Raw genomic sequence first — 57671 nt, forward strand, 5'->3', positions numbered from 1 at the left:
TATGAAAAAAATAAAAAAGACTGTGCTCCTGATAGAGCAATGAGACGAATCCAACGCCGACTAGAAAATGCCACTAAAGCACTTTGGCCAGAACGAGAAAATCAGATAACGCTATACACTTATAGACATCAATTAGGTTCAGACATCAAAGGATCTGACATGAACCGCGTTGATGGTGCCGCTATGATGGGGCATCAATCTGTAAACAGTATAGATACATAAGGGAACGTTCGCTATGCCAGTAGGGTTCCCAATATTGGTGTTTCAAAAATATCTTCAAGAGCAGTCAGAAATAGAACATTGAAATCCATAAACCCCAAAGTTCTAAAAATGAAATCTGAAATAGCTTAGTCGCTAGCATATACAGCGTAATAGACAGTAATAAATCCAAAGATCGTTTTATCTTTCCGTTATTTATTTATCTTTAGTAACAGCATTCAAAAGAGAAGAAAGAAACTTGACAAGTTAATCTATAAAAAATTGTAAAAACGTAAATAAATTGAATTTAAACAACATGTTGCAAGTGTGATGTAAATAACAAAATGAAGTGTTAATTTAACGCATCATGGAGACTCTTTTCATCGGGAGTTTCATATGTTCGGTTTAATTCATACCGTCAACTCAATCAGTTTGGTTGCTCAATCAATGGGCTTTACCAAAGCTTTTAGAAAATATCGTAACGAACACTCAACAATCAACATCATTTCTAAGTACGATATTCCATCTTTAATTTGGCCACCTCCAAAAAACATTTTTTGTTTAGCAGTAAATGGAGGGATCGCACATGGCTAAATCAAATTTAAATCATAGTGTTATTCTGCCACGATTTATCCGCTTGAAAGATGCTTCAGCATATTTAGGTATGGATAAAAATCGATTTAACCGCGAAGTACGTCATAAGTTAATTGCTATACCCATTGGTACTCAAGGGATTGCATTTGATAGGCTTGACCTTGATGAATGGGCAAGCGAATATAAGCGCTGCAACGGGCGCCACATATCTAACTTTAATTGGAGATAGATATGAGGAAACGAAAAATACCCGGGCTCTTTAAAATTGGGGAAATATGGCACATTGACAAGGTAGTCAATGGCAGAAGGATCAATAAAAGCACCGGAACAAGTGATTTTGTTGAAGCACAACAGCTTATGGCAATGTTAATTGATCAAGCGAGAAGGGCTGATGTATTTGGAGAACGACCAAAAATCCGCCTTTCAAAAGCTATTGAACGATATTCAGATGAAAACCAACATCTTTCTAGTATTAAAGATAATGAAGCACATCTCAAATTGATACAGGAAGTAATAGGTGATCTGTATATTGATCAAATTTTCGATGATACCGTCAGTGTATTTATCAAAAAACGGCATAAAGAAGGTAAAAAATCAAAAACGGTTAATATTGCTTTAGGTGTTTTAAGGCGTCTGCTTAAATTGGCTTCAGGTAAGTGGCGACATTCTAATGGACTCACTTGGCTAGAAACGATGCCAATCATTGAAAATGTGAAATGGCAAGATGCTCGAAAACCATTTACGTTATCTTATGACGATCAGGCAAAGCTGTTTAATTACTTACCTGCACATTTACAATCTATGGTTTTGTTTAAAGTAAATACTGGTTGTCGTGAGCAAGAAGTTTGTCAGCTTCGGTGGGAATGGGAGTGTGAATTACTAGGTAGTGACGAAATTGTTTTTATTTTGCCTGAATGGGTAACCAAAAACAAAGAAGAGCGGGTCGTAGTTATTAACCAAGATGCTAGAAAGGCAATTGAGAGTGTTAGAGGGATACATGAAGACTTTGTATTTACATATAGAGGGCATCCTCTAACTGCTATTAATAATTCGGGTTGGAAGACTGCACGACGGAAAGCTGGCCTGCCACTTGTTCGTGTTCATGACTTAAAACATACCTATGGCAGAAGATTACGAGCGGCGGATGTGCGTTTTGAAGATCGCCAAGATTTATTAGGTCATAAGAATGGAAATATTACGACCCATTATTCTGAAGCGGAACTACGAAACTTAATCGCAGCTAGCAACAAGATTTGCCAAAAAGATGGTAATTCACGAAATATTCACGAAGCAGTGGTGCTAATAAGAAAAAAGGCTGCATAGAAACTATGCAACCTTTTGTCTTAACTACTTATTTTTGGTGCGCCTGGCACGATTCGAACGTGCGACCGCCTGGTTCGTAGCCAGGTACTCTATCCAGCTGAGCTACAGGCGCTTTAAAGCGTGAAATTTTACTGTTTTTTACTGATTATCACAAGGATAAATTAATAAAAAATTGGCGGAGAGCGAGGGATTCGAACCCTCGATAGGGGTTAACCTATACGCCCTTAGCAGGGGCGCGCCTTCAGCCGCTCGGCCAGCTCTCCATCAAGCCGGCCATTATACCAGCTATGATGATTTTGGCTAGTCGAATTACTCAATTAACCTGCGTTTGTTTGATCTTTTTCAGCCTGAATACGATCATAGATTTCTTCACGGTGAACTGTGACATCTTTTGGTGCATCAACACCGATTCTGACTTGATTACCTTTGACACCCAGTACATTTACAACAACATCATCACCGATGATTAGTGACTCTCCAACGCGACGTGTAAGTATTAACATGTTATTCCCCTTGCAGTATAAATTCTGGCGCCGAGGGGGATGAGGAGATTAATGACTCCATTCGTTGAGCGAGGCCTCGTGCCAGTTCCGTTTATTTCCTTTTGGAAGATCTTTGTCTTCCTTCCTCTATGACAGCGTTGGACAAGAAATTATCCGCAATCAATGTGCAAAAAGTATATCAGGATAGTTACACCTTATCGATAGGAAAAACTTCCTGATATCAATGGTTTAGTTAGCCTGTTCGAGCTTAAACGCCTTGTGTAAAGCTCTGACGCCCAATTCCAAATATTTTTCATCTACGACAACGGAGATTTTAATTTCAGAGGTCGAGATCATGCTGATGTTAATATTTTCTTTGGCGAGTGTTTCAAACATGGTGCTGGCAATACCTGCATGCGAACGCATACCCACGCCAACCAATGAAATTTTGGCAATATGTTCATCACCAGTAACTTCACGAGCGCCCAGAGAAACTGATGTTTCTTTAAGCAGCTTCAATGCCGTTTGATAATCGTTGCGATGCACGGTAAAGGTAAAGTCGGTAGTTGAATCATGACCCGTGTTTTGGATGATCATGTCGACTTCGATATTTTGCTTAGCAATCGGACCCAGAATTTTGTGCGCGACACCTGGTTGATCAGGCACGCCCAGAATGGTTAATTTTGCCTCATCGCGATTAAAGGCAATACCAGAAATAAGCGCTTGTTCCATTGAGGGTTCCTCAGAGGTAATTAATGTGCCGCCACCTTCGGTAAAGGATGAAAGTACGCGTAAAGGCACGTTGTATTTTCCAGCAAATTCGACCGAGCGAATCTGCAAAACTTTTGCTCCCAGACTGGCCATCTCAAGCATTTCTTCAAAGGTAATGCGATCGAGACGACGAGCTTCTGGGACAACACGTGGATCGGTGGTATAGACACCATCCACATCAGTATAAATCTGACATTCATCAGCTTTTAAAGCGGCAGCTAATGCCACGGCTGTAGTATCAGAGCCACCACGACCTAGCGTGGTGATATTGCCGTGTTCATCGCAACCTTGAAATCCGGCGACAACAACAACTTTGCCTTCGCTAAGATCCTGACGCATTTTTTCATCATCGATCTGCATGATGCGAGCTTTATTATGTGCATCATCGGTCAAGATTCTTACCTGAGAGCCGGTATAGGATTGTGCTGGCATGCCCATTTGTTGCAGTGTCATGCTGAGCAGGGCGATAGTGACCTGTTCGCCAGTTGACAATAAAACATCCAGTTCACGGCCACGCGGATCTGGATTAATTTCCTTTGCCAACGCCAATAAACGGTTAGTTTCACCACTCATCGCCGAGACAACTACGACAATATCGTGGCCATCATTGCGATATTTAATAACTTTTTTAGCGACTTCCTGAATACGTTCAACAGAACCGACTGAAGTGCCGCCGTATTTTTGTACGATAAGTGCCATGACTTAATTTTCCAGCTTTGATGCCACCCAATTGGTGACGGAGTCGAGTGCAGCAGTTAATTTTTGTGGTTCAGTACCACCGCCCTGTGCCATATCTGGACGGCCACCACCTTTACCACCGACTTGTGCCGCGACATGTGCAACCAAATCGCCGGCGCGGATTTTATCGGTAATATCTTTGGTGACACCGGCAATTAAAGTGATTTTGTCACCATCTACTGTTGCCAGAATAATGGCGGCACTGCCCAGTTTATTTTTAAGTTGGTCAACGGCGTCACGCAGACTTTTCACATCGGCGCCTTCTAAATTAGCTGCCAATACTTTAATAGAACCAATTTCAGTGGCTGATGAAGCTAAATCAGAACCGGCACTGCTGGCCAATTTGGATTTTAATGCTTCCAGTTCTTTTTCCAACTGACGGGTACGTTGCACCAGTTGTTGGGTTTTTTCTTCAATATTTTCCGGTTTGGCTTTGATCAAATCTGAAATGCTGTTGAGACGGTTTTCTGATTGTTCAATGTAATTCAGTGCTGCTTCACCGGTGACCGCTTCAATACGACGAACGCCTGAAGCAATACCGGTTTCATTGGTAATCTTCATTAAACCGATATCACCGGTGCGGCCAACATGTGTGCCGCCGCATAATTCAATCGAAAACTCGCCCATGCTAAGTACGCGAACTTCGTCATCATACTTTTCACCGAATAATGCCATCGCACCACTATCGCGGGCCTTTTCAATCGGCATCAAGCGTGTTTCAACAGTATGGTTAACACGAATCTCTTGATTAACCAGTCGTTCAATTTCACGTAGTTGTTCTGGGGTAACCGGTTCAAAATGCGAAAAGTCGAACCGCAGTCTGTGTGAATCAACTAATGAACCTTTTTGCGTGACATGTTCGCCAAGTATTGTGCGTAAAGCAGCATGTAACAGGTGAGTGGCAGAGTGATTCAACGCCGTGGCTTGACGATTGTGTTCATCAACATGGGCATTAACTGGCTGACCTACTTCAAAAGTGCCGTTTTTACATTCGCCAATATGAGTAAACGCTTTGCCTTGTTTACGGGTATCTTTGACGATGAAGTGTGCACCAGCGGTGTTGATTTCACCTTGATCACCGACCTGACCACCTGATTCGGCATAAAACGGTGTGTGATCCAGAACGATAATACCTTGCTGACCGGCGTGGAGTTTGTCGACATTTTCGCCATCAACCAGTAGGGCAGTGATGACACCTTCATTACGCACATGATCGTAACCACAGAAAACGGTTTCGCCATCAATAATCAGGGTTTCGGATAAACCGCCACCAAACTGGCTGGCACTACGAGCACGATTGCGTTGTGCTTCCATATGACGTTCAAAACCAGCTACATCGATGGTTAAACCGCGTTCACGGGCAATATCTGCCGTTAAGTCAATTGGAAAACCATAGGTGTCATACAGTAAGAAAATGGTTTCGCCGGGAATTTCTTTGTCGGCCATCTGATCAATAGCGTGATCGAGAATTTTCAGGCCGTTATCTAAGGTATCAGCAAAACGTTCTTCTTCGATTTGTAAAGCCTGTTCGACAACTGGCTGTGCCTTGGCAAGTTCAGGAAACGCTTCGCCCATTTCGTCGACTAATGGCTGAACTAGTTTGTAGAAGAAAGCTTCTTTTAAACCCAGCTTATGTCCATGACGAATCGCGCGGCGAATAATTCGACGCAATACATAGCCACGGCCTTCATTAGATGGTTGCACGCCATCGGTGATCATAAAGGCACATGAGCGGATGTGATCGGCAATAACGCGTAACGAGGTATTACTCGAATCAGTGGTGCCGGATAATTGCTGAATGGCTTTGATCAAGTTTTGGAACAGATCAATGTCATAGTTATTATGTTGGTGCTGCAATACTGCAGCCAAACGTTCGAGTCCCATGCCGGTATCGACAGATGGTTTTGGCAGGGGTGTCAAAGTGCCGTCAATTGAACGGTCAAATTGCATGAATACCAGATTCCAGATCTCGATATAACGATCGCCATCTTCTTCTGGTGTGCCAGGAGGACCACCGGCTACTTCAGAGCCGTGGTCATAAAATATTTCAGAGCAGGGGCCACATGGACCGGTATCACCCATTGACCAGAAGTTATCTTTGGCACCAATACGAGAGAAGCGGGAAGCATCGACACCGATTTCTTTTAACCAAATATCTGCTGCTTCATCGTCTTCTTCAAATACGGTGATCCATAATTTATCAGCAGGCAATTGCAGCGTTTCGGTCAAAAACTCCCAAGCGTATTGAATGGCTTCACGTTTGAAATAGTCACCAAAACTGAAGTTGCCGAGCATTTCAAAGAAAGTATGGTGGCGGGCGGTGTAACCCACATTTTCCAGGTCGTTGTGTTTACCACCGGCACGTACACAACGTTGCGTAGTGGTGGCTCGCGTATATTTTCGCGTTTCCTGACCGAGAAAGACTTCTTTAAACTGAACCATGCCGGCATTGGTAAACAACAATGTCGGATCATTGGCCGGAATTAATGGACTGCTGGCAACGACTTCGTGACCTTTGTCAGCAAAGAAGTCCAGAAACAATTTGCGTATATCAGCGCTCGTTTTCATTAGTCAGTTTAAAACTTTCCGTTATTTGTTCATGAGTAAAGCCCCGATATTGTAAAAACCGCATCTGTTTCGCTCGGTCTTTAAAATCATCGGGGCTCTGCTCGCCAAAACGCTTGCATCGAACTTCGATAGCAAGCGCAAACCAATCAGTTTCTGCTTGTTGCATGGAGGAATGAATCAACTCATCCGCCACGCCTTTTTGTTTCATTTCTTGCCGTATTCTTAACTCACCATATCCCCGTAGAGCGCGGGATCTAATGAACGCTTCGGCAAAACGTTGATCATTTTGTAGGCCACTTTGTTGTAGCTTTTCTAAAGCGGCATGAATTTTATCTGTTTCATGACCGGCTTGTTGAAGTTTTTGCTCTAATTCGGCGGCGCTATGTTCCCGTCTCGCTAAATAGCCAATGGCTTGTTCTGTTGCTGAGCGGGATTTCACGCGTCGATTTCGTCATCCACAGGTGTTTCGGCATTTGCCTTAATGTTCTTTGGCATCATCACCGCCCGGATTTTCGCTTCAATATCTTTGGCCATTTCAGGGTGTTCTTTCAGATAGATACGTACGTTATCTTTACCTTGGCCAATGCGGTTACCGTCATAGCTATACCAGGCACCAGATTTTTCGACGATATTTTCATTAACGCCCAAATCGATTAATTCACCTTCACGGGAAATACCTTCGCCGTAAAGAATATCAAATTCGACTTGTTTAAATGGCGGTGCAACTTTGTTTTTAACTACTTTTACGCGGGTTTCATTACCGAGGATTTCATCGCCTTTTTTGATTGCGCCAATACGACGAATATCCAGACGAACAGAGGCATAGAATTTCAGTGCATTACCGCCGGTAGTTGTTTCCGGGTTACCAAACATAACGCCGATTTTCATACGGATTTGATTGATGAAGATTACCAGCGTGTTGGAACGTTTGATATTAGCAGTCAGCTTACGTAAAGCCTGAGACATCAAACGTGCTTGCAGACCCATATGGCTGTCGCCCATATCACCTTCGATTTCAGCTTTAGGGGTCAAAGCGGCGACTGAGTCAACGACGACGACATCAACGGCACCTGAACGTACCAGCATATCGGTGATTTCCAGTGCTTGTTCACCGGTATCGGGTTGTGAAACCAGCAAGTCGTCAATGTTGACGCCCAGTTTTTCAGCATAAAGCGGGTCGAGTGCATGTTCGGCATCAACAAACGCTGCGGTGCCGCCAAGTTTTTGCATTTCTGCAATAACGTGCAATGTCAGCGTGGTTTTACCAGATGATTCCGGGCCATAAATTTCAACAACACGACCACGTGGTAAACCACCAATGCCCAATGCAACGTCAAGACCAATAGAGCCCGTTGATACCGCATCGATATCTCGGTGGGCAGTTCCATCGCCCAAACGCATGACTGCACCTTTGCCAAATTGTTTTTCGATTTGACCTAAGGCTGCGCCAAGCGCTTTCTTCTTGTTTTCATCCATTTGGTGTGCCCTTTAGCTGATATCAAAGAACTATGGATTATCACACAGATAGCCATGTCTCACCAGCGTCGATTGCTGTTTAAAACAGGCTTTTAGTCGATATTAATTTTGTAGTTGAGTTCAGGCGTAATATTCGGTGGAAGCTAATTTTTTTACTAAGCCATCAAGCGCGATAAATACAGCTTGCCGACGAATGAATTCGCGATTGCCGCGCAGCAGAAAAGTGTTACAAAACACACTTTGTTTATCTGCCCATGCAAAACAGACCGTGCCAACTGGTTTTTCGGCTGAGCCACCATCCGGGCCTGCAATACCACTTATTGCAACGGAAAGATCCGCGTCAAAATTAAGAATGGCACCTGATGCCATTTCTATTACAGTTTGTTCGCTAACGGCACCGAATTTTTCCAGCGTTGTGGCTTTCACATCAAGATGCTGTTGTTTAATTTGATTACTGTAGCTGACAATGCCGCCTTCAAACCAAGCAGAACTGCCCGGTAGATCTGTGCAGCATTTGGCCAGCCAGCCGCCAGTGCAGGACTCGGCAGTGACTAATCGTAAGCCTTTAACCTGAAGCGCTTGTGCCAGTTGCTGGGTAAGCTGATAAAGTGTTGCGTCAGAATAATCTTGCATACGCTAAACTATAAAAATGACCGAAAAAACCAATCATACGCCAATGATGCAGCAATATCTGCGTATCAAGGCTGAGCATCCCGAATTGTTATTGTTTTATCGAATGGGCGACTTTTACGAGTTGTTTTTCGATGACGCTCATAAAGCTGCTGAACTGTTAGATATCACATTGACGGCTCGAGGTAATAGTAACGGTGCGCCTATTCCAATGGCGGGTGTGCCTTATCATGCGGCTGAAGGTTATCTGGCAAGGTTACTTAAGGGTGGCGTGCCCGTTGCCATTTGTGAGCAGATTGGCGATCCGGCAACCAGTAAAGGACCGGTGGAACGTAAAGTAGTACGTGTTCTTACTCCGGGAACATTAACCGATGAGGCTTTACTTGATAGTAAGCAGGAGAACTTGCTGGTTGCCATTGCCCGGCAAAAGGATCAATACGGTTTAGCCGTCGCTGAAATTAGCAGTGGTCGTTTTGATGTGTGTCAGCACCAATCATTAAATGATCTCTTAGCTGATTTAGCCAGGCTTCAACCGGCAGAAATTCTGATTGATGACAGTCATGGCGAGACATTCAGTAGCTACAACAAACGACTTCGGTTTGTACCTGAATGGCATTTTGGACTGGATGCAGCAAGACGTAGATTGTGTGAACATTTTGGTACTACGGATTTAAAAGGTTTTGGTTGTGATGAACTGCCGCTGGCTGTTATGGCGGCAGGTTGTTTACTAAATTATGCTCAGCAAACCCATCGCACAGCGCTGCCACAGTTACGCAAAATCAGTGTTGAAACACCGGCCGACGGCATTCGCATCGATCCACAATCAAGACGCAATCTAGAATTGGAACAAAATCTGTCTGGTGGGCGCGAAAATACCTTATTGTCGGTGCTTGATAATACTGTCACGCCTATGGGAACACGTTTACTGCGCCGTTGGTTGTTACAACCTAAACGTGATTTATCTGTTTTAAAGCAGCGTCAGGCGGCTATTGGTGACCTTCTTGAACAGGATGTTATTGCTGCCGTTCAAACCCTGCTAAAACCGCTAGGCGATATTGAACGTATTGTTACCCGCTTAGCCCTGGGTAGTGCCAGACCACGTGATTTTGTGCAGTTACGTCGAATGCTGACGGCGCTGCCAAATTTGCATCAATCTTTATCGGCTACTCAAGCCAGATTACTGAAACAGCTCGATCGTGAGTTGGGGACTTTTCCTGAATTACTTGAGTTATTGAATAGGGCAATTATTGAAGAGCCGCCGGTGTTGATCCGAGATGGCGGGGTGATTGCCGAAGGCTACAACGCAGAACTGGATCGGTTACGCAATCTGCATCTGAATGCCAATGATTTTTTACGCGATCTGGAACAGCGTGAACGTGAACGTACTGGCGTCAGCACCTTAAAAGTCGGCTATAACAAAGTGCATGGCTTTTTTATCGAAATCAGCCGTGCCCACAATATTCAGTTACCGGCTGATTATCAACGTAGGCAAACACTGAAAAACGCTGAGCGTTACATTACTGCCGAGCTGAAAACCCATGAGGATCAGGTACTCAGTGCCAGCGAAAAAGCATTGGCATTGGAAAAATCATTATATGAAGAGCTGTTTAAACTAATTCATCCTGAACTAGCGGCATTGACCCATTGTGCTGCAGCCCTGGCCGAGCTTGATGTGTTGAGTAATCTGGCAGAGCGGGCACAAACATTGAATTATGTGGTGCCACAGTTAACTGCTGATAGAGGTTTATCCATTCAGGCGGGACGACATCCCGTTGTCGAAGCAGTGCAGAAAACGCATTTCTGTCCCAATGATTTACAGTTAAATGAACAGTCGATGCTGGTGATTACCGGACCGAATATGGGCGGTAAGTCTACCTATATGCGGCAAACAGCTTTAATTGTTATTTTGGCGTATATGGGCAGCTATGTTCCTGCTGAATCGGCCATGATCGGCCCAATTGATCAGATTTTTACCCGAATAGGTGCCAGTGATGATTTGGCGTCTGGACGTTCAACATTCATGGTTGAAATGAACGAAGCGGCCAATATTCTGAATAATGCTACGTCACAAAGCCTGGTGTTAATGGATGAAGTTGGGCGGGGTACCAGCACTTTTGATGGCTTGGCGTTGGCTTGGAGTTGCGCTGAAAAACTGGTGCGGGATATTGGTGCCTATACTTTGTTCGCCACACATTATTTCGAAATGACCCAGTTACCAGCATTGTATGACAAAGCATCAAACGTGCATCTTGATGCCATTGAACACGGCGACAAGATTGTGTTTTTGCATCAATTAAAACCAGGTGCAGCCAATCAAAGCTATGGTTTACAAGTTGCACAGTTGGCAGGAGTACCTAACGATGTGATTCAGGCTGCCAAACAAAAATTGGCCACATTGGAATCACAACGTACTGTTGGTTCAGAACAATCGCAACTGCAACAGGACTTATTTGCTCAACCAGATAATTCTGTCTTGATAAATAAAATCGAGCAAATCAATCCTGATGAATTAACGCCTAAAGCGGCACTGGAATTACTTTACGAGTTGAAAAAACTCATTTAAAGGGTTGTTGCTCAATTAATGTAATTGGCCGGTGCGTTCACGGTGTAATAACAAATCATTGGTCGGTGGCATTTGTACATGGAAACCCTGTGTTTCCAGGTTATGAATGACTTTATTAACATCTTCACGAGCCAGTTTTTTCTCTGGGCTCAGTTCTAGTTCCATCACAAATATTGGCTCGTTGCCCATTGAACCATAGAGACTGGGTGGCACTTCGGAAAAGTCATCCTTCTTGCTCAGGTAAAGATACAACTCTTCTTTTTTACGGCTTTTGTATATATAGGTTTTCATAACAACTCTGCTTTAAGAATTTGTTTTACGAAATCGGGGGATGGTAAATGATTTGTACAACTGTCCCTGCCGGATCATAACAATAAAAACTGCGGGCGCCATCGCGATGGGTGCGAGGTGGTTGACGCATCGGAACCACATGGTGATCCAGAAAGGCATACCATTCATCGACCTGTTCAAGAGTCGGAATAATGAAGCCAATATGATCTAAAGGTTGAACAGGGGCTTTATTAATATTTTCGCCGCGGTGTAGTGCCAGATTATCATTACCTGAAGTCAGATAGACACTATCAGGATCTGGACGCCATTCAACCTCCATACCTAATAAATCAACATAAAAATGTTCGCAGGCTTCCAGATTTTCGACGGTTAATGCTACATGACGCAAACCGCCAGTTCGTGTGGGTCGCTGCATGGTTCTGCTCCGTTGTTAGGAAAAGTATTTAGGCTTGTTCAATCACTTCATAGTCATGGGTGATTTCGGCAGTTTTCGCCAGCATGATTGATGCTGAGCAATATTTTTCGGTCGACAGTTTTACCGCACGATCGACAAAATTCGCTTTAAGATTACGTCCGGTCACTGTGTAATGAACATGAATTTTTGTAAATACTTTTGGCGCCTCTTCACTTCGTTCTGCGGAAACTTCAACCACACAATCCGTTACATCCTGACGCGATTTTTTTAAAATATCGATGACATCAAATGAAGTACAGCCACCCAGGCCTAGCAATAAAAGCTCCATCGGACGCATGCCGGTGCCGTGACCGCCAGCTTCTGCTGGGCCATCCATGACCACGGTATGGCCTGTTCCGGATTCACCCACAAATAAAACGTCTTCAACCCACTTTACTCTTGCTTTCATTTAACTCATCCTGCGTAAAATACATATAACAACGTTTAATTTTGCCATATTCGTTGGAATTGGGCAGAATTAATCCTTATAAAAATAAAGCTGGGCCTTCATGACATGGATTATTTAAAACATAAAGAGAGAGAAGAGCAGTTGGCAGAATTTTTTAAACACTGCCATAGCAAAGTTTATCCAGCCAAAACAATGCTGGCTCGACCGGGTGATATTCCCGATAAGCTTTATTATATTCGTGAAGGTTCTGTCAGCATCTGTGTTGAAAACGAAGAAGGTGAAGAGTTAATCGTTGCCTATCTCAACCAGGGCGACTTTATCGGTGAAGTGGGTTACTTTCACGACATCAGTGATCGCATCTCATTAGTCAAAGCTAGAACCGATTGTCGAACTGAAGAAATCAGCTATCAGACATTAAAAGCGCTTTCCAAAACAGAATTAAAAAGCTGTTACCCATACCTACTGGAAACCTTAGGTGAACAGATGTCCAAACGTCTGCTAACCACCACCCGTAAAGCAACCAATATGGCATTTATGGATGTCTCAGGCCGGGTAGAAGAAGCATTAAAAGATTTGGCTGCACAACCTGATGCAATGCGTCACGAACAAGGTCGCCAAATTAAGATCACTCGTCAGGAAGTCAGCCGAATCGTCGGCTGTTCACGTGAGATGGTTGGCCGAGTATTAAAAGAATTACAAGAACGCGGCGTTTTATGGGCTCATGGCAAAACGATGATCCTGTTTGATGCGGACCATCGCGGCGTTAATGCCTCAATTAAAAAGGTTGGATAACGCTTCACCGGGGTCATCAGCACGCATAAAGGCTTCGCCAACCAAAAACCCGTTTACGCCATGTTCACGCATAAAAGCGACATCTTCTTTGCCAAGGATGCCGCTTTCAGTGATGACAATGGTTTCATCAGGAATGAAGTTAAGTAATTTAATCGTTGTTTCTAACGACGTTTCAAAGGTATGTAAATCACGGTTATTGATCCCCATCAGCGGTAGATTCAAAACCATTGCGCGATGTAATTCTTCTTCGTTATGTACTTCGACCAATACATCCATTTCCAGCTGTATGGCCAACTGACTTAATTGTTCAAGTTGATCGTCATCCAATGCGGCAACAATCAGCAATATACAATCGGCACCAATCGCTCGAGCTTCAAATACTTGGTAAGGATCAATAATAAAATCTTTACGGATGACCGGTAACTGACAGGCTGTTCGCGCTTGTTTTAGATAATCTTCATGGCCTTGAAAAAAATCCTGATCAGTTAGAACAGATAAACATGCCGCACCACCACTTTCATAAGATAGCGCGATTTCAGCTGGTCGGAAGTCAGCTCGTAAAACACCTTTACTTGGGGATGCTTTTTTTACTTCAGCAATAACGGCACTTTGTCCAACGGCCAGTTTGCGTTCGATCGCTTCAACAAAACCGCGAACCGGTTCAGCATTTTCAGCCAGTTGTTGTAACAAGTTAATTGGCAAACGTTTGCTGCGTTCAGCAATTTCTTGTTGTTTGCGTTGCAGAATTTTTTTCAGAATATCGGGAGTGTCAGTCATAAACGATCTTTTAATGTTGGCTGCACTTAATAAGTGCGTCTAATTTTTGTTGAGCAATACCGCTATCAATAAAGTGTTTTGCCTGACGAACACCTTCCGCCAGGTTATCCGCCAAATCTGCTGTATAAATGGCAGCGCCGGCATTGAGCACGACGATATCGCGGGCAGGGCCAGGTTCACCGGCAAACACACGCTGAATAATATCCAGGCTTTGCTGTGCATTGGTGACGGTCAGCTGACTGATATCAACACGTTGCATCACAAAATCTTCGGGTTTGATGGTGTAAGTGGAAATCACATCATCTTTAAGCTCGGCGACAAAGGTATCGGCGCCAATACTGATTTCATCCATACCGTCTTTGGCGTGCACCACCATCACATGTTTACTACCAAGTTTTTGCAGTACCTGCGCGATAGGTTCAACCCATTTTTTATCAAATACGCCCATTACTTGATGTTTGGCTTTAGCTGGGTTGGTTAGCGGGCCGAGCAAATTGAATATAGTGCGGACACCCATTTCGCGACGCGGCCCAACCGTATGCTTCATTGCGCCATGATGACGTTGGGCAAACATAAAGCCGACGCCGGTGGTTTCAACACAGTGCGCAACTTGCTCAGGTGTTAATTCGAGATTCACACCGGCTGTTTCGAGAACATCGGCACTGCCGGACGTGCTGCTAACTGAGCGGTTACCATGTTTTGCGACTTTGGCACCTGCTGCAGCGACTACAAAGGCACTAGCTGTTGATACATTAAAACTGCTAGCCCCATCTCCACCGGTACCACAGGTATCAATAATGTGTTCACCTGTTACTTGTACTGGCGTAGCTAATTCACGCATCACTGATGCGGCGGCAGCAATTTCGGTGATTGTTTCGCCTTTCATCTGTAAGCCAATCAAAAAGCCACCGATCTGGGCGTCTGTGGCTTCACCAGTCATGATCATCCGCATCGCTGCTGTCATTTGCTGTTCAGACAGATGCTGGCGCTGAGTTATTAGCTTGATGGCGGCTTGCATGGTGAATTCATTTTCAGCCATGGTGTTCATCCAGGAAGTTTTTTAATAATTGATGACCCTGTTCAGTTAATATGGATTCAGGGTGAAACTGCACGCCCTCAATTGGCAGTGTTTTATGTCGGACGCCCATAATTTCATCAATGCTGCCATCCGGATTTTCTGTCCAGGCGGTTACTTCAAAACAATCGGGTAAAGTCTCTTTTTTGATGACCAGCGAGTGGTAGCGGGTGGCCTGCAAAGGATTGTTGAGACCCTTAAACACACCGATATTATTGTGATGCACTGGAGATGTTTTGCCATGCATGATTTCGCGGGCGTGCACAACATCACCACCAAAAGCCTGACCGATTGCCTGATGACCAAGACAAACGCCTAAAATCGGTTTTTTACCTGCAAATTGATGAATAACGTCTAATGAAATTCCGGCTTCATTTGGGGTGCAAGGGCCTGGGGATATCACGATAAGTTCAGGATTAAGGGTTTCTATGTCATCAATTGTCAGTTTATCGTTACGCTGTACTTCTACCTCAGTACCGAGCTCAGCAAAATACTGCACCAGGTTGTAGGTAAACGAATCATAGTTATCAATCATTAACAGCATAGTCGGTCCTGTTTTTTATTCAGTCGGTTTTGGCGGCTCAAGACCTGCCTCAGCCATGGCAACCGCTTTAAATATCGCACGGGCTTTGTTCATGGTTTCTTCCCATTCCATTTCCGGAACAGAATCATAGACAATACCAGCGCCTGCCTGGATATGCAGTTGTTTGTCTTTGATAACCGCAGTGCGGATGGCAATTGCCGTATCCATATTGCCAGCCCAAGAGAGATAACCAATGGCGCCCGCGTAGACACCACGTTTAACCGGCTCTAACTCATCGATAATTTCCATTGCCCGAACTTTCGGGGCACCGCTGACGGTACCGGCCGGAAATGTCGCCCGAAGGGCATCCATTGCAGTCATGCCGGGCAACACCTGTCCGGTAACATTGGAAACGATATGCATCACATGTGAATAGCGTTCGATGACCATTTTATCGGTCAGATTTACCGTGCCGGTCTGGCTCACACGACCGACATCATTACGGCCCAAATCTATCAGCATTAAATGTTCAGCCAATTCTTTTGGATCGTTGAGCAGTTCCTGTTCCAGCGCTTTATCTTGTTCTTCTGTTTTACCACGACGACGGGTGCCGGCAATGGGACGAACAGTCACTTCATTGTCTTCCATGCGTACCAGAATTTCTGGAGAAGATCCGACAATATGGAAGTCTTCCAGGTTCAGGTAATACATGTAAGGCGATGGATTTAACGTGCGTAAGGCACGATATAAATCGATTTCAGCGGCATGAAATGGCACTGACAAACGCTGTGACAATACAACCTGCATGATGTCGCCATCATTGATGTATTGTTTTGCCTTGCTGACTGCATCGATAAAACCATCATGGGTAAAACCGGAGACAAAATCCTGTTCCGAAACCGAGTTTTGTGGACGTTTTTCACTGAATTTAGGGGTGGATTCGCGTAATTCATTAATCAGCTGATCCAAACGATCCTGAGATTTATCATAAGCATCTGGCAGTGTTGGATCGGCGTGCACAATCAAAAATAACCGGCCACTGAGATTATCAAACACCACTAATTCGTCTGACACCATCAGCAAGACATCTGGGCAGCCTAATGGATCATTTTCAGGGGCATCGCCTAAACGAGTTTCGACATAACGAACCGTGTCATAACCAAAATAGCCCACCAATCCACCGTTGAATTTGGGTAGATATTCCAAGCTTGGCAGATTAAATTTTGACTGAAACTCTGCGATCCAGGTCAATGGATCGTCATGTTGAATTTCATTTATCAACACATCGCGCTGATAAATTTTGATTTGATCGCCAAAGACTTTGATAACGGATTCACAGGGCAAACCAATAATCGAATAACGACCCCATTTTTCGCCGCCATGGACCGACTCGAAAAGATAAGAATAGGGCGCATCAGCCAGTTTAAGATAGGTACTTAATGGCGTGTCTAAATCAGCGAGTACCTCGCGATAAAGCGGGATGCGGTTGTAGCCTTCACTGGCCAGTTGGTCGAATTGTGCCTGTTTCATTTTCGGCTTCTAAAAAAGAGTGTTTAACTCAGCAAAACTATCAATAACCGCATCTGGATTAGCAGAGCGGATATCATTCCCATGGTTGTAACCGTAGCTCATACAAACAATTTGAAAACCGGCGGCTCGTGATGCTTTGACATCATTGACCGAGTCGCCAATCATTAATGCTTGTGAAGGCTCGATATTAAAATAACTTGCCGCATAAAGCAGCGGTGCTGGATCCGGTTTTTTTTGCGGCAAGGTATCGCCGCTAACAATCAACTCAAAATAATCGCGGATCCCCAGATTATTCAGAATGGGCAGCGTAAACTGCTCGTCTTTATTGGTCACGCACCCCAATGGTATGTCCTGTTCCTTAAGCCACTGCAAACCCTGTTTAACTGCAGGGTAAAGCTGACTGTGCTGACAAGGATTTTCAGCATACAACGCCATAAATATTGGCGCGGCCTTGGCATAGAGTGCTTCAGCAGGTTCACCATCGAGTTGATTAACTAACGCTCTTTTAATCAGCCTTTCAAGTCCGTTACCAACCCAATTTCTAACATTGACTTCACCGCGTTCTGGCATATCCAGCGCGAGCATCATCTGATCTGTACACCAAGCCAGATCCGGCACACTGTCAACCAGTGTGCCGTCCAGATCAATTAAAGCAAGTGCTGGCTTTGTTAATGCCATTAATTAGATTTTTGCTTGCGCCAATTCAGCACGCAGAGCGGCAATAACTGTTTCATATTTATTTGGATCGCTATCTTGTGCGGCACCAAATACAGCAGAGCCAGCAACAAAGGTACGGGCACCGGCTTCTGCAATTTCACGGATGTTTTGTACGTTTACACCACCGTCGATTTCCAGATCGATATCGTAACCGCTTTCATCAATCATTTTGCGAGCCTGACGCAATTTTTCCAAGGTATGAGGAATGAACTTCTGACCACCAAAACCCGGGTTAACCGACATCAACAAAATACGATCAACTTTGTCCAAAACATGTTCAGCCAAGGTCAGTGGTGTCGCAGGGTTGAATACCAGACCGGTTTTACAACCTTCGGCTTTGACCAATTGCAGGCTGCGATCAATATGATCAGATGCTTCAGGGTGAAACGTAATATAGCTGGCGCCAGCTTTAGCAAAATCAGGAATAATGCGATCAACTGGTTTCACCATTAAATGCACATCGATCTCTGCAGTAACACCATGTTTGCGCAATGCTTCACAGACTAAAGGTCCAATCGTCAGGTTAGGTACATAATGGTTGTCCATTACATCAAAGTGAACAATATCAGCACCTGAGGCCAGTACATGTACCACTTCTTCGCCAAGACGGGCAAAGTCAGCGGAGAGGATAGATGGGGCAATTTTGAATTCGGCCATGTCGGATTCTCTTTAAGTTAGTTAAAAATTTGCTGTCAAAACCCGTTACTCTACCGTAAAAGTGGGCTTTTTTCAGCTTTTGAAAATTAGTATCGCTCATTATACTGACGTATGTTGCTCAACAAACTTTAATAGGAATATTGGTGCAAATCCAAAGACGATTGATTGCTGCTTTATTGATGCTTTTTTTACCTGTTACGGCTGTTTATGCCGGAGCAGTAGAAGGTGGCGCAGTAGAGGGTGGTGAAGCAGAAACTGGCGCAGTGGAGAGTGGTGCAGTACTAGATAAACCTCAGATTCTGCGTCAGGATTCAGTAACGAAAGGTTATGAACCATTAGCGGTGGGAGATCAAACCATTGCAGCTGCCTATTTAGCGCAAACATTAGGCACACCGCGCGGAGCCGTGTTGCTACTGCATGATATTAATGAACATATTGATAGTGCCACTATTGGCATATTAAGACGCCAATTGCCAAGCCATGGCTGGAATACATTAGCGATCAAAATTATACGTTTTAAAGAAGATAGTGAACCCGATGAGCCAGCAACCGAAACTGCAGAGGCACAGCCTGAAGCAGAAGAAACGGCTGAGCCGCCGGTTCCAGAACCAGAGAATACCCCGACCGAAACTCCTGAGGCAGCCCCTACTGAAACGGCTGAATCAACTGAACCCGCTGAGCAAGCTTATACTCCGATAACAACTTCTCAGCGTATTGATGCAGCTTTATTAAAATTACAGCAGGAAGGACATGAATATATTGTACTTATTGGCCAAGGATCAGGTGGAGAGCTGGCATTACAAACGCTTAAGGCAACGGCTGTTCCCGTTTCAGCTTTGATCATGATTAATACCGGTGAATTGGCTAGTGATAACAGTATTACCGATACCAATATTCCAGTATTGGAGATTTTGGGCAGTCGTCAGAAAGATAGTGTTAAACAAGCTGTTTTGAAACGGCAGGTTCAGATGAAAACCGAGCAGAAAACCAATTATCATCTGAGGGAAATTAACGGGGCAAATCATTATTTCAGCAGTGTACCCCAGCAATTAACCAATCAGGTCCATGGTTGGTTATACAAACAGTTTTTTGCCGAAAAGGACGCACCCTAGTGCGTTTGTATTATGGTGGATCGGTGGTTTATCAGGCCTCTTCTGATGAGGGTATTATTGAAGTCGTTGATATAGGTGATATGCGATCTTTACATTTTGGCACTTATCCTCGCCAAAGTAGTATGTCGCTACAAACACCTCATTCGCTTGAATTAAGCTATACCCGAGCGATGATGGCTGGTTTATTATTTCAGCCAAGACCCATAAATATATGTGTAATTGGTTTGGGCGGTGGGTCGTTGGTCAAGTTCTTATTACATCACTTTGATGATTGTCAGATTGATGTGATTGAATACCGACAAGATGTGATTGATATCGCCCAGCGTTATTTTAATGTGCCGCAAAATGATCCTAGGTTGAGAATCCATCATGGCGATGGTTATCGTTTTGTCAGCGATCAGTTTTTTAGCAATGGTGCTTTTTATGATCTGCTTTTGGTTGATGCCTATGACCATTTAGGCATGTCAGCGAGTATTGAAGGCCAGGCTTTTTTTGATGCCTGTGCTGGCGTGCTCAATGATGATGGCCTGATGAGTATTAATTTATGGGGAACCGATCGACCAGGATTTAGTCAGTCCATGCAGCGCATCAATCGAAGTTTTGATAATCAAACCTTGGTGTTGCCAGTGGCCGATAAAGGCAATGTGATTGGGCTGGCATTGAAACAAAAATTCAACGTCAGTCAGTTAAAAAGACATCGGGATTTGGCTGAAAGCCTTGATCAGCAATTTGATGTTGGGCTACCCCAATCATTGCACGATTTGATAAAACAAAATATTTCGTTTTTAAACCGATTATTTCTTTAAAAATATTCATTTACAGGTGATAATTCAGGCGTTTTATGATAAAAATCATCTCAACCTTCTTTGTGGATTAAATGCCCTTTATGCTCAGGCTGCTTTTCTTAGTTTTGTTGTTTCAATTTCCAGTGGCTGCAATGGCTGCTTCGGATGCCATAGAGTTGGTGATAGTTCGTTCTGAAAATAAATTGCTAGTTAGAAAAAACGACAAAACTATTCGCAGTTTTAAAGTGGCGTTAGGCAGTGGTGGAAGACAGCCCAAAATACAAGAAGGTGATCGTAGAACTCCTGAGGGCCATTATCGAATAAGAGATATTCGCAGTAGCGATCGTTTTTATCTTTTTATGCATTTGGATTACCCCAATATGGATGATGCTAAACAAGCGTTAAAAGAAGGTCGTATCACTCGCAAGCAATATCGTAAAATTCTGGCAGCCTTTATCTACAATGAAACGCCTCCGCAAAATACACCCTTAGGTGGGCAGATTGGTATCCATGGACTTGGCGAAGAAACGCAAGACAAACTTGATATTCATGAAGTTTCAAACTGGACCAAAGGCTGTATCGCGATGCGCAATGCTGAAGTTCGCGAATTGGCCATGTGGGTGGAAGAGGGCACAGCAGTTATTATTGTCGACTCGCTGGAGTCTTTTAAAGCCGCCGCTAATCCTTAAGAAATTTGCTGTTGTTTCATTATTTTAAGGCATGCTCAAATCCTGATTTTTTCGCTGCTTCTTCAGCACAACTAAGCTAGTTATCACCTGCCATCAGTAAATCAACTCGATGGAACCAAAAGTGCTAAAACCCAAAGAACAACAACTCTCGGTGTTTGTTACAATAAGCCGTTGATTTTTCGCTGTTGTTGATCTGAGGTTCTATGCAAGCCGCTCCCGATATTTTTTCCTACCGCAAGTTCTGGGCTCACCGCTTTGGTGTTGCACCACAATTGCCAATGTCACGCAGCGAAATGGAAGCTCTGGGTTGGGACAGTTGTGATGTCATCATCATTACTGGCGATGCCTATGTGGATCATCCTAGTTTTGGTATGGCGTTAATCGGTCGGTTATTGGAATCACAAGGTTTTCGAGTTGGCATCATCTCGCAGCCCGATTGGAACAGCACCAAAGATTTTCAGCGATTAGGTAAACCCAATCTGTTTTTTGGCGTCACTGGCGGCAATATGGATTCGATGGTCAATCGTTACACCTCAGATAAAAAAATCCGTCGTAATGATGCTTACACAGCAGATGGGGAAGGTGGTAAACGTCCCGATCATAGTGTGGTGGTTTACAGTCAACGTTGCCGCGAAGCTTATAAAGGTGTGCCAATTGTGATTGGTGGTATCGAAGCCAGTTTACGCCGCATTGCACATTATGATTACTGGTCAGAAAAAGTACGTCGCAGTGTGATTATGGATTCCAAGGCTGATTTGCTGGTTTATGGAAACGGCGAACGTCAGGTGGTTGAAATAGCCCATCGCCTGGCGCAAGGTGAAGCGGTAGGTGAACTTGTAGATGTTCGTGGCACGGTCTATACCAAGCGTCATGGGCGACGTGAAAATTGGTGGGAGAAAGACTCCACCAGTATTGATAAGCCTGGCCAGTTAAACCCGCCAATTGATCCCTATCAGATGCAGACCGAAGAGAGCTGCGAGCAATCCAAGGCTGAAACGGCTGAGCAAAATGCTGTGCCAGCTGAACCTGCTACCAATGTCATTAAAATTCATCGTGTCTCACCAAGAAATGCTGATAAAACAGTTATTCGTCTACCGCCCTATGAAACGGTTAAAGATGATCCAATCATCTATGCACATACTTCACGGATTCTGCATTTAGAGACCAATCCCGGTAATGCACTGGCTCTGGTTCAACAACATGGTGATCAGGATGTCTGGCTCAATCCACCACCGATTCCGTTGACTACCAAAGAGATGGATGCGGTTTTTGATCTGCCCTACAGCCGTTTGCCACACAAAGAATATGGCAAAGCCAATATTCCAGCTTATGAGATGATCCGTTTTTCGGTGAATATCATGCGTGGCTGTTTTGGTGGCTGTACTTTCTGTTCGATTACCGAACATGAAGGTCGCATTATCCAAAGCCGTAGTGAAGATTCGATTATTCGTGAGATTGAAGCGATTCGTGATACCACGCCAGGTTTTACCGGCATTATTTCGGATCTGGGCGGACCAACCGCCAATATGTATCGACTGGCCTGTAACAGTGAAGAAATTGAAGCCAGTTGCCGTCGCCTGTCCTGTGTTTTTCCGGGTGTCTGTAAAAACCTGAATACTGACCATACGCCGTTAATTAATTTATATCGTCGTGCCCGTAGCCTGCCGGGTATCAAGAAGATACTGATTGCCTCCGGACTGCGTTATGACCTGGCGGTACTGTCCCCAGAATATGTCAAAGAGCTGGTAACCCATCATGTGGGCGGCTATCTGAAAATCGCCCCGGAACATACCGAAGACGGTCCGTTATCACAAATGATGAAACCGGGCATTGGCACCTACGACAAGTTCAAGGCGATGTTTGATAAATATTCCAAACAGGCTGGTAAAGAACAATATCTGATTCCGTATTTTATCGCGGCCCATCCGGGGACGACGGATGAAGATATGCTTAATTTAGCGTTATGGTTGAAGAATAACGGCTTCCGAGCTGATCAGGTGCAAGCGTATCTGCCATCACCTATGTCTGCGGCTGCCGCAATGTATCACTCTGGAAAAGACACCTTACATAAGGTACGACGTCAAGGTGGCGACATTACTGTACCAAAAGGGTTAAAAGTTCGTCGTTTACATAAAGCGTTTTTGCGTTATCACGATGCGGAAAATTGGCCATTATTGCGTGATGCTTTAAAGAGTATGGGTAGAGCCGACTTAATTGGTAATGGTAAAAAACATCTGATACCTAGCTTTCAACCTAAAGGCACTGGTGAGATGGGCGAAGGCAAGCGTATTACCCGCAAGGCAAACACGCCTTCAAGCCAACCGGCATTCCGTACCCAGCATGTCAGATCTAAAAAAGTAAAAAGTGGAACGCAACGTTCTCGTAAACGCTAACCTTTAAATGGAACCCAGCCGGTAAAGGCTGGGTCTGACAACCATCTCAAGAGATTCCTATGGAGAGGAGTGCATGCGTTTAATCAACACCAAAGATCATTACGGTCTAATCAGCATATTGCTGCATTGGTCTGTTGCACTGCTCACAATCGGTCTGTTTGTTCTTGGCTTATGGATGGTTGATCTCGGCTATTACGACGATTGGTATTATCAGGCACCTTGGTGGCATAAAGGGCTTGGATTTATTGTTTTTTTATTGGTCGTTATACGTTGGATTTGGCGTCCATTGGCTGGAAAGCCCGCAGCTATTTCATCCACGCCTATCTGGCAACAATGGGCAGCTAAAGCGGCTCATCAATTGATGAACATTGCCATTGTCCTTTTAGCCATCACTGGTTATCTAATTGTTACTGCCAAGGGCGAACCACTTGGCATTTTTGATTGGTTCAATATTCCAGCGATTTCCAAGTTAACGGTAGAAACCAGTGACCTGGTCAGCAAACTGCATTTATGGTCAGCCTATTTCATTATTGCTCTGGCCTCTCTTCACGCCCTGGCGGCGTTAAAACATCATTTCATTAATAAAGATGCAACGTTGCGTCGCATGCTTAATCTTTAAACCAACAGGAGTTAACATGAAAAAAACTATCTTTGCTTTGGCGATGAGTACGGCATTTGTGTTGCCTGCTCAAGCAGCTGACTATGTGATTGATACCGAGAAGGCCCATGCTTTTATTGATTTTAAAATTCAGCATTTGGGCTTCAGCTGGATGAGCGGACGTTTTAATGATTTTGAAGGCACGTTCAGCTATGACGCCGAGAATCCAAAAGCATCAAAAATTGATGTAAAAATTGATGTTGCCAGTGTGGATACCAACTTTGCTGAGCGTGACAAGCACTTGCGTGAACAATTTTTGAACACTGCCAAGCATCCTGAAGCGCGTTTTACTTCAACTAATTTTGAACAACAGGCGGATGGCACGTTGTTAATGAAAGGTGATTTCACTCTGCATGGTGTGACTAAACCGATGACTATTCCGGTGGAAAAAATCGGTGAAGGTGAAGATCCATGGGGTGGTTACCGGGTTGGTTTCCTGGGTGAAACCAAATTTACTATTGCTGATTATGGTATTGATGTCAGCAAATTGGGGCCTAGCTCTCAGGAAGTGTATTTAACACTGTCTATCGAAGGCGTTAGAAAATAATAGGATAGATTTAATCTTGTCGGGCGAGTTTAACCAAACGTTGTAGCTCGTCTTCTAAACTGTTTGCTGGTACAACCTCGTTCGCTCGGTTGTACCAGTAAGCAGCATTAGAGAGATCCTCTTCAATACGATGAAGATAGCCATGAATGAGACAGGCTAATGGATCATTATATTGCTGGATAAGCTGATGAGCGCCATCCCAGTCTTTATCGCGAACTTTCTCTAGCGCTTGCAAGTGAATGGCACTCATATATCTCCCCGCTATTTTATTCTTGCCAGCCGACACTTCCTAACATCAAAAGACTACCTACGGCGGCGAAGGGTGAAGTGATCACCACAAACAACAGCTTCATCAATTCACGGCAAATATAGATGGTATCAGCGATATAACCCATAGCGAAACTCCTTTGTAGTTGACGGTTGAATTATAATGGGCGCCTATGACGTTCAAATGACATGATGATGACCAACCAATGAATTTGCTTGCCCTTGATACCAGTACCGAAAGTTGTTCTGCCGCAATAACTATTAACGGAGTGTTGTATCAGCAGCAGCAAATGACTCAACGGGGTCACTCGACCCTTATATTGGGGATGCTCGATCAGCTTTTCAAGCAAGCAGATGCTTCAATCGCTGATATTGATGCTTTGGCATTTGGGCGTGGGCCCGGCTCATTCACCGGGGTTAGAATCGGGGTGGGTGTTGCTCAAGGAATTGCATTTGCTCGGGAGCTTCCGGTTATTCCTGTCTCGACTTTAGCAGCAGTCGCCCAAGCTGCTTATGAGCAGACCCAACAACAAAATATAGCGGTAACGATGGATGCGCGAATGGATGAAATCTATGCCGCCAGTTTTCAGGTGCAAGAGGGAAGCGTTGTGCTGCTGGGAGAGGAAAAAGTATGTCCTGCAGAACAATTCTTGCCCGCTAATACTGAGATGTGGTTAGGTGCAGGCACTGGCTGGCAAGTTTATGCAGATACATTGCAAAGCAATTTTTCCGCACAGTTAGTTGGTCAGCAACCCGATATTTATCCGCAAGCTGCGATTATTTTGAAACTTGCCGAGCAATTATATGCACGGGGCGAATATGTCAGTGCGGATAAAGCTTTACCTATTTACCTACGCAATGATGTGGCCAAAAAGAAGGCGCAACAGGGATGATCAAAAAAGCCGATAACATTTTTGCTTCACCGCTGGAACAGATGGTGGACTTTCGCTTTGATGAACGTGTGGTGGATGTATTTCCCGATATGATCCAGCGCTCAGTACCTGGCTATGGCACCCTGATCTCCAATATCGGCATTCTGGCGGCTCGTTATGCTCAGGAAAACAGTAGTTGCTATGACCTGGGCAGTTCATTAGGGGCGGTTACTTTATCAATGCGCCAGCGTATTAAAGCTGAAGGCTGTCAGATAATTGCGGTTGATAATTCGGCAGCAATGATTGAAAGGGCGGAGAAAATCATCGCGGCTGATAACAATCGAGTACCCGTTGAGCTTCGCTGTGAAGATATTAACCAGACGCTTATTGAAAATGCCTCTGTAGTGGTGATGAATTTCACTCTGCAGTTTATTGCACCGGCTTTACGGGATGATTTGATAGATAAAATTTATCAGGGTTTAAAACCCGGCGGCGTATTTATCCTGTCGGAAAAACTGGCTTTTGACAGTGCTGAGCAACAGACTTTTTTTACTGATGCACATCACGATTTCAAACGGGCTAATGGCTATAGTGATCTGGAAATCAGTCAGAAACGTAGCGCGCTGGAAAATGTATTAATCCCCGAGACTCAGACTGCACATCAACAACGTCTCAGCCAAGCCGGTTTTATTCGTAGCGAATGCTGGTTTCAATGTTTTAATTTTGCCTCTTTGATAGCTTTTAAATGACCGTATATGAACCGTTTTACCGTTGGCTTGAATCCGTTGGACAAGCTGACTGGGCCGAGCAATTGGCAACTTTTACTGCTGAAAGGCTGGCAGATGATTTTCATGGCAAGATGCCGTTATGGCAGCAAGCTTTGGCGGATTTGCCGTCGATGCAGCCTTCTATAATCGAACTGAAAAAAAAGGTTGCTATAGGTTTAGCGGAAGATCTGTCAGCTTACGATAAACAGGTCTTTATTAATTTGCTCAAAACCTTCCACCCTTGGCGCAAAGGCCCATATCAATTATTTGATATCGATATTGATACTGAATGGCGTTCCGACTGGAAGTGGGATCGGGTATTACCACATCTCAGTTCACTGCAGGGACGCAAGGTACTCGATGTCGGTGGCGGCAATGGCTATCACGGCTGGCGCATGGTAGGTGAGGGCGCTAGCATGGTGATGGGCATAGATCCGACACTGGTGTTCAGTATGCAGTATCAACTGATGCAACACTTTATTCAGAGTGATAGGCATTTTGTCTTGCCGATTGGTATTGAACATATGCCGGAAAAACTGCACCTGTTTGATACAGTATTTTCGATGGGCGTTTTATATCATCGTCGCTCACCGTTGAAGCATTTGATGGAGTTACGCCATTGTCTTCGTCCAGGTGGAGAGCTGGTATTAGAAACATTGATCATTGATGGGGAAGTAGGCATGAGTTTGATGCCTGAAGAACGCTACGCCAAAATGCGTAATGTCTGGTTTATTCCTTCTGTACCAACCATGTTGTTATGGCTGCGTAAATGTGGCTTTAAAAATGTCCGTTGTGTCGATGAGAATGTAACGACGTTAGAAGAGCAGCGGGCGACCGAATGGATGACATTTGAATCATTACAGGATTTTTTAGATCCGCAAGACATTAGTAAAACAATTGAGGGTTATCCTGCACCTAAACGAGCGTTGTTTATTGCTGATGCGCCATCGTAAGGACTAGTTTTATTTAAATAACACATAGCTGATGGCAGAAAATTAAGCAGATTTAAAAAGCGAGTGAACTGGGGGATACCGAAATCCACTTTCCACTTCGATGTTGACAGGCATCCAGCGATTTTTCTTGTAAGTCATCACCATTTTTGATGTTCAACTGATAGGCCAAGCAAGGATAGTTACCGTAGGAATAGCTGCGGATGAGCCGGATCTGATATTGAATGCCAGTATGGTCATTATGCCAAACATGCTCCGATTCAAAATCATTTGATGAAAGGATTTCTTGAGTTCGGTCCAGATCAATGGTGGTCATTGCGGTATCTGTTTCAATACCCGCCTCGACCCCGGCTAAAAGATCAAGAGAAGCATAAGCTTGTGGTAATAATAACGCCACGAACAAAACTGGATAAAAAGCATTGTGCCAAATACGATTCAATGTGCATTCCCATCATTGGTTTGAGTCCATTAGAAACCGAAATATAACATCCTTCAATAAGTAAACTATCCTTGTTTAACCAGGATATTTTTCCTTTAAATCCATAAACTTAAAATTCAACATGGTTTATCGTTGATTTAACTCTCCCTATCATTTGCTAAAACAAGCTTATAGTTGCTTGAATAAAGTACACAATAGACATTTAGATCCTAGTAAAAATTCGGATAAAAATATCAATTTTAGGCATTCTCATCAGCGGCATCAACGTGTAAAGAGCCATCCTCGTTGACAGAAACCGAAAATTGGATTGGTCTACAGCAAACAAAACAATCCTCGATATATTGTTGATAATCGATGGTGCAATCTAATAAAACATCAATGGTTTCCCCACAATAAGGACACATTACAGAGTGTTCTTGTAAAGCCTGCATTTCATTACTCCTAAAATTAGTTATTAATGATACGAAATTAACAGTGATGAATTAGTTCACGCTCAGTTCACATGTATAAGTTAATTGTAATTAGCTAATCAATCTTTTATAAAGATTGGCAAAATCTATTTTGGGACGAGCTCATGCAACAGGCAATAAAACAAACACTCTCAGCACTTTTAATGAGCTGGCGTGAGCAATTTAATAGCCGTCCCAGCATTTCAACAATCATTCTGATCACCATCATAGTGATATTTGGCTTGCTGATTTTTAATTTGCTGAATAGCCAATCCAGCGTTGATCCACAGTTTTTAAAATGGGCGTTAATTGGCGGTGGGGTGGGAGCCCTGTCAACAGCGTTAGGGGCAGCACCTGGGTTGATTGTCAAAAAACTCTCAGCCATTACCGAAGATACTATGCTGGGTATGGCGGCTGGCATGATGTTAGGAGCCAGCTTTTTTTCTTTGATTCTGCCTGGTATTGAAGTAGGCACGGCTTTTACGGGTCATGCCGTCAGTGGTGTTGGCATCATTATCTTCGGGATGGTTGGAGGTGTGTTATTGATGTTAGGGCTAGATTATTATCTACCCCACGAACATCAACATTCCGGTCCCTGTGGTGCGGGCCATCAACAGGTTGGCAGAGTCGGATTGTTTGTATTGGCTATTGCCATCCATAATTTTCCAGAAGGAATGGCAATAGGTGTCAGTTATACCAATGGTAATTTGGCTGTCGGAATTCCACTCACTGCAGCGATTGCTTTACAAAATATTCCTGAAGGACTTGCCGTCGTATTGGCGCTGAGACGCATTAATATTTCTGCTGGCAAAGCGGTGGCCATTGCAGCTGCGACCGGTCTGGTCGAACCAGTTGGAGCTGTATTAGGTATTTTTCTGTCTAGTGGTTTACCGATTTCCTATCCAATAGGTTTAGGAATTGCTGCTGGAGCCATGATATTTGTCGTGTCACATGAAGTGATTCCGGAAACTCATCGAAATGGACATCAAACACGAGCGACCGTCGGTTTGATGGGCGGCTTATTTCTGATTATGTTGATAGATACTTTATTGGCTTGAAGCCCGGTATTCAAAGAGACAGCGTTTATCTCCTAAACCAACGCCCTCGGCGATCTGTATAAAGCCTGCGCGACGATAAAAATCTAATAACGCTGGATAATGAGCAACAGCATCCAAATGCAGGGTCCTGTCACCAATCAAGTCCAAACAATGTTGGAGTAATAATCGCCCGTATCCCGTTTGCTGATAATCTGGATGTACTGCCAATTGGGTCAAATAAAAATCGGCCCGAGGTGCATCTGCCCAACAATCAACGTAATAATCAGCAGGCTGAATGCCTAAAGCTACACAACCAATGAGTTGTGAGTCCTGTTTAAGCACATAGACTGATTTTTGTAACAGGTTGTGTCTGACAGAAGCGTCATCATAGACACCTAACCAATGTGACATGCCCAACTGATCCATATGTGTTGCACAGGCGGTTAGTATTGTCACCAGTGAGGCAATATCCCGCTGGCAGGCGAGCTGAATCGTTGGCATTATCTTAGACATAGTATTTAGTTCAGTGGCCAGATCAACATAATGACGGCAAGTGTCACGGCACCAATAAATAAATTCATCGGTACACCGACTTTTAGAAAGTCACGGAAATGATAACCACCCGGACCATACACCATTAAATTGGTTTGATAGCCCAATGGCGTTGCAAAACTGGCTGAAGCCGCCATCATAATGGCAAATATAAACGGCTCATTATGTAATTCGGCTTTTGATGTTAATTCCAACACAATAGGCAGCATTAAAACAGCTGCAGCATTATTGGTAATGACTTCTGTCAAAACCGAGACAGCAATATAGGTCATGATTAACATCATCCAGGGTTGGTTCTGACTCAATGAGACAATGCCTGACGCCAAGAAATCTGCCACACCGGTTTGTTGTAATGCCACGCCCAATGCAAATGATGCGGCAATGGTCAAAATAACGGTTAAATCCAGACTGCGTTCCGCCTGACTGACAGAACAACAACCGGTCAAAATCATTAAGGTGGCGCCAATTAACGATGCATGAAGCATGTCAATCAGACCAAATCCCGCTGCTGCAACTAAGGTGATTAAAATGACCCAAGCAAGGACCGCTTTGTCATGATTAGGTGATTCTTTGCCTAAATCATTAATCAATAAAAAGTCTTTGTTGTAACGTTGTCGGCTGACAAAGGCTGGTCTGGCCTCTAGCAACAACGTATCACCCGCCTGTAAAACGATATTACTCAAGTTGCCGGGTATCCGCTCGCCATTTCTTGCCACCGCCATAATGACAGCACCATAACGCTCCAAAAACATCGCATCACGAATTGTTTCACCTATCGCGGCACAATGTGGAGAGACAACGGCTTCAACGAGACTACGTTCAGGTCTTTCGGAGGCCAACACGCTACTTTCTGCATCAGATGTTGAAGCAACAATACCGCGAATACGGAGCAAATCAGTAATACCCTGAGTATCGCCAGCAAACACCAAACGGTCGCCACTTTGCAATCGCTCTTCAGAAGGAACGGCGGTTAACAATGTGCCATTCCGCTCAATCTCAACCAGATAGACACTTTTCTGATCTCTTAAACCGGCCTGCTGAACACTTTGACCGACCAAAACACCGTCCGCCTCAACCATGACCTCTAGGGTGAACTCACGCACATTCTCAAAGGCATGGTTTTTTCCAATATCTGGTAACCATTTAGGAAAAAATAACCACATAAAAACCAAGCCACAAATTGCTACTGGTAGGCCGATAATGGTGATGGAAAAAATAGAAAAACCGGCTTCACCTGTTAAAGACTGATACTGACCGTTTAAGACAAGGTTAGTGCTGGTACCAATTAGCGTCAGAGTCCCGCCTAAAATAGCGGTATAGCTCAATGGAATCATGAGCTTAGAGGGATTAATATTAATCCGCTTACACCAGGCAAGCAGGCCGGGAACCATGGTGGCGACGACAGGTGTGTTATTTAAAAAAGCACTGAGAAAGACAACGGGTGTAAACATTCGAAGGTACGAACCTCGAATGGATTTTGGTGATCCCAATAGTACTTTCACAAAGATATCGACACCGCCAGAAGCATGTAAGCCAGCGGCCACTATGAACATAGCTGCTACGGTAATCAAACCGGCATTACTGAATCCAGCAAGTGCTTCTTGTCCAGTCAGTATCCCGGTCGCCAACAATACCGTCATGGCGGTGACCATCGCAATATGAGGTCTTACTCTAGTGAATGTCAGCACTAACAATACTGTTAATGTAACGGCTATGGTGAATAGGCCTTCCCACCCCATTTAAAACCTCAAGTCATTTTAAAAGTGCTAATGATGACAGGTTTATAAATAAGTGGAATTAATAAGCAAGAATATATATATGTTTAAAAATTATATTAGGAAGTGAGTTTTTTTAAAGAGTGATGAAACCCACACCTCGATCTATCTTCTCGCTGCTGATTGCTCCTTCATCACTTAGTTTGTTAATTGAAGCGCGCTTAATAAAACTATTTCCTTAGTTATCGCTCCTGTTTTATTAAACTTACGCATCATTGTTTAGCTGTATTTTATGGCTAATCTCTGATTTTTATTTACTTAACATATCAGTGAATAACCAATCCATTTTTTATTGGTTCGCATTATAAAGGCGCTTTTCTACTATCTCCCTGCACTTAACACAACCAGGAGATAGCACGGTGTCATTCAAACTCAAACCTATAACACAGAATCTAATTTTAGCTGGATTAATCAGTACATTTCCGCTTGGCGTTCTCGCTGCTGATACTGAAGCCGAAGCACGCATTCAGAAACTGGAACAACAAGTAAACCAACTGATCGAGAAACTGGCTGCGCAAAGCGCGCAAATAAATCAACACCAAGAAGACATTCAACAGACTAAGTCGGTGACTAAAGGGGCTGTTATTGCTAAAAGCAATGGCCGAAGCTTGTCATTTGAATCAGCTGACGGAGCATTTAAAACGCAAGTAGGTGGACGATTACAAATCGATGCAGCATCCCATAATGAAGATGAAATTGCTTTAGGGGATGGCACAGAATTTCGTCGTGCTTTCCTGGATATTCGCGGCAATGTTTATGAAAACTGGAACTACCGTTTTCAATATGATTTTGCTCGCCCCAAAGGTACTGGAGAAAATGCTTCTGGCGCGCGGGGGATCCGCGACGCTTACATCCAATATACGGGACTCACCCCAGCGATTACCCTGGGTCAATTCAAACAACCGTTTGGGTTAGAGCATCTCATCAGCAGTTTACACACCACCTTTATCGAACGCGCATTAACCAACGTCTTTAATCCGGATCGAGCGATTGGACTTGGTCTGAGTCATGGTGGTCATAACTGGAGCGCCTCAGCAGGCGCCTTTGGTGAAAAGTCAGAAGTCGATCCAGATGAAGAAGTTAACGAAGGTTGGGGACTGGTTGCTAGGGGCACCTTTAACCCGATTATTGAGAAAAATAAACTAATTCATCTCGGTGCAGCTGTTCTGCATCGCAATCCTGAAGATGGCCAGTTACGTTTCCGTGAGCGTCCAGAAGCCAACATCAGCGGTGTCCGGCTGATTGATACCGGTGTTTTAGCAGATGTCGATGATTTCCAGCAATACGGCTTGGAAGCGGGAGCCGTGTTTGGGCCTCTGTCAGTACAAAGTGAGTATATCAATACACGCGTACAGCGTGCTTCAGCTTCAACGGACCTGGACTTTAATGCCTGGTATGTCTATGCCAGCTATTTCCTGACAGGTGAGTCTCGCGGTTACAAAGCTAACACCGGCACATTTGATCGGGTGAAACCGAATTCAACAGTGGGTCATGGCGGTATCGGCGCCTGGGAACTTGGTATTCGCTACAGCTCAGCTGATCTTAACGATGGCAGTTTTATCGGCGGCGAACAGGACAACCTGACCTTTGGGGTGAACTGGTATACCACCGACAATATCCGCCTCTCAGCTAACTACATAAAAGTACTTGATGTAGACCGTCCTGGTAATCCAGCCGACGGCGAAAAACCAGATATCGCTTTAGTACGTGCACAAATTGATTTTTAAACAACCAATTTGAATTTTGGAGAACAACAATGAAACTGAAAACCTTAATTAAAACCTTGCCGTTCGCTATCAGCATTGCGGTGTTTTCTGGCGGTTCACTGGCGAAAGATATTGAACTATTAAATGTCTCTTATGACCCGACGCGAGAGCTATATCAGGAGTTCAATCCGTTATTTGCCAAACACTGGAAACAGCTGACAGGCGATAACGTCAAGATTAGCCAATCCCATGGCGGTGCTGCTAAACAGGCAAGAGCGGTTATTGATGGCCTTGCTGCGGATGTTGTTACCTTGGCGTTAGCCTATGACATTGATGCCATAGGTGAACATACCGGAAAACTTCCCGCTGACTGGCAAACCCGTCTGCCAAATAATAGTTCACCTTACACGTCTACTATTGTGTTTTTGGTTCGTGCTGGTAACCCCAAAAATATAAACGACTGGGAAGATCTGATTAAGTCAGACGTGTCCGTAATAACACCAAACCCTAAAACATCAGGCGGTGCTCGCTGGAATTATTTAGCGGCTTGGGGTTTTGCTGAAGCGAAATATGGCAGTGCTGAAAAAGCAGAAGAATTTGTTAATAAACTCTTTAAGAACGTTCCCGTTTTGGACTCCGGTGCTCGCGGGTCAACCAACACTTTTGTCCAGCGTGGAATTGGTGATGTGTTTATCTCATGGGAAAACGAAGCTTTTTTAGCCATTAACGAATTAGGCAAAGATCAGTTTGAAATCATTGTTCCTTCGGTTTCTATCCTTGCCGAGCCGCCAGTGACCGTCGTTGATGGCAATGCTGAAAAAAACGATACACAAGAAGTTGCCAAGGCTTATCTGGAATATTTGTACTCGCCGGTTGGTCAGGCGTTGGCAGCTAAACACTATTATCGTCCAGTTGCACCAGAGCATGCAGATCCACAGGATATTGCACGTTTTCCGCAAGTAAAAACCTTCACCATTGATGAAGCGTTTGGTGGTTGGCAAAACGCCCAGAAAACACACTTTAATGACGGTGGCGTTTTCGACCGAATTTATTCCGGTCAATAGTACATAACTATTTCGGCCTGAATGGTTCAGGCCGAATTTTTAAAAACAAAGGAAAAAATCATGACAATCAAAGCAATAAATAGTCGAAATCAGTTTAAAGGCATTATCAAGCGAATAAAACGCGGTGATGTGGTCAGTGAAGTTGAAGTGGATACTGGTGTTGGAATCATTACCTCCGTAGTGACAACCAGCTCACTTGACGACTTGGGACTTAAAGCAGGATTTGAAGTCATTGCCTTATTCAAATCGACGGAAGTTGCACTGGCCAGTTTTAGCAAAATATAAAAAGTAAGGCCAAGGAGAAAACCAATGAAGACTAAAGTCTTAACTGTGCCGGGCTTCAATGGCAGTGATGAAAATCACTGGCAAACATGGCTGGAACAGCAATTTCCAGACAGCGAGCGCTTAACCGGCGTTAATTGGGAATCGCCGCGAATTTATCCATGGGCAGAAGCGCTGGAGAAGCAGCTTGATATGATGCCGGAACAAGCGATTTTAGTCGCTCACAGTTTTGGTTGCTTGGTGAGTGCATTGATAGCTTCCTGGCGTCCTGAAAAGGTGGCAGGCGTTATTTTAGTGGCACCAGCCGCTCCACAGCGTTTTTCGCATTATGGGCCGATTAAAGAGAGCCAAAAGAATTTACAAACCATAGCAGGCGTATTACCTGACCAACGTCTAAACACGTTAGGGGTATTGGTAGCCAGTAAAAATGACCCATGGATGTCAGTTGTTCAGGCTGATCAACTGAGTCGTGATTGGGGATTGGCATTTTACAATGCAGGAAACGCCGGACATATAAATAGTGAGTCCGGTTATGGTGCATGGCCGTTAATTAAAGACTTTGTTTCAGCCATGCTGGAAGCTATTGAACCCTTACCAGGTGATGAGGTCTTTCAATTAAGTAGCTGGAACAGCTCTCGTAAACGTCTCATACCTAAAACATATTCAACAATTGCTTTAACAACGCAGCAAAGTGCATTTTTACAATACGCCTGATATGCAGGCTTGAATAATGGAGAATTAACATGTCAATTCGATTGGGTGATGAAGCCCCTGACTTTGAACAAGATTCAACAGAAGGGCATATTCGTTTTCATCAGTGGCTGGGAAACAGCTGGGGCGTGTTATTTTCACACCCAGCTGATTTTACCCCAGTGTGTACAACAGAGCTTGGTTTGACCGCCAAGTTAAAAGCCGAGTTTGACTCAAGAAATGTCAAGGCGTTGGCATTATCTGTTGATCCCGTGGATAAGCATCACCAATGGATTGACGATATCAACGACACGCAAAATACCACGGTGAATTTTCCAATATTGGCCGATGCCGATCGCAAAGTGTCTGAGCTTTACGACATGATTCATCCCAATGCCAGCGCGACACTCACAGTACGATCTTTATTTATTATCGATCCGCAGAAAAAGGTCAGATTAATCATTACCTATCCCGCCAGTACCGGACGGAATTTTAATGAAGTGTTGCGAGTAATTGATTCGCTTCAATTAACCGATAATGAAAAAGTAGCGACGCCAGGTAATTGGCTACCGGGCGACCGGGTGGTGATTGTGCCATCTCTGCAAGATGAAGCAGAACTTGCCAGTCGTTTCCCTCAGGGATATGAAGCTGTGCGACCTTACTTGCGTTTTACAAAGTTAAAGTGATCTAACCTAGCTACAATGAGCTCTTTCATTTTTGGTATCAGCCAGTAGTTCTATCGGACTACTGGCTTTTTATTATCTAAAACCATAACCATGGCGCAGCACAAATTGTTTCAGTTGCTAAAAGAGATATTTAAAGACAAAACATTAACTTTTTTAACTGCTAAAAAAGCGATTGCTTTATCTAAGCTATTGTAATTTAACATTAATAAATCTAATCCAGTGCCATGCATAAGCTTTGCATATTTTGTTATTTCTCAGCCTAAAACTACCTCTCTACACTTTGCGAACATTGTTTTGACAAGGAATAAACATGTTACGCAACACCTTGCTACAGGCTAGGCACATCATCGATAACGGTTCATTGAACCGTGATGAGGGGAATGACTGATGACCTCAATAAAATCATTTTCCGTTTTACCCGGTTTCGGTTTATCGATGGGATTCACCTTGGTGTACCTGTCGCTTATTGTGCTGATTCCATTAAGTGCCGTGTTCATTTTTACCAGCCAATTAACTTGGACAGAGTTCTGGGCAATAGTCAGTGCGCCCCGAGTTGTGGCCTCTTACAAACTGTCATTCGGCGCTTCATTAGCCGCTGCTGCCATTAATGCCGTTTTCGGTTTGATGTTGGCCTGGGTGTTAGTACGTTACTCGTTTGCGGGTAAGAAAATTGTCGATGCTTTAGTCGATTTACCCTTCGCCTTGCCCACAGCGGTAGCAGGTATTGCGTTAACGGCTTTGTATGCTCCAAATGGTTGGTTAGGCCAGTTTATTCAGGGAACCTTAGGCATAAAAGTGGCCTTTGCGCCGTTAGGTGTGCTGGTGGCTTTGGTGTTTATCGGTTTGCCGTTTGTAGTCCGAACAGTGCAACCAGTGCTTCAGGATCTGGAAACCGAATTGGAAGAAGCGGCATCCAGTCTGGGGGCTAATCGCTGGCAAACATTTCGTTATGTGCTGATGCCGATTTTGTTACCAGCGTTAATGACCGGTTTTGCATTGGCCTTTGCCCGTGCGGTAGGTGAATACGGTTCAGTAATTTTTATTGCCGGCAATATTCCGATGGTTTCAGAAATCACCCCGCTGATGATCATTACTAAATTAGAGCAGTACGACTACGCCGGAGCAACGGCCATTGCGGCAGTGATGTTGGTGGTGTCCTTTGTGATGTTGCTGATTATTAATGCGTTGCAGGCGTGGGCTGGTAAGCGAACCGGGAGAGATCGATAAATGAATAATTCTGTTGTGAATAAACCGTTGAGCAATTTTGCTTGGGTGTCAGCAACCAAATATGAAAGAAATGTCGCTACACAAGAATCTAAGTGGATAAAAATCAGTGTGATCAGTATTGCTCTGACATTTTTCGCCTTATTTTTAGTTATGCCTTTGGTGGCTGTGTTTACCGAAGCTTTACGCAAGGGATTTCAAGTTTACTGGTTGGCGTTAAGCGATTCAGATGCCTTATATGCGGTTAGATTGACCTTATTGACGGCACTGATTGCTGTGCCATTAAATCTGGTGTTTGGTGTGGCGGCCGCATGGGCAATTGCCAAGTTTGAATTCAAAGGTAAGCAGTTGTTGATTACCTTTATCGATCTGCCGTTTTCCGTTTCGCCGGTCATCGTCGGTCTGGTTTATGTATTGGTATTCGGCGTGAATGGCTGGTTTGGTGAATGGTTGGTGGCTAACGATATCAAGATCATTTTTGCGGTTCCAGGCATTGTTCTCGCCACCATATTTGTAACGTTCCCGTTTGTTGCTTGTGAATTGATTCCATTGATGCAGGCACAAGGTAAAGAGGAAGAGGAGGCTGCTGTTGTTTTAGGTGCTGGTGGCTGGCAAACCTTCTGGTATGTGACATTACCGAATATCAAATGGGGTTTGTTGTATGGCGTGATTCTGTGTAATGCCAGGGCAATGGGCGAATTTGGCGCGGTATCCGTTGTATCCGGTCATATCCGTGGCCAGACCAATACGATGCCGTTACACGTGGAAATTCTTTATAACGAATATAACTTCGCGGCGGCGTTTGCCGTAGCGTCCTTGCTGGCCTTACTGTCTCTAGTCACGCTGGTATTAAAGACCTGGGTGGAGCACTGCGCTGAAACCAATGCTTCGGCACATTAATTAAATGAGATCACGAAAATGAGTATAGAAGTTAAAAATTTACACAAACAATTTGGCAGTTTTACAGCACTTGAGGATATTTCGTTGAATTTTGCATCTGGTGAACTGGTTGCGCTTTTGGGGCCATCGGGTTGCGGTAAAACGACATTACTCAGAATTATTGCCGGTCTTGAACAGGCGGATTCGGGGTCAGTTATTCTGGAGGGTGAAAATGCCTCACAAACCCATGTTCGAGAACGGCAAGTGGGTTTTGTGTTCCAGCATTATGCGTTGTTCAAGCACATGACCGTATTTGATAACGTTGCGTTTGGTTTACGGATGAAACCTCGTAAATCCAGACCCAGTGAAAAAGTGATTGCTGAAAAAGTCCATCGTTTACTTGAACTGGTGCAACTGGATTGGTTGGCTGATCGTTTTCCATCACAATTATCGGGTGGTCAACGACAACGAATTGCATTGGCAAGAGCATTAGCCGTTGAGCCACGGGTTTTATTGTTGGATGAGCCGTTCGGTGCATTGGATGCCAAAGTGCGTAAAGAGTTACGTCGTTGGTTGCGTAAATTGCATGATGAGTTACACATCACCTCAATTTTTGTGACCCACGATCAGGAGGAGGCACTGGAAGTAGCTGATAGAGTGGTGTTGATGGATCACGGAAAAGTTGAGCAAGTTGGCACACCTGATGAGGTGTATAACCATCCGGAAACGCCTTTTGTGTATGGCTTTTTAGGTTCGGTCAATCTGTTTCACGGCCGGGTAGACGATGGACATCTACATGTCGGTGATGATGTGCTGCATGACCAAGGTGAAAATTACGTGCCCGGTTCAGAAGTTTACGCTTTCGCACGACCGCATGAATTGGATATAGTCGTCGATACACAACAAGTCAGTGGATTATCTGCCAAGGTGAATCGAGTTTTGTCGTTTGGTCTTAATTCACGGGTGGAGTTGGATGGTATCAATAGTGCTCACGGCCAGCATTTTGAGGTGGAATTAAGTCCACAACGGGTCCATGAATTATCATTATCACAAGGCCAGATTGTTAAGTTAGTGCCTTCGAAATTAAAGCTGTTTCAACGAGATAGCGTACATAAGGATCACCACGCTTGAACTTTCAACAATTAAGAATTATCCGTGAAACGGTTCGACGCAATTTCAACCTGACAGAGGTGGCCAATCATTTGTTCACCTCACAGTCAGGGGTGTCGAAACACATTAAAGACCTCGAAGATGAGCTGGGGGTTGAGCTTTATATCCGTAAAGGCAAACGCTTAACCGGACTGACCGAACCAGGCAAAGAAATGTTGCAGATTGTAGAACGCATGTTACTCGATGCCAACAATATCAAACGGCTGGCTGAGCATTACAGCCAGCAAGACACCGGCAAACTAACCATTGCGACAACCCATACTCAGGCGAGATATGTGTTGCCAGAAGTGATCACCCAATTTAAGCAACGCTATCCCAAAGTACACTTAAAACTGCATCAAGGCAGCCCGGATGAGATTGTGAAAATGATGATAGAGGGCGAGGCGGATATCGGTATTGCCACCGAAGCCTTGGGCAATATTCCTGAGCTGGTCAGCTTTGCTTATTATCATTGGCAACATGCGTTAGTGGTGCCAAATGGTCATTACCTGACTCAGCTGGACAAGCTCACGCTGTCCGACATCGCTGAATTTCCGATCGTTACCTATCATGAAGGGTTTACTGGTCGGGCAACCATTGATAGAGCATTTCTCAATGAAAATATCGATGCCGATATTGTCATGTCAGCGCTCGATGCGGATGTGATTAAATCTTATGTTGAGTTGGGACTCGGAGTTGGTATCGTCGCCGCTATGGCCTATGATGCGGAGCGTGATGTTCGATTATCGCTGTTGGATACCACGCATTTATTTGACGAAAACATTACTAAAATTGCCATCAGAAAAGGCCATTATATGCGCCAGTTCGCTTATGACTTTATCCAATTGTGCGCTCCGGATCTGCATGAAGAAGATGTTATTGCGGCGATTACTCAATAAAACACACGATGGCCCGTTAATCGGGCCATTGCTGAGGTACTTTTTGAATTTCTGAAATGTCATAACCCTGCTCAGCGAGCAGTTGCAGCATTTTCAAGTAATCTTGTTCGGATATCTGTGGGGTTCTTGCCATTATCCATACGTAATCACGTTTTTCCCGGCCGACAATAGTCTGCGTGTAATCTTCGTTTAAATAGACGATTCGATAATCGGCTTTGATGGGCCAGATAAACTGCATGCCCCATACGGCATTTGATTCCGTATCTGTTACAAAACCCTTAGGATGATATTGTTTTTGCTCACCATCGAAACTGCCTTTGTTAAAGGTAAATGTGGTGGCAATGGTGCCATCATCATTTAACTCATACGATTCGACAGCGTTATGGGCACCTTTTTCAATAAAGGTGGGAATATTGGCAATAACATACCAGTCGCCCATAAAACGATCGATATCAACATAATTTTCCGTGCGAATCGGTTGTGACATTGACTGACATCCTGCTAATAGCGTGATAAACAGCAACAGAGATAATTTACGACCAGACATCGACATCCCTCCTGAAAGAAATGTCGATGATGGTGGGGTTGATGTGAACCGGATGTGAAGATCTAAGTGGTATGGCAGCCGATGAGATCAGGCTTTGGTTTTAATAAGCTGTTTGAGTTCTTCGATTTGTGCTGACAAATCCTCAATGGTCATATCGTATTTATGGGCTTCTTCACGTTCTTCAGCGCGTTCCTGTTCCATGACATTGACTACGATACCAATAAGCATATTCAGAAAGGCAAAGGTATTGAGGAAGATAAAGATCAGATAGAAAATCCAACTAAAAGGATAGATCTCCATCGTTTCATACATAACATCTGTCCAATCCTCGAATGTCATTACCCGAAACAATGTCAACATGGAAACCGCAATATCACCCCATAAAAACTCATTTACATCAGCAAACAACGTGGTGCCGATGGCCGCAAAAATATAGACAATGATAAACATCATCAATGCTACGTAGCCAAGTTGCGGTAATGCTTTGAGTAGAGAATTCAGCAGATGGCGTAATTCTGGAATCACTGAGACCATCCGTAATACACGGAAGATGCGAATCAACCGCGCGACGTAAGCGAGTTCACTATCATTAACCGGTATAAGACTTATCGTAACAATAAGCGTATCGAATACGTTCCAGCCACTTTTAAAGAAATCACGTTTATTCGGTTCGGCCAAAAAACGCACACTGATTTCAATCACAAAAAAGACTGTAATGGCATAATCCAACCAATCGACTAACCGTAAGATCTGGCCCGGGATTTCATAGGTTTTTACCCCAGTCACCATGGCCGAAAACAAAATAACACTGACCACGACAATTTCGAATAAACGATTATGTCGTAAGCGTTCTAGCTTATTTTGAAAAGAGTGCGGTGAAGAATCATAAGTTTGCATAAAAAACGTGGCCATTGACTAGATCAAGCCGCGATCATAGTCAGAATTTACAACAGGTCAATGACGTTTACATTTACAGCAAAAATTTGTTTAGTCGTGATCAGTAAGATTGTTGATAAGCGTCAGGATAACCTTTCGGTTTGTCTCACTCAGTCCACGGAATAAATCCAATAAAATTTGTTCAGATTCAGTAATGGTAAGAGGCACCGTAAGGTAATCTTCCGTTCTTTTTTTAGCGGTGACCGTCTGGTGTTGATACTTTTTGTAGTGGTGGGCCAGACGCATGACGATTTCCATATTCAGACTGATGCCATGTAGCAGGCTAAAATCGCGCAAGTGTGATTTTAAATCGTCGGGAATGCGTAAGCCAAACGCTTCTGAATTGATATAGGTGGGATGTTTCTTTATGAATTCCCGAACGGCCGCTTTTCCGAAGCGATGGGTCAGACTGTTTTGTAATAAAAACAAGGCCTCACTGGTCGTGCTCCGATTGTGCTGTTTTGCTTCGAAACGTAGCCAAGACATTAGCTCAGCAGGCAGTCGAAGGCTAAAAGGTCCTTTTCTCTCGCTCATCTATATAAGAGTGTAAACAGTTGTTATTGACATAGTTAGTTACCATCTGTAGTTTCATTACCACTGGTATCTATACCGAGGTAATTGGTTAGGCTTAGTGTGACTCAGTACACGTGAACCCTTAGTGAAAGGGGCTGAACAGCTGACGGAACGTATTGCTAAAGATCAACGTTAAGGACAAGGCACGTAGTGTGAGAAACACATTATTAGAAAATGCTTTCAAGTTCGCACACGAAGGTATTGTCATCACGGATGAAAATCAGAAAATTGTTGATATCAATGATGCGATACAACAGATTACTGGTTACTCACGTACTGATCTTATCGGCAGCAATCCCCAAATACTTAGTGCTGAAAGCCAAAATAAAATTTTAAATCAAACTATTTGGCAGTCTTTGCAACGCAACGGTTTCTGGCAAGGTGAAGTTTCAAATAAACGTAAAGACGGTTCCCACTATATTGCGCGTATGAGTGTGAAACGTATTAATGCTCTCGGCAAAGTGTTTTATCTTGCTCATCTCAGTGATATATCTGCCGATAGAAAATATCGTGCCATTCTTTCTGATCTCATCCTTAACCGAAACTCACATCAAATTCTTAATAAAAATCGATTGGAAAACGAATTCAGTCGAATGAGTTCTATTGCCGATATCAATAATGAAAAACTGATCGTGGCCTTTATGGATCTCGATGAGTTCAAGACGATTAATGACATTCACGGCAAAGTCGCTGCAGACAACTTATTAGACCAAGTTCCACACCGCGTACGAAGTGTGTTATCGGAAACCGACAGTATTGTGCGTTACGGTGGTGATGAGTTCGTTTTAATCATTGGAGGTATTCACAATCACGCCATTGCTTCCGAGACCATTCAGAGAGTGTTGGCAGCCATTGCTCATCCATTTATCGTGAATGATGTTCCGATGATGATTACAGCTTCAGTTGGCTATACCCTCTACCCGGAGGATAAAGGCAGCCTTGATCGATTAATTCGTCATGCTGATCAATGCATGTACAAGGCCAAGCTTGATGGCAAATCCACAGTCTTTGCTTATGACCCTGATGAGGAAGTTCAGATTACCGAACGCAACCAGCAATTACGGGAGATAGCCACAGCGATAAATGAAGATCAATTTGTTTTATATTTTCAACCGAAAGTGACATTAAGTACTGGCCACATTTTCGGCTTTGAAGCGTTGATTCGCTGGCAACATCCGCAAAAAGGCTTGCTGTCCCCGGATAAATTTATTGACCAGGTTTATGATACAGAGCTGGAAGTGAGTCTTGGCCAATGGGTCATTCGCCAAGCATTAAACCAACTCGCACAATGGCAGCAAGCCGGATATGACTATCAGTTAAGCATCAATCTGACGGCTTATCATTTATCGACCAGTGATTTCTTTGATTGGCTCAAACTGCAGATTAAACAGTTTCCCAAATTGGATACCCGTCGATTTCAGATTGAGATTTTGGAAAGTAATCGTTTAAGTGATCTGAGCCTGATAAGTAACGTGGTGGAATTTTGTAAATCTGAGTTTGGTATAACGACGGCATTGGATGATTTTGGTACAGGCTATTCATCACTCACCCATATTCGGGTGTTGCCTGTTGATGTAGTGAAGGTTGATCAAAGTTTTGTGCGTAGGATGCTGACAGAACCAGAAGACTGCAAAATCGTGGAGGGCGTTATCGCACTTGCTCAATCATTTAATATTCAAGTGATTGCTGAAGGTGTGGAATCTATTGCTCACGGTGAAGTGTTATTAGCGATGGGCTGCAATCAGGCGCAAGGCTATGCATTAGCCAAACCATTACCGGCTAAACAACTTATTGAATTTTTAGATGCTTATCAGCCATTTAGCCAATGGTGCGCACAGTCGGGTCTATTAAAAAATCACAAACAAGCAAGATTAAGTTTATTTTATTTCTATCTAAAATATTGGATGCATCAGCTTCAGGAACGCCTGTTTGCTGAACCAGACATTAAAACCGAATGGCCAATTACGCAATTATCAGATTCGCATTGCGGGATTTGGCTGGAAAAAGCCCGTTATCACCATTATTTGGATAATGCGACGCTTGACCAAATCAGCCAATTCCATCAGCTTATTTTTCAGTCTGGTAATGATTTACTCGCTAATTATTTGGCGGGAGATATTCACGCCAGTCGAGCAGTTTATAAGGCCCAAGAAGCCACCTTTCAATCCACCCTCACCGAACTACAAAGCTTAATCGAACGCATGTCTTAATCGTTGATTAAGTCCAAGGTTTTAATAAACCTTGACATAAAGTGCCTACACTGAAATGATATGATATATCATAATTTGGAGGTCAAGATGAAAGACGAAATAGCCGTAGCATGTTCAGGTGCTTGCATGATCCACTGTTTATTAACTCCGATTGTGATTGGCTTTGGTGCCGCAGGACTGCTAGGTGAATGGTTGGCTTCTGAGTGGATACACAAATTAATGCTCGTTCCAGTGGTGTTATTAGCTCTGTTGAGTCTGCCTAGTGCATACAAAAAACATAAAAAATATTGGCCTTTATTGTTGGGAAGCTTGGGTGTGTTAACCATGGTCTGCGCATTATTGGGGCCTGAGTCGATGGAAACCTGGATAACCATTAGCGGCGGCATATTGTTGATTACAGCGCATCTATGGAATCGCAATTTAGCACTACAGTTGTTGCCAACCCAAAGAGGACAAGTTAATGGATGAAGAGGCTTTATTAGCCGCTCCCGAAGCAGACTATATGAATAATGAGCAACTGGCATTTTTTGACCTTCGGCTACAGCAACTTCGAACAGAAACTCTGGACGAAATCACCGCAATAAAAAACCAAATGTTAGGTAACAGCCAGGTCAGTGATGTATTGGATAGGGCGCAACAGGAGGAAGAATCGCAGATTGCGTTACGGATTGCCGATAGAAAACGTCAGTTGATTCCGAAAATTGATGCGGCACGGCAACGGATTCGCAATGGCGAATACGGTTATTGCCTGCAAACCGGAGAGCCAATCGGTATTGCCCGCTTATTAATCAGGCCCACCGCTGAATATTGCACGGATGCCAAAACAATTAATGAATTAAGAGAAGGTTTATATGAACACAAATATCGATAACCGATTGCCTGTGACAGTTTTATCAGGTTTTTTGGGCGCCGGTAAAACCACCGTGTTGAATCATATTCTGAATAACCGCGAAGGTCGCAAAGTCGCCGTTATTGTCAATGATATGAGCGAAATCAACATTGATGCTCAACAAATCCAGCAGGATGTGCAACTAAACCGTGCAGAAGAAAAGCTGGTTGAAATGAGTAATGGCTGCATCTGTTGTACGTTACGTGAGGATCTGTTGATTGAAGTGCGTCAACTTGCTGCAGAGCAGCGTTTTGACTATCTGGTGATTGAATCTACCGGCATATCTGAACCGCTACCGATTGCTGAAACCTTTACTTTTGCCGATGAAGATGGGGAAAGTCTGTCACAGATTGCCCGTTTAGATACCATGGTCACGGTGGTTGATGCGGTGAATTTTCTGCGTGATTTTAATGAAGCTAAGCATCTGCAGGAGACTGGAGAAAGTTTAGGTGAGGATGACCAGCGCAGCGTGGCCGATTTGCTGGTGGACCAAGTCGAGTTTTGTGATGTGATTTTAATTAGCAAAACCGATTTATGCACTGCAGAACAGTTAACTGAACTCACCGGAATTTTAAAAAGCCTAAATACTGAGGCAGAGATCATTTCGATAGAAAATGGTCAGATCCCGTTAGATAAAGTATTGGGAACGCAGAAATTTAGTTTTGAAAAAGCCGAGCAGGCAGCGGGTTGGCTAAAAGAAATGCGTGGTGAACATATTCCAGAGACTGAGGAATACGGCATCAGCAGTTTTACCTATGTCGCCAGACGTCCTTTTCATCCACAGAAATTCTTTGAGTTTCTGCATCAAGACTGGCCCTGCGGTAAGTTGATTCGCTCAAAAGGTTATTTCTGGTTAGCCAGCCGTCCGCAATTTGCTGGACAGTGGAATCAGGCCGGTGGGATTGCTCGTTATGGTTTTGCTGGCATGTTCTGGAAAGCGATTCCTGAAAATCGTTGGCCACAAGATGCCGAAAGTCTGCAGACCATTAAAGAAAATTGGCAGGAACCCTTCGGCGATATGCGACAGGAGCTGGTTTTTATTGGACAGAACTTAAATCCACAAGCAGTGGCAGCCCAACTTGATGAGTGTCTGTTAAGTGATAATGAGTTGCTAGCAGGCAAGCAGCTATGGGAATCATTACCCGACCCATTTCCGGCTTGGGATGCGGCTTAAGATGAATCAGAGTGCATTAGCAATAACACCACCAGTAGAGCATGCGTGTAAAGCTGATTCACCTTTAGTGATGACCGCTATTTATCAGCCACACATTAACTTAGTGGTCTGGCAACGGGGATTGACTGATACATTAAATAGATACATCCATGACTTAACTCAAGGACTCAATGCGCTACAATTACGTACGGTTATTGCGCCAACCGACGTGAGTGATTGGCTTGCTGAGTTATTACCTGAACATCCTCAGCGATATTTATTTATTGAAGATGTTGTGCAGTTAGTTGAAATGTATGCAGATTTGTTTGATTTAAACGTCGTTGGCTTGCGCCTCAGCTTGATAAACGAGACTATGTGCCCCAGGTTTCATACCGATCATTTAGCCTGTCGGTTGGTAACAACTTATCACGGGCAAGGCAGTGAATGGTTACAAGAAGAAAATGTAGATCGTTCAAAACTTGGAACTGGCGCAAAGGGATTGCCAGATCATTTGTCAGGGATATACCGGCATCATCAGAATATTCAACAGCTTCAGCAAGCAGATGTGGGTTTATTGAAAGGCGATGGTTGGATTGATAGTCAAGTGAGTGGCATCGTACATCGTTCGCCGCATATTCATAAAAATGAGAAACGATTATTGTTAACCTTAGATTTTGCCGAGTGATTGGGAGTTCGCCATACATGCGATTTACAGCTTATTTAATTTCCATGGCAATTGGCATTGCCCTGATGACAATGGTCAATGCTCACGCAGAAAACGATCATGAGCATGAAGGACATCGTCATCATGGAGCGCATGTTCATGGCATGGCGACGTTGGACTTGGTGATGGATGGCCAGGAGCTGATGATGCATTTGCAGTCACCTCTAATAAATTTTTTAGGCTTTGAACATGAACCGGCAACTGAACAGCAAAAAGCCAGTTATCAAGATATGTTAAAACTGCTGGAACGGATGGATAGCTTGATTACTATTGAAGGCTCAACTTGTGAGGCTGAATTAATTGAAGTAGCAGATCCTTTTGCCAGTCAAGACGAAGCAGGGCATGCAGATGTCGACGTCAGTTATTTTTTACGATGTGAACAGCCGAATGAGATCACCGGATTGAAAATAAATTTATTTGATATCTACAGCAACCTTGAAACACTGCAAGTTCAGATGGTGATACCATCCGGTCAGCAGCAACTCGAACTTAATCCACAACGAACTACTCTGCGAATTAACTAATGGCGACCTTGGATATAGATAACGTTTTGCAACAAGCTGAACGCAGTTGTGTTGAGCATGGCGCGCGCTTAACCAGTAAACGCAAACACATTCTTGAGGTGTTGTTAAAGGCGGAAGCACCGCGCTCAGCCTATGAAATTGCTGAACTGTACCGTCAACAAACCGATGAAAATATTCCGGTGATGTCGGTGTATCGCATGCTGGATTTTCTGATGCAGAACAGTCTGGTGCACAAACTGGCCTCTAATAATAAATTTATTGCCTGCGCCCATATTGCTTGTTCTCATTCACATCAGACGCCACAGTTTCTGATTTGTGATAAATGCCAGCAAGTGCGGGAAATCGGTGTGGATAAACAATTGATTCATGCATTAGAAGAAAGCATTGAGCATAACCATTTTCAACTGAACAGCCCGCAACTTGAATTGCATGGGGTGTGTGAAAGTTGCCAACAACACAGTTAAATATTTTATACGGAAATTAACGTATTTTTAATCAATAAATGATGTGATATATCGTTATTATTTAATGGCAAAAGAGCGACTCATCTTCCTTTTGCTAGCTAACATATTCAGGAGAAACCATGCTGGAAGTAAACCAGTTAACCAAATCATTTGGCAATCGAATTGCCGTCGACCAGCTCAATTTCAAAATCGCTTCCGGTGAAGTTTTATGCTTATTGGGTGCTAATGGGGCGGGTAAGACAACCACGTTGAATATGTTGCTGGGCTTTACTGCACCAAGTAGTGGCAGCGCTACTTTAGATGGCGATGACCTTTATCAGCAGGCTTCCTTATGCCGACAAAAAATCATGTATGTGCCGGAAAACGTCAATCTATATCCACGGTTTGATGCGATTGAAAATATTCACTATCTGGCGGTGCTGGCCAAAATGAAATTAACCGATCAGCAAATCCATGAAGCGTTAATCAGTGCAGGGCTTAAACAGGCAGACTTTACCAAGCATCTCGCAGAATATTCCAAAGGCATGCGTCAGAAAGTGGCCATTGCCTTTGCCCTGTTAAAACATGCCAGGCTGATTTTAATGGACGAACCGACCTCTGGTCTGGATCCGGTTGCCACACAAGACTTTATTCAAGTGGTCAACACCATCAAAGCTCGGGGTGCGGCAGTATTGATCGTCACACATGATCTTTTATGCGCTCATCAATTGGCTGACCGAATTGGAATTATGAAACAAGGTCATTTAACCGATCTAATTACCACGCAATCATTAACACTGGATCAGCTAACGCAACGTTACTTTGATCAGTTTGCTGCATAGGACTTTATCGTGAAAAAAACACTTATTAGCAGCCTGATTGTGTCTGCTCTACCGTTATCTGTGGTCTTTGCCGAGACTGATAATGAACCTGCCGCCCGTATAGATCCTTTAGTGGTGCTAGGTACCCGCCCGGATTATGCCGATGAAAATCTGGCTGGTTCACAGGATATTATTTCGCGTGAAGAGTTATCCATCAGTCATGTGAATAACACCATGGAGCTTTTTACCAAAATCCCCGGTGTTTATTTTGCCCGTTACAATCAGGGCATCATTAACACTGATATCGGTATTCGGGGCTTTGCCGCTGAGGGAAGTAGCCCTCACGCTAAGCTATTAATCGATGGTATTCCATCCAATCTGCATAATGGTTACAGCGAGATGGATCAACTGTTTCCAGGTAATATCGATACGATTCAAGTCTATAAAGGTAACAGTGATCCACGTTACGGTACATTTAACGTCGCTGGTAACTACAATATTGCTACTCGCTCAGATATAGGCCGAGAAGTGGAGGTAACCCTCGGCAGTTATAACGCACGAGAGATTCAAGGGTATTGGGGAGAACAAACAGGCGCATTGCAGCACAGCTATTTTGCTGGATACCGCGAGTCGGAAGGCTACCGGGATAATTATGATATTGATAAATACAGTGTGGGTGGTCGCTGGTTTTATGACTTATCAGACGATACCTCACTCGGTTTTATTGCTCGACTCGCTGAGTATGATGCTGATGCACCGGGTTATCTGACTCAAGACGAAGCCCGTAAACATCCGACTCGTTCTGCAGCCTATGCCAGCCAGGATGGTGGTGATAAAGAAACCCAATCTTATAGCCTGCATTTTGATACCGCATTACGTGATGATCTGACCTGGTCAGCCAAAGCCTATTACAACTATTACGAACGTGAGCGTTGGGTGCGATTTAGTGAGGCTGGTTCATTAGCCAATCGATATGACGAGCAGGATCATTATGGTTTTATCTCGACCTTGTCCTGGGATATTAATGAGCAGTGGGCATTAAATTGGGGCCTGGATATTGAACGTCAAGATGTATTGGAGCAGCGTTTTGGCACCATAGGCAATGTTCGCCAGCGCGATACCAGTAATGTATCACGCAACTTTGATTATGATTTTGTCAGTCAAGGGACCTACCTGCAAATATCACATGCTCCGAATGACTTTATTGCCTGGAATGCAGCCGTTCGGGCTGATCGCATTGATGGGGATTTTAAACAGCGTAATGCTGCGGGTGAAGTCGTCAGTGATCGCGAAAGCTATGACTATGGAACGATTGTTCAACCCAAATTCAATCTATTTCTTTACCCAACTGATCAAGTCACCCTTTTTGCCAATGTTGGACGTAGTTTTCAGCATCCGGTCAGCAGTAGTGCCTATACCGATGGGGACCGCTCAGCACGAGATGTTTCGGTCAATGATGGTTGGGAAATTGGCGTCAAATGGGCACCTGTTTACAGTCTTGAATTACGGTTGTCTTATTGGGAACAGAAAGCCAAGGATGAGTTTGTATTGGTGGATGGACTGGCACAAAATGTGGGGAAAACCTTACGTCAGGGGGCTGATATTGGCATTAATTGGATGGCGACTGACAGACTGACGCTGTGGAGCAATTTCAGTACAGTAGATTCTGAGATTCAAAGCCCAGGCAGTGATAACGGTAATGAATTACGTAGCATTCCATCTTATACCGCTTCGACCGGTATCAGCTATCTGTTCACCCCGGCATTAACTGCACGTTTACATTACGATGCTCAAGGCTCGTCTTATATTAACGAAGCCAATAGCGGTGGCAAGTTTGGCAAATACAACCTGGTGAATGCCAGCATGGACTATGCAACCAGCTGGGGAAATATTAACTTCCAGGTCAATAACTTGTTCAACGAATATTATGAATATGTCTACGACAACGGTGGCGTTGATGGGGTGATTTATTCACCGGGGGATGGTGTTAATGCCAGTGTTTCAGTTGCTTATAAGTTTTAATCATGATGCAGACAATAATTGAAATTGCTCGTCATGAGCTAATCACCCAATGGCGCAGTCAGACCTTGAAAATTTTGCTGCCGCTGTTATTGATATTAACGTCATTAATTGCGTTTTCGCACTGGCAACAGCAACAGGATTTTATTGAAGCACAAACCATTTGGCAGCAACAGAATGATGCCAAATGGGAAGCTCAACCAGACCGTCATCCTCATCGTGCTGCACATTATGGCAAGATGGTTTTTCGTATCATTTCACCGCTGAGCTTCATTGATAGTGGAGTGAACCCATTTGTGGGGAACACGTTGTTTCTGGAAGCACATCGGCAAAACAGCAGCAGCTTTAAACAATATGTCAGCAGCACGGCCTATATGGGTCTAGGCTATTTATCAGGGGCGACGATTATTCTGGTGATCTGGCCTTTGGTGTTGATTGCTTTGGCATTTAATAGTGTCAGTGGTGAGCGTGTACAGGGCACATTACGGCAATTGGTCTCGCAAGGTATCACTGTAAAACAACTGCTATTTGGAAAAACACTGGCTTACAGCCTGATATCGCTGATATTTCTGTTAGTGATTTTTGTTATTGCAACAGGCTTTATGCTGCAAACGCATGTTCATGGCAGTGATGTATTACGAATGGGTTTGATGTTTGTTTTGTATTTGTTTTACTGCCTATTGTGGACCATCACAGTGGTGCTGTTCTCTAACTGGTGTCGCACCAATCAGCAAAGCTTGTCTGCATTATTGTTGCTCTGGCTGCTCACAGTGATTGTTATGCCTAAAATGGCTTACAGCTTAGCTGATATGCAGTATCCAATGCCGGATCGTGCGGTGTTCGATATTCAGACAGCACAAGAAATTGCCAAAGTTGGTAATTCACATGACCCCGATGATCCTTACTTTAACGAGTTTCGTGAACGGGTATTGGCAGAATACGGCGTTTCACGAGTTGAAGATTTACCAGTGAATTGGCGCGGCGTGTTGATGCAGGAAGGCGAGCGAATTACCAGTGAAGTGTTTGGCAAACAATATGAAAAACTGATGCAACTTGCTGAACAACAAAATCAACTGGTCAGCCATGTAGCATGGTTCTCACCTTATTTATTAGCCAATAATTTGTCATCCATTTTCGCGGCGACCAATGCTGAGAGTTTTTTGCATTATGAAAATGCCGCTGAACAGTATCGTTTCAGTCTCATTAAACAACTCAATACATTACATGCAGAAGAAATCGAGCTTGAGGATGATCGGGCTCAAAAAGTCTCTCATGAACATTGGACAAATTTAGGACAATTTGACTATCACGAGCCCACATTACAAGACGAGAGCAGACGAATATATCCGCCATTGTTGATATTGCTTTTTTGGTTGGTTTTCGGTGTGTTTTTATTGAGCCGCAGTCGTAATGAGGTCGATTAACGTGAAATTTATCCAATTTGAATTACGTCTTTTATGGCAGAACAAACTCTTTAAATGGCTCATGACGGCATACTTTTTGGTCGCTTTGATAGCCATCATCTGGGGGCAAATCGGTCTGCAACGCGAATATCAACAGCGTGATTTCAGTGATGCCAATTATCAGTCAGAACTGCAAGACTATCAGGATGATGCACCGATGGAGCCTTATGCGGCAGGATATTTTGGCTATTATCAGTTTCATCCTGTTTGGCAGAAGCCGTCAGCCTGGTCAGCATTAATCCATGGGGAACGTAGCGAAGCAGCTAGTCATACCCGCGTCCGTTTACTTGGCTTGCAAGGACAATTAAGCAATACCGCAACAGGTAATATCGCCGCCATGCCTATTGGGAAACTGGACTTGAGTTTTATCTGGATTTACCTGATGCCGTTATTAATTGCGGCATTAAGTTTAAATCTGCTGGCGGAAGAGAAGGCCAGCGGGCGCTGGTCATTATTGGCATCCCAGGTGGCTAATAGCGGTATGTTATTAACTAAAAAAATGCTCATTGCAGCAGGCTTGCTGGCAATAGTGAATATAGTGATATTACTGGCAGCTGTTGTATTGACGGATATCAGATTGGATGGCTTATGGTGGCAAATTGCAGCGGTATTGTTAGCTTACCAACTCTGCTGGTTTGTTATCACCGGCTGGATTATCAGCCTGCAACGCAGTGCAATTTTTAACAGTCTGTTGTTTATCAGTTTGTGGATCATTTTTGCATTTGTACTACCGGGGATGGCTTATCTTTTTCAAACTCAACAGCAGCAACCGGCTGAACATATTTCCATGCTGTTTGATCAACGCGAATTCATGCACGATAGCTGGGATAAAGATCAGCAAGCTGATTTTGATCAGTATTTACAGGATTATCCTCAATGGCAGGCGACCGCTGCAGAACTCGATAAGCCCTTTGATTGGCGTTGGTATTATGCAATGCAGCATATGAGTGATGTGATTGTGGCGGATGCCGTTGCACAGTTTCGTGCCAGTCGCCTGCATTCTCATCAACTTGGCGAGCAGTTTGCTTGGTTTTCTCCGGTTATGCGTTTGCAATACAGCATGAATCGCCTGGCGGATACAGATATGCTGGCCAGTCAGACATTTCTGGATCAGATTGCCGTTTATCAGCAGCAGTTACGTGATTATTTATTTATCTTCTATTTTTTCGATAAGCCATTTACGCTAGATGATTTTGCCGATATTCCTCAATTTGACTATAAGCCCATCAGTCAGAACAACACTTCTAAAACGCTCATTAATTTAATGATAATAGGGCTGTTTTTTATAGGATTAATCACATTACAAACGCGCCGAAATCGTGGCTGAAAAAACGTTCAAGCTGTTTCAAAAAGCGATACCGACCAATGTGATTACCGGTTTTCTGGGTGTCGGCAAAACCACGGCGATCCAGCAGCTACTAAATACCAAACCGGCAGGCGAACGCTGGGCAGTATTGATTAATGAGTTTGGCAAAGTAGGCATTGATAGTCAGCTGTTGCAGACCGATGACCATTCTGTAGGAGAAGTCACGATTCGCGAAGTCCCCGGGTGCTGTATGTGCTGTGCTGCAGGTTTGCCGATGAAGGTGGCACTCAATCAGCTTATTGCTAAAGCCAAGCCAGATCGCTTATTGATTGAGCCTAGTGGCCTGGGCCACCCGGAAGAAGTGATCGCCGTGCTGTCAGGTGAATTTTATCAATCGGTCATTGATTTACGCGCCACGCTGACATTGGTTGATGCACGTCATATGGCTGATGCGAAATATCGTGAACATGAGACGTTTCAGCAGCAGTTACAAATCGCCGATCTGATCGTGGCGAACAAAGCTGATATGTATGGTCAGAGCGAAATTGCTGCTTTAACGGCTTACCTGAATGAAATGCATCTTCAGGAACTACCAATAGAGGTTACTCAGGATGCAAAAATTAATTCTGAATGGTTAAAACCAAAAGCTAAATTTAATCAGGCTGTCTGGCAGGAACAGCCAGCGGTTTTTAATATTGACAGCGAAGAACAGCTTATTCCAGATTGCGGCTACCTGGCGGCCACACAAAAGTTAAGTGGCTGGTATAGCTATGGTTGGCGGTTCAAATCAACATTCTGTTTTGATTATCAAACTCTGAATATATGGTTAGAGCAATTCAAACAGATTCGGCTAAAAGCTGTGCTTCGAACCAGCGAAGGCTTTGTCGCTATTAATCAAGCTGAAGACAACCTGATGATTGAAAAACTGCCTACTAAGGCAGCGGAAAGCCGGATTGAGTTTATTAGCGATATGCCGCTTGATGCACAAGTAATGGAAAACCAATTACTAAAAATATGTGGGATAAATCATGTTAACCCGTCTTAAAAACGCTCGCGTATACGACCCAGTACAAAAGCTGAATGGTGAACTCATGGATCTGTGGATCCGTGATGATCGAATCGTTGATCCAAGTCGGATCACAGATAGAGAGTCGGCCATTACCTATGATTTGGACGGTGCCATTACCATGGCAGGTGGTGTAGATATTCACAGTCATATTGCAGGCGGTAACGTAAATACCGCCCGTTTATTACTGCCAGATCAACATCGGAATCATCTGCAAAGACAAGAAAATCTGCCATTTTATAATGCCCGTTGGTCCAGTTTTGAAACCGGTTATCGCTACACTGAAATGGGTTACAGCATGGTAGTTGAACCGGCAATGTTGCCGGTCAATGCGCCGCAGGTACATCGTGAGATGGCGGATATCCCCATTATTGATACAGCAGCGCTGGCGATTCTCGGTAGTGATGATTTGCTGGTATCCATGTTACGAAATGGCGCCTCGCAGGATCAGATTAATGACTATGTCAGCTGGACGATTAGCACCACCCAGGCATTAGGTTTGAAAGTGATTAATGCCGGTGGTTCGCAGGCATTTAAAGCCGGGGTTGAACAGTTTGGTCTGGATGATGAAGTGCCGGGTTATGGTATCAGCTCACGCCAATTATTAACTTCATTACAGACCGCTGTTCACTTGTTGGGCATACCGCACCCGGTACATGTGCATTGTAATAATTTGGGTGTTCCCGGTAATGTGCAAACCGCCATTGATACCATGGAGGCTGCCCAGGGCTTACCCATGCATCTGGCGCATGTGCAGTTTTATGGTTATGGCGCAGAGGGTACTCGGGGTTTTTCGTCGGCCGCGGCACAGCTAATGGAAGCGTTTAATCGCCACCCCAATATCACTATGGATGTCGGGCAGGTTTTATTTGGCCAAACAGTCACCATGTCTGGGGATATCATTGCTCAATTCTCCCGTCGAGGGGATGCCAGTCCATATAAATGGGTAATGTGGCATGCCGAAGACGAAGGCAGTGGCGGCATCGTACCGTATCAATATAAAAAGGCCAGTTATGTTAATGGTTTGCAATGGGCCATTGGTCTGGAGATTTTCCTGTTATCCGGCGATCCCTGGCGATTGTTTTTTACCACCGATCATCCAAACGGTGCACCGTTTACCCGTTATCCGGATCTGCTGCATCTATTAATGGACTATGATTTTCGCATGGCCTGTCTGGCAGAGTTGGATCCAGAGATCATGGAGTTGACCCTGCTCAAACATCTCAAACAGGAATTCAGCTTATACGATATTGCCATTATGACGCGGGCGGCCCCAGCCAAATTACTGGGATTGAATGACCGTGGACATCTGCAGCCTGGCGCTCTGGCCGACATTGCGGTTTATCGAGAGCAGAATGATAAAGCTGCGATGTTCAGGAAGGCGCAATGGGTATTTAAAAACGGTCAGCTGATTATTGAGCGTGGCGAGTTTGTTAAACGTCAGTTTGGCCAAACCATGACCGTTAAACCGCATTTTGATCGGCAGATTGAAACCACAGTAAAAGATTACTTTGATCGTTTTTATTCGATGAAATTATCTAACTATGGGATACAAGACGATTTGTTATTTGATCAGCCTGAGCGTTTTTCTGCGATTAACTTATAAAGCACTATTCTTCATACAGCTCAATGTTGTCAGCTGCCATCGAATAGGCTGAAACGGCCACTTCATTTTCGGTGATGCTGGTTGTCAGCGTACCCTCGACCCAATAGGGATCATAAAGATTCTGTTGAGCAACGCCTTCTTTAGAGGTGACATAAATAATCTGATTGGGCGGCGGCGGTGGATAATGGATGCAGGCACCGAAAAAAGGTACTAGAAAGAACTCAGTCACCAATTGCTCTTCGTTCATTTCGACGGGAACGATAAAACCAGGTAGGCGGATAGGACGTTGATCGTATTCAGGTTTGACTTTGGCTGAAGTCAATGCCTGTTGATAACGATCATCAGCAGAATTTTCCAGAGCTCCCAACAATTGACTGCTGATTTGATCTTCCATTGAACCATCTTCGATTTCATCAAGATATTCCGGTGGATTCATTAATGCCTCTAAATCATCATCCGGCATCAGATCCACCCAATCGATGGACTCATATTTACTGTCAGCGAATAACGGTTGTGCAAATGCCAAACCAGTTAATACCAGAAGAGAAAGCCAGAACTTTGCAGTTGTCAGTGCGGTCATGGAAAATCCGAGAGGTTAAAAGTCAAGCGAAAATGTTATGTTATAACAATTAGCATCCTTGCCAAAATTATCAATCATTCAATCCGGTAAACGTATGACCAATAGTCCCGCTATCCAAATCGAAAACTGCCAATTTCGTTATCACTCAGACTCAGACAAGGCTTTATTACAAATAGCTCACTGGCAGGTAGAAAAAGGTGAAACGGTATTTGTTTATGGACCTTCTGGATCGGGAAAATCGACCTTATTAAATCTCCTAGCCGGAATTTTAATACCACAACAAGGCAATATTACGCTTGATGATGTGACACTCAATCAACTGAGTCACCGCAAACGCGATGCGTTTCGAGCACAACATATTGGCATGGTTTT

Annotated in this window: 63 protein-coding genes, 2 tRNA genes and 1 pseudogene (1 of these 66 running past the window's edge); 39 read left to right on the forward strand and 27 right to left on the reverse strand. The window is 44.0% G+C overall.

The window, feature by feature from the left end; genetic code table 11:
* From ACN0V2_RS05195 to ACN0V2_RS05210, 4 genes and pseudogenes are all read left to right on the forward strand, one after another.
* Positions 1–222, forward strand: a pseudogene (locus tag ACN0V2_RS05195) (hypothetical protein); the annotation flags it as partial.
* Between the two features lie 372 nt (positions 223–594).
* The gene (locus tag ACN0V2_RS05200) at positions 595–792 is read left to right on the forward strand and encodes a hypothetical protein (RefSeq protein ID WP_417549732.1); all 198 of its coding nucleotides are present in this window, start codon (positions 595–597) and stop codon (positions 790–792) included.
* The gene (locus ACN0V2_RS05205; RefSeq protein WP_417549733.1) at positions 785–1021 is read left to right on the forward strand and encodes a hypothetical protein; all 237 of its coding nucleotides are present in this window, start codon (positions 785–787) and stop codon (positions 1019–1021) included. The genes ACN0V2_RS05200 and ACN0V2_RS05205 overlap by 8 nt, the downstream gene beginning before the upstream one ends.
* A gap of 2 nt (positions 1022–1023) precedes the next feature.
* Positions 1024–2115 carry a tyrosine-type recombinase/integrase gene (locus ACN0V2_RS05210; RefSeq protein ID WP_417549734.1) on the forward strand — a complete coding sequence of 364 codons (1092 nt, stop codon included), beginning with the start codon at positions 1024–1026 and terminating at the stop codon, positions 2113–2115.
* Positions 2116–2150: 35 nt separating this feature from the next.
* Here the strand turns inward: ACN0V2_RS05210 and ACN0V2_RS05215 are convergent.
* The 8 genes from ACN0V2_RS05215 to ACN0V2_RS05250 all read right to left on the reverse strand — a co-directional run bounded on the left by ACN0V2_RS05215 (position 2151) and on the right by ACN0V2_RS05250 (position 8783).
* Positions 2151–2227 (reverse strand) — tRNA-Arg (locus tag ACN0V2_RS05215).
* A 61-nt stretch (positions 2228–2288) separates the two neighbouring features.
* Positions 2289–2378, reverse strand: a tRNA-Ser gene (locus ACN0V2_RS05220).
* 54 nt (positions 2379–2432) lie between these two features.
* Complete coding sequence (gene csrA, locus ACN0V2_RS05225; protein ID WP_417549735.1) at positions 2433–2618, reverse strand: carbon storage regulator CsrA; 186 nt, start codon at positions 2616–2618, stop codon at positions 2433–2435.
* A gap of 228 nt (positions 2619–2846) precedes the next feature.
* Positions 2847–4067, reverse strand: a complete 1221-nt coding sequence (locus tag ACN0V2_RS05230) for an aspartate kinase (RefSeq protein WP_417549736.1) — start codon at positions 4065–4067, stop codon at positions 2847–2849.
* A 3-nt stretch (positions 4068–4070) separates the two neighbouring features.
* Entirely contained in the window at positions 4071–6674 is a 2604-nt protein-coding gene (alaS, locus tag ACN0V2_RS05235) for an alanine--tRNA ligase (RefSeq protein WP_417549737.1), read from the reverse strand.
* Positions 6658–7113 (reverse strand): recombination regulator RecX, encoded by a 456-nt coding sequence (gene recX / locus ACN0V2_RS05240; protein ID WP_417549738.1) that lies wholly within the window; start codon positions 7111–7113, stop codon positions 6658–6660. The genes alaS and recX overlap by 17 nt, the downstream gene beginning before the upstream one ends.
* On the reverse strand, positions 7110–8150 hold the full coding sequence (gene recA / locus ACN0V2_RS05245) for a recombinase RecA (RefSeq protein ID WP_417549739.1): 1041 nt from the start codon (positions 8148–8150) through the stop codon (positions 7110–7112). Before recA ends, recX begins: the two co-directional genes overlap by 4 nt.
* Before the next feature lie 120 nt (positions 8151–8270).
* Positions 8271–8783, reverse strand: coding sequence for a CinA family protein (locus ACN0V2_RS05250; protein WP_417549740.1), 513 nt, complete (start codon positions 8781–8783; stop codon positions 8271–8273).
* Between the two features lie 16 nt (positions 8784–8799).
* On the opposite strand from ACN0V2_RS05250, the gene mutS reads away from it, so the two are divergent.
* Positions 8800–11343 carry a DNA mismatch repair protein MutS gene (gene mutS, locus ACN0V2_RS05255; RefSeq protein WP_417549741.1) on the forward strand — a complete coding sequence of 848 codons (2544 nt, stop codon included), beginning with the start codon at positions 8800–8802 and terminating at the stop codon, positions 11341–11343.
* 15 nt (positions 11344–11358) lie between these two features.
* On the opposite strand, the gene ACN0V2_RS05260 is transcribed toward mutS, so the two are convergent.
* From ACN0V2_RS05260 to ACN0V2_RS05270, 3 genes are read right to left on the reverse strand one after another with little or no spacing between them, the layout of a single operon-like run.
* Positions 11359–11634: a YcgL domain-containing protein gene (locus tag ACN0V2_RS05260; RefSeq protein ID WP_417549742.1), complete on the reverse strand. Its 276-nt coding sequence runs from the start codon at positions 11632–11634 to the stop codon at positions 11359–11361.
* 25 nt (positions 11635–11659) lie between these two features.
* Positions 11660–12049 carry a VOC family protein gene (locus ACN0V2_RS05265; RefSeq protein WP_417549743.1) on the reverse strand — a complete coding sequence of 130 codons (390 nt, stop codon included), beginning with the start codon at positions 12047–12049 and terminating at the stop codon, positions 11660–11662.
* Between the two features lie 28 nt (positions 12050–12077).
* Positions 12078–12497 (reverse strand): OsmC family protein, encoded by a 420-nt coding sequence (locus tag ACN0V2_RS05270; RefSeq protein ID WP_417549744.1) that lies wholly within the window; start codon positions 12495–12497, stop codon positions 12078–12080.
* Positions 12498–12602: 105 nt separating this feature from the next.
* Here ACN0V2_RS05270 and crp point away from each other — a divergent pair, with 105 nt between their 5' ends.
* Positions 12603–13289, forward strand: coding sequence for a cAMP-activated global transcriptional regulator CRP (gene crp / locus ACN0V2_RS05275; RefSeq protein WP_417549745.1), 687 nt, complete (start codon positions 12603–12605; stop codon positions 13287–13289).
* Here crp and trpC read toward each other — a convergent pair.
* From trpC to rpe, 6 genes are read right to left on the reverse strand one after another with little or no spacing between them, the layout of a single operon-like run.
* The gene (gene trpC / locus ACN0V2_RS05280) at positions 13269–14066 is read right to left on the reverse strand and encodes an indole-3-glycerol phosphate synthase TrpC (protein ID WP_417549746.1); all 798 of its coding nucleotides are present in this window, start codon (positions 14064–14066) and stop codon (positions 13269–13271) included. The two genes, crp and trpC, sit on opposite strands and share 21 nt — an antisense overlap.
* Positions 14067–14076: 10 nt before the next feature.
* Positions 14077–15105, reverse strand: coding sequence for an anthranilate phosphoribosyltransferase (trpD, locus tag ACN0V2_RS05285; RefSeq protein ID WP_417549747.1), 1029 nt, complete (start codon positions 15103–15105; stop codon positions 14077–14079).
* The gene (locus ACN0V2_RS05290; protein WP_417549748.1) at positions 15098–15685 is read right to left on the reverse strand and encodes an aminodeoxychorismate/anthranilate synthase component II; all 588 of its coding nucleotides are present in this window, start codon (positions 15683–15685) and stop codon (positions 15098–15100) included. Before ACN0V2_RS05290 ends, trpD begins: the two co-directional genes overlap by 8 nt.
* 15 nt (positions 15686–15700) lie before the next feature.
* The gene (trpE, locus tag ACN0V2_RS05295; protein WP_417549749.1) at positions 15701–17194 is read right to left on the reverse strand and encodes an anthranilate synthase component I; all 1494 of its coding nucleotides are present in this window, start codon (positions 17192–17194) and stop codon (positions 15701–15703) included.
* 9 nt (positions 17195–17203) lie between these two features.
* Positions 17204–17872: a phosphoglycolate phosphatase gene (locus ACN0V2_RS05300; RefSeq protein WP_417549750.1), complete on the reverse strand. Its 669-nt coding sequence runs from the start codon at positions 17870–17872 to the stop codon at positions 17204–17206.
* A gap of 3 nt (positions 17873–17875) precedes the next feature.
* Entirely contained in the window at positions 17876–18568 is a 693-nt protein-coding gene (gene rpe / locus ACN0V2_RS05305) for a ribulose-phosphate 3-epimerase (protein WP_417549751.1), read from the reverse strand.
* A 143-nt stretch (positions 18569–18711) separates the two neighbouring features.
* Between rpe and ACN0V2_RS05310 the strand changes: the two genes are divergently transcribed.
* The 6 genes from ACN0V2_RS05310 (at position 18712) to ACN0V2_RS05335 (ending at position 24752) form a co-directional block, all read left to right on the forward strand.
* A complete protein-coding gene (locus tag ACN0V2_RS05310) occupies positions 18712–19680 on the forward strand; it encodes a DUF3530 family protein (protein ID WP_417549752.1) in 969 nt (322 codons plus the stop codon).
* Positions 19680–20486, forward strand: coding sequence for a spermidine synthase (locus tag ACN0V2_RS05315; protein ID WP_417549753.1), 807 nt, complete (start codon positions 19680–19682; stop codon positions 20484–20486). Before ACN0V2_RS05310 ends, ACN0V2_RS05315 begins: the two co-directional genes overlap by 1 nt.
* A gap of 131 nt (positions 20487–20617) precedes the next feature.
* A complete protein-coding gene (locus ACN0V2_RS05320) occupies positions 20618–21154 on the forward strand; it encodes a L,D-transpeptidase family protein (protein WP_417549754.1) in 537 nt (178 codons plus the stop codon).
* 203 nt (positions 21155–21357) lie between these two features.
* Entirely contained in the window at positions 21358–23547 is a 2190-nt protein-coding gene (locus tag ACN0V2_RS05325; protein ID WP_417549755.1) for a YgiQ family radical SAM protein, read from the forward strand.
* Positions 23548–23620: 73 nt separating this feature from the next.
* Complete coding sequence (locus ACN0V2_RS05330) at positions 23621–24166, forward strand: cytochrome b (RefSeq protein ID WP_417549756.1); 546 nt, start codon at positions 23621–23623, stop codon at positions 24164–24166.
* 16 nt (positions 24167–24182) lie between these two features.
* A complete protein-coding gene (locus ACN0V2_RS05335) occupies positions 24183–24752 on the forward strand; it encodes a YceI family protein (protein ID WP_417549757.1) in 570 nt (189 codons plus the stop codon).
* A gap of 10 nt (positions 24753–24762) precedes the next feature.
* Here ACN0V2_RS05335 and ACN0V2_RS05340 read toward each other — a convergent pair whose 3' ends face one another.
* Both ACN0V2_RS05340 and ACN0V2_RS05345 read right to left on the reverse strand, forming a co-directional pair.
* Entirely contained in the window at positions 24763–25002 is a 240-nt protein-coding gene (locus ACN0V2_RS05340) for a hypothetical protein (protein ID WP_417549758.1), read from the reverse strand.
* 16 nt (positions 25003–25018) lie between these two features.
* Entirely contained in the window at positions 25019–25147 is a 129-nt protein-coding gene (locus ACN0V2_RS05345) for a hypothetical protein (protein WP_417549759.1), read from the reverse strand.
* Positions 25148–25225: 78 nt separating this feature from the next.
* Here ACN0V2_RS05345 and tsaB point away from each other — a divergent pair, with 78 nt between their 5' ends.
* From tsaB to cmoB, 3 genes are read left to right on the forward strand one after another with little or no spacing between them, the layout of a single operon-like run.
* The gene (tsaB, locus tag ACN0V2_RS05350; RefSeq protein ID WP_417549760.1) at positions 25226–25912 is read left to right on the forward strand and encodes a tRNA (adenosine(37)-N6)-threonylcarbamoyltransferase complex dimerization subunit type 1 TsaB; all 687 of its coding nucleotides are present in this window, start codon (positions 25226–25228) and stop codon (positions 25910–25912) included.
* Entirely contained in the window at positions 25909–26640 is a 732-nt protein-coding gene (cmoA, locus tag ACN0V2_RS05355) for a carboxy-S-adenosyl-L-methionine synthase CmoA (protein ID WP_417549761.1), read from the forward strand. The genes tsaB and cmoA overlap by 4 nt, the downstream gene beginning before the upstream one ends.
* Positions 26637–27611, forward strand: a complete 975-nt coding sequence (gene cmoB / locus ACN0V2_RS05360) for a tRNA 5-methoxyuridine(34)/uridine 5-oxyacetic acid(34) synthase CmoB (RefSeq protein ID WP_417549762.1) — start codon at positions 26637–26639, stop codon at positions 27609–27611. Before cmoA ends, cmoB begins: the two co-directional genes overlap by 4 nt.
* 52 nt (positions 27612–27663) lie before the next feature.
* On the opposite strand, the gene ACN0V2_RS05365 is transcribed toward cmoB, so the two are convergent.
* Both ACN0V2_RS05365 and ACN0V2_RS05370 read right to left on the reverse strand, forming a co-directional pair.
* Positions 27664–28047 (reverse strand): hypothetical protein, encoded by a 384-nt coding sequence (locus ACN0V2_RS05365; protein ID WP_417549763.1) that lies wholly within the window; start codon positions 28045–28047, stop codon positions 27664–27666.
* A gap of 239 nt (positions 28048–28286) precedes the next feature.
* Positions 28287–28478: a CPXCG motif-containing cysteine-rich protein gene (locus tag ACN0V2_RS05370; RefSeq protein WP_417549764.1), complete on the reverse strand. Its 192-nt coding sequence runs from the start codon at positions 28476–28478 to the stop codon at positions 28287–28289.
* Between the two features lie 143 nt (positions 28479–28621).
* Between ACN0V2_RS05370 and ACN0V2_RS05375 the strand changes: the two genes are divergently transcribed.
* On the forward strand, positions 28622–29554 hold the full coding sequence (locus tag ACN0V2_RS05375) for a ZIP family metal transporter (RefSeq protein ID WP_417549765.1): 933 nt from the start codon (positions 28622–28624) through the stop codon (positions 29552–29554).
* Here the strand turns inward: ACN0V2_RS05375 and ACN0V2_RS05380 are convergent.
* Positions 29543–30046, reverse strand: coding sequence for a GNAT family N-acetyltransferase (locus ACN0V2_RS05380; RefSeq protein ID WP_417549766.1), 504 nt, complete (start codon positions 30044–30046; stop codon positions 29543–29545). The genes ACN0V2_RS05375 and ACN0V2_RS05380 overlap by 12 nt on opposite strands.
* Positions 30047–30051: 5 nt before the next feature.
* Positions 30052–31824 carry an SLC13 family permease gene (locus ACN0V2_RS05385; protein ID WP_417549767.1) on the reverse strand — a complete coding sequence of 591 codons (1773 nt, stop codon included), beginning with the start codon at positions 31822–31824 and terminating at the stop codon, positions 30052–30054.
* 395 nt (positions 31825–32219) lie between these two features.
* Here ACN0V2_RS05385 and ACN0V2_RS05390 point away from each other — a divergent pair, with 395 nt between their 5' ends.
* The 9 genes from ACN0V2_RS05390 to ACN0V2_RS05430 all read left to right on the forward strand — a co-directional run bounded on the left by ACN0V2_RS05390 (position 32220) and on the right by ACN0V2_RS05430 (position 40439).
* On the forward strand, positions 32220–33587 hold the full coding sequence (locus tag ACN0V2_RS05390; protein WP_417549768.1) for an OprO/OprP family phosphate-selective porin: 1368 nt from the start codon (positions 32220–32222) through the stop codon (positions 33585–33587).
* A 29-nt stretch (positions 33588–33616) separates the two neighbouring features.
* A complete protein-coding gene (locus tag ACN0V2_RS05395) occupies positions 33617–34630 on the forward strand; it encodes a sulfate ABC transporter substrate-binding protein (RefSeq protein WP_417549769.1) in 1014 nt (337 codons plus the stop codon).
* A 60-nt stretch (positions 34631–34690) separates the two neighbouring features.
* Positions 34691–34915, forward strand: coding sequence for a TOBE domain-containing protein (locus ACN0V2_RS05400; protein ID WP_417549770.1), 225 nt, complete (start codon positions 34691–34693; stop codon positions 34913–34915).
* A gap of 24 nt (positions 34916–34939) precedes the next feature.
* A complete protein-coding gene (locus tag ACN0V2_RS05405; protein ID WP_417549772.1) occupies positions 34940–35626 on the forward strand; it encodes an RBBP9/YdeN family alpha/beta hydrolase in 687 nt (228 codons plus the stop codon).
* A gap of 29 nt (positions 35627–35655) precedes the next feature.
* Positions 35656–36288 (forward strand): peroxiredoxin, encoded by a 633-nt coding sequence (locus ACN0V2_RS05410; protein WP_292413197.1) that lies wholly within the window; start codon positions 35656–35658, stop codon positions 36286–36288.
* Between the two features lie 387 nt (positions 36289–36675).
* Complete coding sequence (gene cysT / locus ACN0V2_RS05415; RefSeq protein WP_417549773.1) at positions 36676–37515, forward strand: sulfate ABC transporter permease subunit CysT; 840 nt, start codon at positions 36676–36678, stop codon at positions 37513–37515.
* Positions 37516–38412, forward strand: a complete 897-nt coding sequence (gene cysW, locus ACN0V2_RS05420; protein ID WP_417549774.1) for a sulfate ABC transporter permease subunit CysW — start codon at positions 37516–37518, stop codon at positions 38410–38412.
* 18 nt (positions 38413–38430) lie between these two features.
* Positions 38431–39522 (forward strand): sulfate/molybdate ABC transporter ATP-binding protein, encoded by a 1092-nt coding sequence (locus ACN0V2_RS05425; RefSeq protein ID WP_417549775.1) that lies wholly within the window; start codon positions 38431–38433, stop codon positions 39520–39522.
* Positions 39519–40439, forward strand: a complete 921-nt coding sequence (locus tag ACN0V2_RS05430; protein WP_417549776.1) for a CysB family HTH-type transcriptional regulator — start codon at positions 39519–39521, stop codon at positions 40437–40439. The genes ACN0V2_RS05425 and ACN0V2_RS05430 overlap by 4 nt, the downstream gene beginning before the upstream one ends.
* Before the next feature lie 16 nt (positions 40440–40455).
* Here ACN0V2_RS05430 and ACN0V2_RS05435 read toward each other — a convergent pair whose 3' ends face one another.
* From ACN0V2_RS05435 to ACN0V2_RS05445, 3 genes are all read right to left on the reverse strand, one after another.
* Positions 40456–40986: a lipocalin family protein gene (locus ACN0V2_RS05435; protein ID WP_417549778.1), complete on the reverse strand. Its 531-nt coding sequence runs from the start codon at positions 40984–40986 to the stop codon at positions 40456–40458.
* An 87-nt stretch (positions 40987–41073) separates the two neighbouring features.
* Positions 41074–41883: an ion transporter gene (locus ACN0V2_RS05440; RefSeq protein ID WP_417549779.1), complete on the reverse strand. Its 810-nt coding sequence runs from the start codon at positions 41881–41883 to the stop codon at positions 41074–41076.
* A gap of 90 nt (positions 41884–41973) precedes the next feature.
* On the reverse strand, positions 41974–42456 hold the full coding sequence (locus tag ACN0V2_RS05445; protein ID WP_417549780.1) for an Arc family DNA-binding protein: 483 nt from the start codon (positions 42454–42456) through the stop codon (positions 41974–41976).
* Positions 42457–42647: 191 nt separating this feature from the next.
* Between ACN0V2_RS05445 and ACN0V2_RS05450 the strand changes: the two genes are divergently transcribed.
* The 13 genes from ACN0V2_RS05450 to ACN0V2_RS05510 all read left to right on the forward strand — a co-directional run bounded on the left by ACN0V2_RS05450 (position 42648) and on the right by ACN0V2_RS05510 (position 56719).
* On the forward strand, positions 42648–44705 hold the full coding sequence (locus ACN0V2_RS05450; RefSeq protein WP_417549781.1) for an EAL and GGDEF domain-containing protein: 2058 nt from the start codon (positions 42648–42650) through the stop codon (positions 44703–44705).
* Between the two features lie 87 nt (positions 44706–44792).
* On the forward strand, positions 44793–45173 hold the full coding sequence (locus ACN0V2_RS05455) for a MerC domain-containing protein (RefSeq protein ID WP_417549782.1): 381 nt from the start codon (positions 44793–44795) through the stop codon (positions 45171–45173).
* Positions 45166–45576 carry a TraR/DksA C4-type zinc finger protein gene (locus ACN0V2_RS05460; RefSeq protein WP_417549783.1) on the forward strand — a complete coding sequence of 137 codons (411 nt, stop codon included), beginning with the start codon at positions 45166–45168 and terminating at the stop codon, positions 45574–45576. The genes ACN0V2_RS05455 and ACN0V2_RS05460 overlap by 8 nt, the downstream gene beginning before the upstream one ends.
* A complete protein-coding gene (gene zigA, locus ACN0V2_RS05465; protein WP_417549784.1) occupies positions 45557–46768 on the forward strand; it encodes a zinc metallochaperone GTPase ZigA in 1212 nt (403 codons plus the stop codon). The genes ACN0V2_RS05460 and zigA overlap by 20 nt, the downstream gene beginning before the upstream one ends.
* 1 nt (position 46769) lies before the next feature.
* Entirely contained in the window at positions 46770–47432 is a 663-nt protein-coding gene (locus ACN0V2_RS05470; RefSeq protein WP_417549785.1) for a DUF1826 domain-containing protein, read from the forward strand.
* A gap of 17 nt (positions 47433–47449) precedes the next feature.
* The gene (locus ACN0V2_RS05475; RefSeq protein ID WP_417549786.1) at positions 47450–47995 is read left to right on the forward strand and encodes a DUF2796 domain-containing protein; all 546 of its coding nucleotides are present in this window, start codon (positions 47450–47452) and stop codon (positions 47993–47995) included.
* Complete coding sequence (locus ACN0V2_RS05480; RefSeq protein ID WP_417549787.1) at positions 47995–48459, forward strand: Fur family transcriptional regulator; 465 nt, start codon at positions 47995–47997, stop codon at positions 48457–48459. The genes ACN0V2_RS05475 and ACN0V2_RS05480 overlap by 1 nt, the downstream gene beginning before the upstream one ends.
* 119 nt (positions 48460–48578) lie before the next feature.
* Positions 48579–49280 (forward strand): ABC transporter ATP-binding protein, encoded by a 702-nt coding sequence (locus ACN0V2_RS05485; RefSeq protein WP_417549788.1) that lies wholly within the window; start codon positions 48579–48581, stop codon positions 49278–49280.
* A gap of 9 nt (positions 49281–49289) precedes the next feature.
* Entirely contained in the window at positions 49290–51281 is a 1992-nt protein-coding gene (locus ACN0V2_RS05490; protein WP_417549789.1) for a TonB-dependent receptor, read from the forward strand.
* Positions 51282–51283: 2 nt separating this feature from the next.
* Complete coding sequence (locus ACN0V2_RS05495) at positions 51284–52702, forward strand: ABC transporter permease (protein ID WP_417549790.1); 1419 nt, start codon at positions 51284–51286, stop codon at positions 52700–52702.
* Between the two features lies 1 nt (position 52703).
* Positions 52704–54068 (forward strand): DUF3526 domain-containing protein, encoded by a 1365-nt coding sequence (locus ACN0V2_RS05500; RefSeq protein WP_417549791.1) that lies wholly within the window; start codon positions 52704–52706, stop codon positions 54066–54068.
* Positions 54061–55092, forward strand: a complete 1032-nt coding sequence (locus tag ACN0V2_RS05505) for a CobW family GTP-binding protein (RefSeq protein ID WP_417549792.1) — start codon at positions 54061–54063, stop codon at positions 55090–55092. Before ACN0V2_RS05500 ends, ACN0V2_RS05505 begins: the two co-directional genes overlap by 8 nt.
* The gene (locus tag ACN0V2_RS05510) at positions 55076–56719 is read left to right on the forward strand and encodes a formylmethanofuran dehydrogenase subunit A (RefSeq protein ID WP_417549793.1); all 1644 of its coding nucleotides are present in this window, start codon (positions 55076–55078) and stop codon (positions 56717–56719) included. Before ACN0V2_RS05505 ends, ACN0V2_RS05510 begins: the two co-directional genes overlap by 17 nt.
* Positions 56720–56723: 4 nt before the next feature.
* On the opposite strand, the gene ACN0V2_RS05515 is transcribed toward ACN0V2_RS05510, so the two are convergent.
* Complete coding sequence (locus tag ACN0V2_RS05515) at positions 56724–57299, reverse strand: DUF3299 domain-containing protein (protein ID WP_417549794.1); 576 nt, start codon at positions 57297–57299, stop codon at positions 56724–56726.
* Positions 57300–57393: 94 nt separating this feature from the next.
* On the opposite strand from ACN0V2_RS05515, the gene ACN0V2_RS05520 reads away from it, so the two are divergent.
* Positions 57394–57671, forward strand: the 5' portion of a protein-coding gene (locus ACN0V2_RS05520) for an ABC transporter ATP-binding protein (RefSeq protein ID WP_417549795.1). It continues 418 nt past the right edge of the window; the window shows 278 of its 696 coding nt (coding positions 1–278); it begins with the start codon at positions 57394–57396; the stop codon falls past the right edge of the window.

Origin of the sequence: Methylophaga sp. (genome assembly GCF_048266885.1) — a bacterium.
Lineage (GTDB): Bacteria > Pseudomonadota > Gammaproteobacteria > Nitrosococcales > Methylophagaceae > Methylophaga.

Bases quoted from the DNA above. Each gene is read 5' to 3' on its own strand.
- ACN0V2_RS05435 (WP_417549778.1), bottom strand. From the start codon at position 40,986: ATGTCTGGTCGTAAATTATCTCTGTTGCTGTTTATCACGCTATTAGCA.
- alaS (WP_417549737.1), bottom strand. From the start codon at position 6,674: ATGAAAACGAGCGCTGATATACGCAAATTGTTTCTGGACTTCTTTGCT.
- zigA (WP_417549784.1), top strand. From the start codon at position 45,557: ATGAACACAAATATCGATAACCGATTGCCTGTGACAGTTTTATCAGGT.
- ACN0V2_RS05485 (WP_417549788.1), top strand. From the start codon at position 48,579: ATGCTGGAAGTAAACCAGTTAACCAAATCATTTGGCAATCGAATTGCC.
- ACN0V2_RS05510 (WP_417549793.1), top strand. From the start codon at position 55,076: ATGTTAACCCGTCTTAAAAACGCTCGCGTATACGACCCAGTACAAAAG.
- ACN0V2_RS05375 (WP_417549765.1), top strand. From the start codon at position 28,622: ATGCAACAGGCAATAAAACAAACACTCTCAGCACTTTTAATGAGCTGG.
- trpE (WP_417549749.1), bottom strand. From the start codon at position 17,194: ATGAAACAGGCACAATTCGACCAACTGGCCAGTGAAGGCTACAACCGC.
- rpe (WP_417549751.1), bottom strand. From the start codon at position 18,568: ATGGCCGAATTCAAAATTGCCCCATCTATCCTCTCCGCTGACTTTGCC.
- cmoA (WP_417549761.1), top strand. From the start codon at position 25,909: ATGATCAAAAAAGCCGATAACATTTTTGCTTCACCGCTGGAACAGATG.
- ACN0V2_RS05270 (WP_417549744.1), bottom strand. From the start codon at position 12,497: ATGAAAGCAAGAGTAAAGTGGGTTGAAGACGTTTTATTTGTGGGTGAA.
- ACN0V2_RS05330 (WP_417549756.1), top strand. From the start codon at position 23,621: ATGCGTTTAATCAACACCAAAGATCATTACGGTCTAATCAGCATATTG.
- ACN0V2_RS05265 (WP_417549743.1), bottom strand. From the start codon at position 12,049: ATGCAGCGACCCACACGAACTGGCGGTTTGCGTCATGTAGCATTAACC.
- ACN0V2_RS05410 (WP_292413197.1), top strand. From the start codon at position 35,656: ATGTCAATTCGATTGGGTGATGAAGCCCCTGACTTTGAACAAGATTCA.
- ACN0V2_RS05380 (WP_417549766.1), bottom strand. From the start codon at position 30,046: ATGTCTAAGATAATGCCAACGATTCAGCTCGCCTGCCAGCGGGATATT.
- csrA (WP_417549735.1), bottom strand. From the start codon at position 2,618: ATGTTAATACTTACACGTCGCGTTGGAGAGTCACTAATCATCGGTGAT.
- ACN0V2_RS05385 (WP_417549767.1), bottom strand. From the start codon at position 31,824: ATGGGGTGGGAAGGCCTATTCACCATAGCCGTTACATTAACAGTATTG.
- ACN0V2_RS05475 (WP_417549786.1), top strand. From the start codon at position 47,450: ATGCGATTTACAGCTTATTTAATTTCCATGGCAATTGGCATTGCCCTG.
- ACN0V2_RS05455 (WP_417549782.1), top strand. From the start codon at position 44,793: ATGAAAGACGAAATAGCCGTAGCATGTTCAGGTGCTTGCATGATCCAC.
- ACN0V2_RS05250 (WP_417549740.1), bottom strand. From the start codon at position 8,783: ATGCAAGATTATTCTGACGCAACACTTTATCAGCTTACCCAGCAACTG.
- ACN0V2_RS05395 (WP_417549769.1), top strand. From the start codon at position 33,617: ATGAAACTGAAAACCTTAATTAAAACCTTGCCGTTCGCTATCAGCATT.
- ACN0V2_RS05210 (WP_417549734.1), top strand. From the start codon at position 1,024: ATGAGGAAACGAAAAATACCCGGGCTCTTTAAAATTGGGGAAATATGG.
- ACN0V2_RS05425 (WP_417549775.1), top strand. From the start codon at position 38,431: ATGAGTATAGAAGTTAAAAATTTACACAAACAATTTGGCAGTTTTACA.
- ACN0V2_RS05460 (WP_417549783.1), top strand. From the start codon at position 45,166: ATGGATGAAGAGGCTTTATTAGCCGCTCCCGAAGCAGACTATATGAAT.
- tsaB (WP_417549760.1), top strand. From the start codon at position 25,226: ATGAATTTGCTTGCCCTTGATACCAGTACCGAAAGTTGTTCTGCCGCA.
- ACN0V2_RS05515 (WP_417549794.1), bottom strand. From the start codon at position 57,299: ATGACCGCACTGACAACTGCAAAGTTCTGGCTTTCTCTTCTGGTATTA.
- ACN0V2_RS05300 (WP_417549750.1), bottom strand. From the start codon at position 17,872: ATGGCATTAACAAAGCCAGCACTTGCTTTAATTGATCTGGACGGCACA.
- ACN0V2_RS05345 (WP_417549759.1), bottom strand. From the start codon at position 25,147: ATGGGTTATATCGCTGATACCATCTATATTTGCCGTGAATTGATGAAG.
- cmoB (WP_417549762.1), top strand. From the start codon at position 26,637: ATGACCGTATATGAACCGTTTTACCGTTGGCTTGAATCCGTTGGACAA.
- ACN0V2_RS05325 (WP_417549755.1), top strand. From the start codon at position 21,358: ATGCAAGCCGCTCCCGATATTTTTTCCTACCGCAAGTTCTGGGCTCAC.
- ACN0V2_RS05495 (WP_417549790.1), top strand. From the start codon at position 51,284: ATGATGCAGACAATAATTGAAATTGCTCGTCATGAGCTAATCACCCAA.
- ACN0V2_RS05480 (WP_417549787.1), top strand. From the start codon at position 47,995: ATGGCGACCTTGGATATAGATAACGTTTTGCAACAAGCTGAACGCAGT.
- ACN0V2_RS05400 (WP_417549770.1), top strand. From the start codon at position 34,691: ATGACAATCAAAGCAATAAATAGTCGAAATCAGTTTAAAGGCATTATC.
- ACN0V2_RS05405 (WP_417549772.1), top strand. From the start codon at position 34,940: ATGAAGACTAAAGTCTTAACTGTGCCGGGCTTCAATGGCAGTGATGAA.
- ACN0V2_RS05335 (WP_417549757.1), top strand. From the start codon at position 24,183: ATGAAAAAAACTATCTTTGCTTTGGCGATGAGTACGGCATTTGTGTTG.
- trpC (WP_417549746.1), bottom strand. From the start codon at position 14,066: ATGACTGACACTCCCGATATTCTGAAAAAAATTCTGCAACGCAAACAA.
- ACN0V2_RS05440 (WP_417549779.1), bottom strand. From the start codon at position 41,883: ATGCAAACTTATGATTCTTCACCGCACTCTTTTCAAAATAAGCTAGAA.
- ACN0V2_RS05230 (WP_417549736.1), bottom strand. From the start codon at position 4,067: ATGGCACTTATCGTACAAAAATACGGCGGCACTTCAGTCGGTTCTGTT.
- ACN0V2_RS05470 (WP_417549785.1), top strand. From the start codon at position 46,770: ATGAATCAGAGTGCATTAGCAATAACACCACCAGTAGAGCATGCGTGT.
- ACN0V2_RS05260 (WP_417549742.1), bottom strand. From the start codon at position 11,634: ATGAAAACCTATATATACAAAAGCCGTAAAAAAGAAGAGTTGTATCTT.
- cysW (WP_417549774.1), top strand. From the start codon at position 37,516: ATGAATAATTCTGTTGTGAATAAACCGTTGAGCAATTTTGCTTGGGTG.
- ACN0V2_RS05445 (WP_417549780.1), bottom strand. From the start codon at position 42,456: ATGAGCGAGAGAAAAGGACCTTTTAGCCTTCGACTGCCTGCTGAGCTA.
- ACN0V2_RS05205 (WP_417549733.1), top strand. From the start codon at position 785: ATGGCTAAATCAAATTTAAATCATAGTGTTATTCTGCCACGATTTATC.
- mutS (WP_417549741.1), top strand. From the start codon at position 8,800: ATGACCGAAAAAACCAATCATACGCCAATGATGCAGCAATATCTGCGT.
- ACN0V2_RS05200 (WP_417549732.1), top strand. From the start codon at position 595: ATGTTCGGTTTAATTCATACCGTCAACTCAATCAGTTTGGTTGCTCAA.
- ACN0V2_RS05290 (WP_417549748.1), bottom strand. From the start codon at position 15,685: ATGCTGTTAATGATTGATAACTATGATTCGTTTACCTACAACCTGGTG.
- ACN0V2_RS05320 (WP_417549754.1), top strand. From the start codon at position 20,618: ATGGCTGCTTCGGATGCCATAGAGTTGGTGATAGTTCGTTCTGAAAAT.
- cysT (WP_417549773.1), top strand. From the start codon at position 36,676: ATGACCTCAATAAAATCATTTTCCGTTTTACCCGGTTTCGGTTTATCG.
- crp (WP_417549745.1), top strand. From the start codon at position 12,603: ATGGATTATTTAAAACATAAAGAGAGAGAAGAGCAGTTGGCAGAATTT.
- ACN0V2_RS05340 (WP_417549758.1), bottom strand. From the start codon at position 25,002: ATGAGTGCCATTCACTTGCAAGCGCTAGAGAAAGTTCGCGATAAAGAC.
- trpD (WP_417549747.1), bottom strand. From the start codon at position 15,105: ATGGCTGAAAATGAATTCACCATGCAAGCCGCCATCAAGCTAATAACT.
- recA (WP_417549739.1), bottom strand. From the start codon at position 8,150: ATGGATGAAAACAAGAAGAAAGCGCTTGGCGCAGCCTTAGGTCAAATC.
- ACN0V2_RS05370 (WP_417549764.1), bottom strand. From the start codon at position 28,478: ATGCAGGCTTTACAAGAACACTCTGTAATGTGTCCTTATTGTGGGGAA.